Origin of the sequence: Streptomyces sp. NPDC097981 (genome assembly GCF_040302565.1) — a bacterium.
Taxonomy (GTDB): domain Bacteria; phylum Actinomycetota; class Actinomycetes; order Streptomycetales; family Streptomycetaceae; genus Streptomyces.
In genome coordinates, this window is sequence record NZ_JBEORW010000026.1 from 55,547 (window position 1) to 111,661 (window position 56,115).

Here is a 56,115-nt window from a genome sequence, read left to right on the forward strand (position 1 = left end):
ACCTCGTCGATGCGCTCCCGGTAGACCGGGAACCGGGACAGGCCGGTGGCGCGGGTCAGGTTGAGCACGTCGGCCGCGGTGGCCGTGTGCATCAGGGCGCTGACCTTCACCCGGGGGGTCATGACGTGCTGGGCCGTGAGCTCGCCCAGCGAGAGGGTCCGTACGAAGAGGTCGGCGGTGTCCTGTTCCAGGGCACCGGCCTGGGCCGAATGGCGGACCAGGGAGACCAGTTCGCCGGGGGTGCGGGCGGAGGCCATCTCCTCGGCCGGCTCCACGCCGAGCGCGCGCACGAGGCGGTTGGCGACGGCGTTGAGGCCGGCGATGACCGGCCGGAAGGCACGGGAGAAGGCTTGCTGCGGGCCGGCCACGAACCGGGCGACCTGGAGCGGCCGGGAGACCGCCCAGTTCTTCGGGACGAGTTCGCCGACGACCATCTGGACGGCGGAGGCGAGCAGCATGCCGGTGAAGACGGCGATGCCGGAGACGGCTCCCGCCGGCAGGCCGGTCGCCGCGAGCGGCCCGGTCAGCAGTCCGGCGAGGGCCGGTTCGGCGAGCATGCCGACCACGAGGGAGGTGATGGTGATGCCGAGCTGAGTGCCGGAGAGCTGGAAGGACAGCTCCCGCAGGGCCGCGACCACCGTGCGGGCACGGCGGTCGCCGTCGGCTGCGGCGCGCTCGGCCTCGGGCCGTTCCACGGTGACGAGGCCGAACTCGGCCGCCACGAAGAAGCCGTTGGCGAGGATCAGGGCGAATGCCGCCACGAGCAGAAGTAGCGGGATGGTCATGCCGCCGCCTCCGCGGGGAGGGCGGCGCGGGTACTACCGGACGATCCGTCCATTGCTGGAGGGAGTCACTCCTCAAGTTGCAGGTGTCCGCGGGCCTCGGGGTCCCGGGGCCGGTGGGAGGGCGCACGGGTGTGCCCCGCCACCAGGGTAGTCACTGAGATCGCCGCCGCAATGGGACGCAGCCGTCGGCTGCGGCTCCGGTGCTTCGCCCGGGAGCCGCTCAAGGCCCGCCCGGAGCGCGTTCGACGTCTGTTCGAACGCCGCGCGGCGGGCGGCTCAGTGGTGGTGCGGCCCGGTTCCCCGGGCCTCGGCGAGCGCGCGCAGCGCGCGGGCGTCGCCGATGGCCTGCTGCTTGGCCACTCCGGGCTGGATGCCGAGGGCGGGCAGGCTCGTTCCGTCACTGAGGTCCAGGAACACCCACGGGTCGCCGGGGCGGAGGTTGACGCGCAGGATCTGCGCCCACTCCAGGCGGCGGGTGTTGGTCAGGTTCACGACGGTGACCCCCGCCTCGTCCGCGACCACCTTGGGGCGGCTGAGCAGGACGAGTACGGACGTCAGCAGGACGGCGGTGAAGATGAAGCTCATCCGCTCCCCCGGGCCGAGGTTCTCCAGCAGGAGGGCGATCGCCGTGATGGTGGCGAACATGGCGAGCCCGACGCCCAGCAGGACGGCCCGCGTACGGGTCGGCCGGAACGTGACCGGCAGGGCGGGCAAGGCGGGCTTGGCGGCGGACTCGGCCATGATGCTGGTGATGCCTTCTGGAGGGGGCGTACGGATCGGGCGGCGCGGTGCGTGTCTTGACGCGCCGCCGGTCAGAGACGGCAGGCGTGGATCGAGGTGGTGAGGATCGCGCGCGCGCCGAGCTCGTACAGGTCGTCCATGATCCGCTGCGCCTCCTTGGCGGGGACCATCGCGCGGACGGCGACCCAGCCCTCGTTGTGCAGCGGGGAGACGGTCGGCGACTCCAGGCCCGGGGTGAGGGCGACGGCGCGCTCCAGGTGCTCGGCGCGGCAGTCGTAGTCCATCATCACGTAGCTGCGGGCCACCAGGACGCCCTGGAGGCGGCGCAGGAACTGCTGGGCCTGCGGGTGGTCGGCGCCGGCGCCGTTGCCGCGGATGACCACGGCCTCGGAGGTCAGGATCGGCTCGCCGATGACCTCCAGGCCGGCGTTGCGCAGGCTGGTGCCGGTCTCGACGACGTCCGCGATGATCTGGGCGACGCCGAGCTGGATGGCGGTCTCGACCGCGCCGTCGAGGTGCACGACGGAGGCGTCGATGCCCTTCTCGGCGAGGTGCTTGGCGACGATTCCCTCGTACGAGGTCGCGATCGTCATCCCGTGGAAGTCCTCGGGGCCCTTCGCGGTGCCGGGCCTGGTGGCGTAGCGGAAGGTGGAGCGGCCGAAGTTCAGCGGGAGGATCTCCTGCGCGCTGGCACCGGAGTCGAGCAGCAGGTCACGGCCGGTGATGCCGATGTCGAGCTTGCCCGAGGAGACGTAGATCGCGATGTCCTTGGGGCGGAGGTAGAAGAACTCCACCTCGTTCTCGGGGTCGACGACCACGAGCTCCTTGGACTCCTTGCGCTGGCGGTAGCCGGCCTCATGGAGCATCGCCGACGCCGGTCCGGAGAGTGAACCCTTGTTGGGGACGGCGATGCGCAGCATGGGGCTTCCTTCAGTGCGTGGTGCGGTGGGTGTGGTGGGTGCGGGGACCTGCCGGAACCCGCGTGGGGCTCGGGCCTAGAGGTGCGCGTAGACGTCGTCGAGGGAGATCCCGCGCGCGACCATCATCACCTGGACGTGGTACAGCAGCTGGGAGATCTCCTCGGCGGCGGCTTCCTTGCCCTCGTACTCGGCGGCCATCCAGACCTCGGCGGCCTCCTCGACGACCTTCTTGCCGATGGCATGGACGCCCTTGCCGACGAGCTCGGCGGTACGGGAGGAGCTGGGGTCGCCGTTGGCGGCCTTGAGCTGGAGCTCGGTGAAGAGCTCTTCGAAGGTTTTGTTCGCCATGATGCCCTTAGAGTACGGGTTCACCCGGGTGCCCCGGCGCGAGGGTTCACTCCGTGGACTACCGCCAGGGTTCGCTGACCGTCCGCAGGGTCATGGCGGTGGAGACCGCGGCGATGACCGCTTCGTGCCCCTTGTCCTCGTTCGACCCCTCAAGCCCGGCGCGGTCCAGCGCCTGCTCGTCGTTGTCGCAGGTCAGTACGCCGAATCCGATGGGGACTCCGGTGTCGATCGACACCTGTACCAGGCCCTGGGTGACGCCCTGGCAGACGTAGTCGAAGTGCGGGGTGCCGCCGCGGATGACGACTCCGAGGGCGACGACGGCGTCGTAACCGCGACCGGCCAGCACCTTCGCCACGACCGGCAGCTCGAAGCTGCCGGGGACGCGGAGCAGGGTGGGCTCGTCGATGCCCAGCTCGTGCAGGGCGCGCAGGGCGCCGTCGACGAGCCCGTCCATGACCTTCTCGTGCCACTGGGCCGCGATGACGGCGACCCTGAGGTCTCCGCAGTTCCTGACACTCAGTTCGGGTGCGCCCTTGCCGCTCACAGCTCTGCTCCTCGGTGGTTCGTGGTGTGTGGTTCGTGGTGTGTGCTTGGTCGTGCGTGGTTACCGGCTACTGGTTGCCGCAGGCGGAGGTGGTCACGGCCTGGTCCAGCCAGGGCAGGTCGTGACCCATCCGGTCCCGCTTGGTGCGCAGGTACCGCAGATTGTGCTCCCCGGCCTCCACCGGCATGGCCACCCGGTCGTTGACCGTGATGCCGTGCCGTACGAGGGCGGCGGACTTGTCGGGGTTGTTGGTCAGCAGCCGCACGCTCCTGACACCGAGGTCGGCGAGGATCTGCGCGCCGGCGGCGTAGTCGCGGGCGTCGGCCGGAAGGCCGAGCTCCAGGTTGGCGTCCAGGGTGTCGCGGCCGCGCTCCTGCAGCTCGTACGCGCGCAGCTTGGACACCAGTCCGATGCCGCGGCCCTCGTGGCCGCGCAGGTAGACGACGACGCCGCGGCCCTCTTCCTTGATGCGGGCCATGGACGCGTGCAGCTGGGGGCCGCAGTCGCAGCGCAGGGAGTGGAAGATGTCGCCGGTCAGGCACTCGGAGTGGACCCGGACCACGATGTCCGCGCCGTCACCGATCTCGCCGTGGACGAGGGCGACGTGCTCGACTCCGTCGACGGTGGAGCGGTAGCCGTAGGCCGTGAAGTCGCCGTGCGCGGTCGGCAGGGTGACCTCGGCCTCGCGGCGCACGGTCGGCTCGGCGGAGCGGCGGTAGGCGATCAGGTCCTCGATGGAGATGATCGTCAGGCCGTGCTTGCGGGCGAACGGGATCAGCTCGGGAAGACGCAGCATGACGCCGTCCTCGCCGGCGATCTCCACGATCGCGCCGACGGGGCGCAGGCCCGCGAGGCGGGCGAGGTCGACTGCGGCCTCGGTGTGGCCGTTGCGGACCAGGACGCCGCCGGGCTTGGCGCGCAGCGGGAAGACGTGGCCGGGGCGCACGAAGTCCGAGGGCCCGCAGACGCCGTCGGCGAGCATCCGCAGGGTCGTGGAGCGGTCGGCGGCCGAGATGCCGGTGGAGACGCCGTGGGCGGCGCTCGCGTCGACGGAGACGGTGAAGGCGGTCTTCATCGACTCGGTGTTGTTCTGGACCATCTGGGGCAGCTCCAGCCGCTCCAGCTCGGGGCCCTCCATGGGGGCGCAGATCAGGCCGCGGCACTCGCTCATCATGAACGCGACGATCTCGGGGGTGGCCTTCTCGGCGGCGATGACGAGGTCGCCCTCGTTCTCGCGGTCCTCGTCGTCGACGACGACGACCGGGCGGCCGGCCGCGATGTCGCGGATGGCCTGCTCGACGGGGTCGAGCCGGAAGGCGGTGTCGAGGATGGCGTCGATGTCGGGCACGGGCTTGAGGGTGGTCATGCCGTTGCTCCTTCCAGGGCCGTGGCGGGGGTGGTGCGCGAGCGCTGGTACCAGTCGTGGGCGCCCCACAGGACGAGCGCGAAGTAGACGACGTAGACGAGGCCGGAGAAGGCCAGTCCGTTGGTGAAGGCGAGCGGGACGCCGACCAGGTCGACGAGGAGCCAGGCGAGCCAGAACTCGACCAGGCCGCGTGCCTGGGCGACCATCGCGACGATCGTGCCGACGAAGATGTAGGCGTCGGCCCACGGGCTCCACGACAGGTTCGGGAAGAGCGTGAACAGGCCGCCGACGGCGAGGGTGCCGAGGGCCGCCCCGGCGAGGAGCAGTCCGCGCTCGGTCCAGGTGGCGGTACGCACCGCGAGGGTGCCGTCCTGGGCCTGCTGCCGGCCGCGCTGCCAGGCGCGCCAGCCCCATGCGGCCACACCGATGACGAGGAGCTGCTTGCCGACACCGCCGGTGAGGTGGGCGGAGGCGTAGGCGGCTATGAGGATCAGGCCGGAGAGGAGCTGGGCGGGCCAGGTCCATATGGAGCGGCGCCAGCCGAGGGCGAGGGCCGCCAGGCCCATCAGGTTGCCGATCATGTCGGACCAGATGACCTTCTGCCCGAAGACCGTGAAGGCCTCCGCGTTGAGCCAGGTCAGGGCGCTCACCGGTCGCTCTCCTTGCCTTCGTCGGAGGTCGCGGTCAGGGGGTTCACGCCGGCGGCCAGCAGGCGCTCGACGTACTTGGCGAGCACGTCGACCTCAAGGTTGACCGGGTCGCCCGGCTTCTTGATGCCGAGCGTGGTCAGCGCGAGGGTGGTGGGGATGAGGCTGATGGTGAAGTAGTCGGCGGCGGCCTCGACCACGGTGAGGCTGACGCCGTCCACGGTGATGGAGCCCTTCTCCACGACGTACCTCGAAAGGTGCTCCGGGAGCGCGACCTTGACGATCTCCCAGTGCTCGGAGGGCGTGCGGGAGAGGATCTCGCCGGTGCCGTCCACGTGGCCCTGGACCAGGTGTCCGCCGAGACGTCCGCCGAGGGCCATCGGGCGCTCCAGGTTGACCCGGGAGCCCTGGTGGAGGGCGCCGAGGCTGGAGCGGTTGAGGGTCTCCTGCATGACGTCGGCGGTGAACTCGCCGTCTGCGGTCTCGACGACGGTGAGGCAGACGCCGTTGACGGCGATGGAGTCGCCGTGCTTGGCGCCCTCGGTGACGACGGGGCCCCGCAGGCGGAAGCGGGAGGCCTCCGCGAGCTGCTCGACGGCGGTGACCTCGCCCAGTTCTTCGACGATTCCGGTGAACACTCAGTGCTCCTTGGGGGCGGTGGCGGAGACGGCTTCGGGTGCTGCGGTGATGCGGAGATCGGTGCCGACACGGACGGCCTCGGTGATGTCGAGGCGCACCGCGTGGGCGATGTTCGTGATGCCGGCGCCGGCGAGGGCGGCGGGGCCGGCCCCCAGCAGGGCCGGGGCGAGGTAGCCGACGACGCGGTCGACGGCGCCGGCTTCGAGGAAGGCGCCCGCGAGGGTGGGGCCGCCTTCCAGGAAGACGGAGCGCACGCCGCGGGCGTGCAGCTGCGCGAGCAGGTCGTGGACGGCGACGCGGCCGTCGTGCAGGGGCAGCCGGAGCAGCTCGACTCCCGGCAGGTGCCGGGTGTCGGCGTGCTCGCCGACGACGAGCAGGGTGGGCGCCGCGTCGTCGAGGATGCGGGCGGTGGGCAGGAGGGCGGCGCGGGTGTCCAGGGCGACGCGCAGCGGCTGGGTGGCACCCTCGATGCCCCGTACGGCCAGGTGCGGGTCGTCGGCGCGCAGGGTGCCGCCACCCACGAGGACGGCGTCGGCCTCGGCGCGCAGCCGGTGGACGTCGGCGCGGGACTCCGGGCAGGTGATCCAGCGGCTGCTGCCGTCCGCGGCGGCGCTGCGGCCGTCGAGGGTGGCCGCGTACTTCCAGGTCACGTGGGGGCGGCCGAGGCGTACGGAGGTGAGCCAGGCGGTGTTGCCGGCCGCGGCCTCGGCCTCCAGCAGCCCGCCCTCGGCCGTGACCCCGGCGGCGCGGAGGGTGACGGAACCGCCGCTGGCCTGCGGGTTCGGGTCCGCGACGGCGTAGACCACGCGGGTGATGCCGGCCGCGATGAGCGCTTGGGCGCAGGGCCCCGTACGGCCGGTGTGGTTGCAGGGTTCGAGGGTGACGTAGGCGGTGCCGCCCCGGGCCGCCCCGCCTGCCGCGCGCAGGGCGTGGACCTCGGCGTGCGGGCCGCCGGCCCGCTCGTGCCAGCCCTCGCCGACGACGGCGCCCGCGGCGTCGGTGATGACGCAGCCGACGACCGGGTTGGGGCTGGTGGAGCCGAGGCCGCGGGCGGCGAGCTCGACGGCGCGGCGCATGGCCTGCGCGTCGGCGTCGTGCGGTGCGTTCGCGGCGTGGTTCGCCACCGGGTCCTCCTGCCTCGATCGGGCACGGACTCCGGGGCCTGTCGGGATACGACAGATGAAGCGGTACAGCACACGCGGTGACGCCGAGGCCGAAAAAACGGTCCGTCCGGCCGCATCCGCAGGGGATGCGCCGATGAACCGCCGACGGCGGCGTACCGGTGACTGGCCCGCCGCGCACTGCCTCCCATCCGGACTTTCACCGTCGGTCCAGGAATTTCACCTGGTCAACCGGCCGCTGGCTGCGGACGGGTCGCGGACTATACCGCCGGTTCGGAATTACACCGACCCCGGAGTGCGCTGCTTACTGGTACTGCTGCCAGTTTGCCACGGGTGATCGGCGGCCATGCGAGTGAGGGGCTGTGGCCTGGGTCACAGGATGGGGATTCCGCGGGAGTCCGTCACGTATGCCCGAGGTTGGTCCAGACCTATTGACGAGGTGGTCTAGTCCTCTTAACGTTCCCTTCGTCCTCCCCGGGAGACAGCCCGTCAGATGTGCGCACGTCACGGGCCAACACGCACCACTTCTCCGCCTGTTGTGTCCTTTCGTGTCCTGCCGTCCTCCCCTCCCCAGGAGGCTCCATGCTGTCCCCCACACGTACGAGAGCGATGCTCCTGGCATCCGGCGCAGCGATCGCCGGACTGCTGGCGGGCGGCCTCTCGGCGGGCGTCTCCCATGCCGCCGACAACGAAGGCTGTCGCCCGGACGGGCTCTACAGAACGGCCGGCGTCGACGTCCCGTACTGCTCGGTCTACGACTCCGAGGGCCGCGAGAAGATGGGCCCCGACCACCGGCGCCGCGTCATCGGATATTTCACCGGCTGGCGGACCGGCAAGGACGGCACCCCCGCCTACCTCGCCGACAACGTCCCGTGGTCCAAGGTCACCCACCTGAACTACGCCTTCGCCCACGTCGGCGGCGACAACAGGATCTCGGTCGGCGCGGACAACGCGAACAACGCCGCCACCGGGATGACCTGGCCGGGGGTCCCGGGCGCCGAGATGGACCCGGCCCTGCCCTACAAGGGCCACTTCAACCTGTTGAACAAATTCAAGAAGCAGTACCCGAACGTGAAGACGCTGATCTCGGTCGGCGGCTGGGCCGAGACCGGCGGCTACTTCGGCGACGACGGCAACCGCGTCGCCTCCGGCGGCTTCTACTCGATGGCGACCAACGCCGACGGGTCGGTCAACCAGGCCGGCATCGACACCTTCGCGGACTCCTCGGTCGAGTTCATCCGCACGTACGGGTTCAACGGAGTCGACATCGACTACGAGTACCCGACCACCATGAAGGACGCCGGCAACCCGCTGGACTGGCAGCTCTCCAACGCCCGCCGGGCCGGACTGGTCCAGGGCTACGCCGCGCTGATGAAGTCGCTGCGCGAGAAGCTCGACCGCGCCGGCGCCGCCGACGGCAAGCACTACCTGCTCTCCGTCGCCGCCCCCTCCTCCGGCTACCTGCTGCGGGGCATGGAGACGTTCCAGATGCAGAAGTACCTGGACTACGTCAACATCATGTCCTACGACCTGCACGGCGCCTGGAACGAGTACGTCGGGCCGAACGCCTCGCTCTTCGACGACGGCAAGGACGGCGAACTCGCCGCCGCGGGCGTCTACTCCACCTCCCAGTACGGCGGCATCGGCTACCTGAACTCCGACTGGGCCTACCACTACTTCCGCGGCTCCATGCCGGCGGGCCGCATCAACATGGGCCTGCCGTACTACACCCGCGGCTTCAAGAACGTGCAGGGCGGCACGGACGGCCTGTGGGGCAAGGCCCCGGCGACCACCTGCCCGGCCGGCGCGGGTCTGGCCAAGTGCGGCGACGGCGCGGTCGGCATCGACAACCTGTGGCACGACCTGGACACCAACGGGGTCGAGTCCCCGGCGGGCTCCAACCCCATGTGGCACGCCAAGAACCTGGAGAAGGGCGTCGTCGGCGACTACGCCACCAGGTACGGCTTCCCCGCGAACACCACCCTGACCGGCACCTACGCCCGCAAGTACGACTCCGCCCTGGTGGCGCCGTGGCTGTGGAACGCGCAGAAGAAGGTCTTCCTGTCGACGGAGGACGAGCAGTCCGTCGCCGCCAAGGCCGACTACGTGGTGAACAAGGGCATCGGCGGCACGATGGTCTGGGAGCTGGCGGGCGACTACGGGTACAACGCCGCCAAGGGCCAGTACGAGATGGGCGACACGCTCACCTCCCTGATGTACGACAAGTTCAAGGCGGCCTCCCCGTACGGCGCGAAGACGGCGGGCAGCGCGCTGCCGACCCAGGCCGTGGACATCAAGACGGAGTTCACCGAGTTCAAGCTGGGCGACTCCAACTACCCGATCACCCCGAAGCTCAAGATCACCAACAACACGAAGAGCACGCTGCCCGGCGGCACCGAGTTCCGGTTCGACTACGGGACCTCAGCCCCGGCCAACGCCTCCGACCAGTCCGGCTTCGGCACCAAGGTGATCAGCACCGGCCACAGCGGCACCAACGCCGGCGGCCTGAAGGGCGACTTCCAGCGGGTCTCGCTGAAACTCCCGGCGTGGCAGACGCTGGCCCCCGGCGCCTCGGTGGACCTGGCGTTCAACTACTACCTGCCGGTCTCCACGCCCTCCAACTGGACGGTGAACATCTCCGGCACCGCCTACGCCCTCGCCGGCGACCTGGCACGCGGCACGACGCTGGTGGAGCCGGGCGCCACCCAGCCCCCGGCCACCCCGCCCACGACCCCGCCGGCCACTCCCCCGACCACCCCGCCGACCACGCCGCCGGGCGGGACCTGCCCGAACCCGGCGTACGTCGCCGGCACGGTCTACAACAGCGGCAGCGTCGTCTCGCACAAGGGCCACAACTGGAAGGCGCAGTGGTGGACGCAGAACGAAGAGCCCGGCACCACCGGCGACTGGGGCGTCTGGCGGGACCAGGGCGCCTGCTGACACCCCCGGGGGTCCGCGGGTGAAGGAACGCGAGGACCCGGTGGCCCGGCGGCCACCGGGTCCTCGCGCATGCCGCCGCGGGTCCCCTCGTAGGCTGCTGCGGTGATCACACAGGACGCCGCGGCCGCCGCGGACTTCGAAGAGCACCGGCCCCGGATGTTCGGCATCGCCTACCGCATGCTCGGCTCCGCCGCCGAGGCCGAGGACACCGTCCAGGACGCCTGGCTGCGCTGGAACTCCGCCGAGCGCGACGGGATCGAGCACCCCGGGGCCTGGCTCGCCAAGGTCGTCACCCACCTGTGCCTGACCCGCCTCACCTCGGCGCGGGTCCGGCGGGAGGAGTACGTCGGCCCCTGGCTCCCGGAGCCGGTCCTCACCGGGGGCGGAGCGCTCGGCCCGCTGGAGTCGGCCGAGCAGCGGGACAGCGTCTCCGTGGCCCTGCTGGTGCTGCTGGAGCAGCTGACACCGGTGGAGCGGGCGGTGTACGTGCTGCGCGAGGCCTTCGCGTACGGCCACCGGGAGATCGCCGGGCTGCTCGACGTGACCGAGGCCAACTGCCGGCAGATCTACCGGCGGGCCGCGGGGCGGGTCGCGGCGGACCGGGCGGCCGCGCCGCGCCCCCGCTTCGAGCCAGATCCGGCGCAGTGGCAGACCCTGGTGGAGACCTTCCTGACCGCGGCGCGCGACGGCGACGTGGCCCGGCTGGAGAGCATGCTGACCGCCGACGTGCGGTACGTGGCGGACGGCGGCGGGATCGTGGGCGCGGCCCGGCGGCCGATCCTGGGCCGGGACAAGGTGGCGCGGTTCCTGGTGGGCGTGCTGCACAAGTTCGCGAGCGGCCTGCCGGTCTCCTCCGCCGAGGTCAACGGCGAGCCCGCACTGCTCTTCGGCGGGGCGGCGATCCTGCAGGTGGAGTTCGAGAACGGGCTGGTCAGCGGGATGCGGAGCGTCGTGAATCCGCAGAAGCTGGAATTCCTCCAGCGGCAGCTGTCACATTCCTGAGGGCTGTCCGGTCCCAGCTGGTGAACGCACCCCTTCAGGGAAGGAACGGACACCATGGGCACCATCCTCGTCACCGGAGGCACCGGAAACCTCGGCGCGCTGGTCGTCACCCGGCTGCGGGCGGCGGGCCACGACGTGCGGGTCCTCAGCCGGCACGCGCAGGACCACCCGGTCGATCTGCGGGACGGCAGCGGGCTGGACACGGCGATGGCCGGCGCGGAGGTGGTCGTGCACTGCGCGAGCAGCCCGCGCGGCGGCGACGACGTGGCCGCCAGGCACCTGATCGAGGCGGCCCGGCGGGCCGGGACGGTCACGAACATCGTCTACATCTCGATCGTCGGGGTGGATGTGGTCCCGTTCGGCTACTACACGGTGAAGCACAAGGTCGAGCGGATGCTGGAGGAGTCGGGGCTGGGCGTGACGATCCTGCGGACGACGCAGTTCCACGACCTGGTGGCGATGACGGTGGACGCGCTGGCGAAGGTGCCGGTGGTGCCGCTGCCGCTGCCGAAGGGGGTCCGGGTGCAGCCGATCGCCGTGGAGGAGGTCGCCGACCGGATGGCGGAACTCGCCGTACCGGCCCCGGCGGGCCGGGTCGCGGACATGGGCGGCCCGGAGATCCACACGCTGGTGGAGCTGGGCCGGGCGTACCTGGCGGCGACGGGGCGGCGGCGCCGGGTGTTCGCGCTGCCCTTGGCGGGCAAGGCATACGCGGCCTTCCGCCGCGGCGGCAACCTGGCCCCGTCCCACGCGGTCGGCCAGGTCACCTTCGCCGACTTCCTGACGGCTCGCGGCGCAAAGGCCGCGCAGGTCAGGGGCTGAGCCGGGGCCGGGGCCTGCCGGGGATGGCGGCCGCCACGTGGAGTCTTCGGTGCGCTTGCGCGAACCTCATGAGGGACAATCCGATAGATACCGTCACAGATGACCCGCGGCGTGATCCACAGTGAGGGGCGATGATCATTTCGGTGGCGTCCATGCCGGAGGGAACGGTGCGGCGCACGCCGGTGTCGGAGGCCCGTGAGCGTCTTTCGGAAGCCCGCTTCCTCTACGTGGACGCGGAGCTGCCCGAGGAGGCCCCGCCCGGCGAACAGCCGGTCGCCCACGTCCTCGGCCTGGAGGCCGAGGACCTGGAGTGGCTCGGCCGGGAGGGAGAGGCCACCCGCGCCGAGTTCCTCGGCTACGGCAGTGCCGCGTTCGTCATCCCCGCGATCGAGGCGGATCAGGTCATCCACCTCCACGTCGTGGCCACCGAGCGGTACCTGCTCACGGTGCACCGGGGACCGGCCGGGCTGGTGAAGGGCCTCACCGCCCGCTTCCCGCGCGAAAGGCCCCCCGACGCCGTGGCCACGCTGTTCCTGCTGCTGGGCGAGGCCCTGGAGACCTACCGGCGCTCCGCCCTCCAGGCCCTTCTGGAGGTGGAGGACCTGGAGGACGAAATGTTCCGGCAGCGGGCGCCCGAGCAGCTCTACCGCCTGGCGCGGCTGCGCCGGACCGCGGCCCTCCTGCACCACACGTACCTCCCCTACCACCAAGCGGCGGAGGAGGCCATCACGCGCAGAGTGCTGAACCCCAATTTCCCGCAGGAGCGCCAGCGGCTCGCCCGTGAGTACCAGCGCACGTCGAGGCTGGTGCTCATGGACATCGAGGCACTCCAGGAGGCCGCCCGCCGGGGCTTCGTCACCTACTCCTCCCTGGTGTCCGGCGAGCAGAACGGCGTGATCAACCGGCTGGCGATCGTGTCGACGATCTTTCTGCCGCTGAGCTTCCTGACGGGGTTCTTCGGCATGAACTTCGCCTACCTGACGGACGAGATGGAGAGCAAGGCCGTCTTCTGGCTGCTCGCCGTGGGCCTGCAGGTGGTCTTCCTGGCCGGCGCGCTCTACGTACTGCACCGCACCCGCATCTGGCGGAGGCTGCACGACGACAAGGGCTTCGACGACCAATAGGCCGGCCCGGTGCGGCTCAGGGAGCGAAGAGGTCCGACTGGGCGGCTTCGCGGGCGGCCAGGCGGGCGCCCGTGAGGACCGCCTGGTCGCCGAGGGTGGTGGCGCGGACCTCCATCGGCACCGGGGTCAGCACGGACAGCCGGTCGGCGACCGCGGCCGCCAGGCCGGCGCCCCCCGCGCGGCCGAGCCCGCCCGCGAGGACCAGGCACCCCGGGTCCAGGACCGCCGCGACGGCCGCCGCGCCCAGGGCGAGCCGCTGCGCCAGGGCCCCGAGGAAGGCCTCGCCCGCGGCGCCCGCCACCGCGTCCTCCACCGGCCCGGCGTAGCCGTGCTCCCGCGCGAGCGCGGCCACCGCCTCCCGGCCGGCCAGTGCGTGGAACCCGCCCCCGCAGTCCGTGGCGGAGGGCAGCCGGCCCGTGCCCGGCACCGGGAGGAAGCCGATCTCGCCCGCGCCGCCGGAGGCCCCGCGGCGCAGCCGGCCGTCCAGGACCACCGCCGCGCCGACGCCCGCGCCGAGCCACAGCAGCACGAAGGAGTCGAGGTCCTGCGCGGCGCCGACCCGCTGTTCGGCGAGGGCCGCGAGGTTGGTCTCGTTCTCCACGACCACCGTCGCCGGCAGCCGCTGCTGGAGGGCCTCGACCAGTTCCCGGTGCCAGGACGGCAGCCCGGCGGTGCTGCGCAGCTCTCCGCCGGCCGGGGTCACCAGGCCAGGGGCGCCGACCACCACCGTGTGCAGCCGGTCCGCGCCGGCCTCCCGTGCGAGTTCCTCCAGCAGGGCCACGGCCTCGTCGACCGCGTCCACCGGGAGTGCGGCCCGGGCCAGCGGGCGGCCGAGCAGGTCGGCGACCACCGCGGTCGCGCTGTCCGTCCGCACGTCGAGGGCCGCCAGGTACGCGCGGCGGGCGACGATCCCGTACAGCCGGGCATTGGGGCCGCGGCGCTGTTCGCCCGATTCCCCGACGACCTCGATCAGCCCGGCACCGGTCAGCCGCTCGACGAGATCGGCGACCGAGGGACGGGACAGGCCGGTCATCGCCTTGAGCTGCGTGGCGGTCAGCGGGCCCTCCTCCTGCAGGAGTCGCAGGGCGAGCCGGTCGTTGATGGCCCGGGCCGTGCTCGGCGAAGCGGGCGACGGAACAGCGGGGGCAGGGGCCTTGGCAGGAGTCACGGCGCCCATCTTAGGTAGCTCCACGGCATTAACTATCAGGCAGGGTCCCTGATAGTTTAATGCCCATGACCGGGGAAACACTCTTCAGCCCGGCACGTCTTCGCCGTGCCCGCTTCGCGATCGCCGCCGTCTTCTGCGTCCACGGGGCCGTCACCGGCTCCTTCGCCACCCGCATTCCCTGGATCCAGGAGCACGCCGGGCTCGGCGCGGGCACCCTGGGCCTCGCCCTCGCCTTCCCCGCCCTGGGCGCGGCGCTCGCGATGCCGCTGGCCGGCCGGATCAACCACCGCTTCGGGGCCCGCGCCGCGCTGCGCGGGCTGCTGGCGCTGTGGACCCTGTCCCTGATCCTGCCGAGCCTCGCCCCGAACCTGGCCACCCTGTGCCTCGCCCTCCTCGTCTACGGAGCGACCGCCGGGATGTCGGACGTGGCGATGAACGCGCTGGGCGTGGAGACCGAGGACCGGCTCGGCCGCTCGATCATGTCCTCGCTGCACGGCATGTGGAGCGTGGGCGCCCTCCTCGGCTCGGCCGCCGGTACGGTGGCCGCGCACGCCGGGGCCGACGCGCGGCTGCACCACCTCACGGCCGCGCTCTCCCTGACCGCCGCCGGGCTGATCGCCGTACGGGGCGTGCTGGACCTGCGCAGCGACGCGGAGGAGCAGGCCCCGCCGCACTTCGCGCTGCCCCCGAAGTCCACGCTGCTGATCGGTGCGATCGGATTCTGCGCGGTCTTCGCGGAGGGCGCGAGCCTGGACTGGTCCGCGGTCTACCTGCGCGACGTCCTCGACACGGACGCCGGTCTCGCAGCCGCCTCCACCACCGCCTTCGCACTCACCATGGCCGTCGCCCGGCTCGCCGGGGACCGCGCCGTGGACCGGTTCGGGGCGGTGCGCACGGTCCGGGCGGGCGGGGTGCTGGCCACCGCGGGAGGGCTGCTCGTGGTGACGGTCCGCCAGCCGGCCGCGGCGCTGGCGGGCTTCGGACTGATCGGGCTCGGCATCGCGGTGGTGGTCCCGCTGGCCTTCGCGGCCGCCGGACGCAGCGGGCCGGCCCCGGCGCAGGCCATCGCGGGCGTCGCGACGATCACGTACACCTCGGGGCTGATCGCGCCGTCGGCGATCGGCGCGGTGGCGGACGCGACCTCGCTCGTGATGTCCTTCGGGCTGGTCACCCTGCTCGCGTTCGCCCTCGTCGCGGGGGCCGCCGTACTGCGGCAGAAGCCGGTGGCCGCGGGCTCCGCTCCCGCAGACCGGGACGAACCGGCCGGTATCCGCCCGTAATATGCGCCGGCCGCCGGGCGGCCCGGATGGCTGACCGATCGGCTCGACGGAAGTGGTGGACCATGGGCCTCGGCGTGCGCTGGACCCTGCACGGAGACACGCGCTGCGGCACCTGGCGCCCGCGCACCTGAAGACGCAGCAGCCGCTGCCCGGCTCGGGCACCTCGGCGTACGACCCGGGCGACGGACCGGGCGCCCGGGACACGCGTTCCGGAGCCGGGTTCGCCCGAACCGGCGAAGCACACGGCCAAGTTACCCGCATCCGCGCCGCCGGCTGGGAACCTGCCTCCCATGGAAGCGGTGCTCGCGCGGATGCGCGCCCTGGACGAGCGACTCCCCGCACAGGACGGTGTCGCCGTCTTCAACCGGGTGTACCTGACGGTGACGGAGACGCTGTACGCACGCATCTCCCACGGCGAGTTCCCGGCGCCGCGGCGGGCGGAGACGCTGAGCGTGCTGTTCGCGGAGCGGTACCTGAGGGCGGTGGAGGCCGACCGGGCCCCGGCGTGCTGGCGACCGCTGCTCCAGTACCGCCGTCACCCCGGTGTCCGGCCGCTCCAGCACGCGCTGGCCGGGATCAACGCCCACATCGGGCACGACCTCGCGCTGGCGGTGGTGGCCACCTGCCGGGCCCTGGACTGCGAACCGCGGGCCCTGGAAGCGGACTTCGACCAGGTCGGCGACACACTGGTCTCCCTGGAGGAGCACATCCGGGAGGACCTGATGCCGGGCCCGGACCTGCTGGAGGTCGCCGACCCGCTGACGCACCTGCTCGGTTCGTGGAGCCTGGACCGGGCCCGGGACGCCGCCTGGTCGGCGGCCCGCCTGCTGTGGACCCTGCGCTGCTCCCCCGACCTGGCGGAGGAGTTCACGGATTCCCTGGACGCGGGCGTCGGCCTGGTCGGGCGCTGCCTCCTGACCCCCGCCTCCTGAGCCCGGCGTCCTGAGCCCGGCTCCGGCGCGGCGAGCGGGCATAGGGTCGGCGGGTGACCAGCTTCTCCACGCACCGGCGCCGGGTGCACGACACGGCCCGCACCCCGAGGCAGCGGTTCGCCGCGCTGCGCACGTGCATCACGGAGTTCGCCCCGTACGGCTTCCGCGCGACGTACCACCACCTGTGCCGCAGCGCGGGGATCCCCCCGGACCTGGAGCGGGACCCGCAGTCGCTGGTACGGGCGGTGGAGGAGCTGTACGGTGCCCGCCGGGTGTGGCTCGCCGAGTTCCTGCCCTGGCAGGAACTCCGCCGGGCCCAGAAGGCCGCCGGTGTCCGCGTGCCCGTCCCGCCGGAGCCGTGGCGGCTCCTGTACTGCCCCGACCCGGAGTCCCACCCGGACCTGCCGCTGCCGGCCGCGGCGGCGCTCATCGCACGGTCGGCCGGTCCGTGGCCCCCGCAGGCCTGTCCCGTCTGTGCCGAGGACCGGGGCACCACCCGGTGGCGTACCGGACACTCCGTCGAGCGCCTCTGCGCCGGGTGCGGCGTCGGCCTCGGTTCCCGGCCCACGGGGCGGGAGGACGCCGTGCTGGCCGCCCGTGCGGAGCGGTGGAAGCTGGTCTGGCGGCGCCGGGCATGAGAACGGGCCGCCGCCGCGCTGTGTACGCGGGGGCGGCCCGTGGTCACGGGGCCGGAGGGACCGGGGTGGTGGCGCCTGCGGCGGATGCCGGGGGAGGTCAGTCCTCCGGCAGTTCGACCGGGGCGATCTCGTCGTAGACGTCGCCCGGGCCGGGGTTGGTGGAGTCCGTGGAGCCGCCGAGGTGGTGCATGACGCCCCAGACGGCGTTCAGCGCCGTCTGGACCGCGCCCTCGGCCCAGCCCGCCGTCCAGGAGATGTCGTCGCCGGCGAGGAAGATGCCGCGCTTGTCCTGGGGGAGGCGGTCCTGCATGAAGTGGGTGAACAGGCGCCGCTGGTAGCGGTAGTGGCCCGGCAGGTTGGCCTTGAACGCGCCCATGAAGTAGGGCTCGTTCTCCCACGACACGGTCACCGGGTTACCGATGATGTGGCGGCGGATGTCGACCTTCGGGTAGATCTCGCCGAGGGACTTCAGCATGACCTCCATCCGCTCGTTCGCGGACAGCGGCAGCCACTTCAGGCTGTCGTCGCACCAGGTGTACGAGAGGCAGATGACGGCCGGCTGGTCCGGGCCGTTGTCGAGGAGGTAGGTGCCGCGGGTCATGCGGTCCGTGAGGGTCATCGACATGACGTCGCGGCCCGTCGGGTTCCCGGCGTCGTCGACGGCCTTGTCCAGCCAGAACGGCCGGTCCACCGGGATGAAGAGCTTCGAGCTCTCCATGTAGTGGGTGCGCTCCATCGCCGTCCAGTGGTCGATCGGGAACAGCGAGTCGTCGCACTCGATCTTGGACAGCAGCATCCAGGACTGCGCGGTGAAGATCGCCGCGCGGTACGTGCGGATGTCGCCGGAGGAGTCGGTGACCGTGATGCGGTTGCCGGCCGTGCGGTGCAGGCGGGTCACCGCCGGGCGCGGGGTGCCCTCGTGCAGGGAGGACAGCGAGGTGCCCTGGGCCCAGTGGACGATCTTCTCGGGCTCGCGCTCCCACAGGCGCACCGGCAGCTGCTGCGAGCCGCCGACGATGCCGCGGTGGTGGTCGTCCGCCTCGGTGTAGACGACGCGCAGGATCTCCAGGATGGAGTTCGGGAAGTCGGTGTCCCAGCCGCCGGTGCCGAAGCCGACCTGGCCGAAGATCTCCCGCTTGCGGAAGGACTGGAAGGCCTCGGACTTGCAGAGGAACCCGTAGAAGGTCTCGTCGTCGAGCTTCTCGACGAGCTTCGCCCAGATCTCGCGGATGCGCGGGACGTCCCGCTCGCGCATCGCCTGGTTCATGTCGGAGAAGTCGGCGCCCTCGTCGAGGCACGCGTTCCACGCGTCGGCGACGTCGCGGTAGATCTGCGGGAGGTCCGCGATGGTCTCGGCGTAGTGCGTCTCGCCCTTGAGGTCGACGACCGTGGAGGGGGTGGACTCGGCGAGCGGGTTCGGGAACGGCTCGGTGACCAGACCCACCAGGTCGATGTAGTGCTGGAGGGCGGTCGAGGACGGCGGGAAGCGCATCGCGCCCATCTCCGCGGTCAGTCCCTCGGTGCCGGCGCCCTCGAAGCCCACCGTGCGCAGCCGGCCGCCGATCTGGTCCGCCTCGTAGACGACGGGCTTGAGGCCCATCTTCATCAGCTCGTACGCGGAGATGATGCCGGAGAGACCGCCGCCGATGACGGCGACCTCGGTGCCGTGCTCGGTCGCCGGTATCTGGCCCAGGCCCGCCGGGTGGGCGAGGAAGTCGTCGTACGCGTACGGGAAGTCCGGGCCGAACATGGTGATCGGCGGCTGTCCGTCGCTGTGCGGGACGGCGGTGGTGGGCACCGTTGACGTCATGGGGTACGGCTCCTTGCGGGGGTGGGGCAGGGGGGAGGGCGCCGGCGGGTTCGGCTCGGACTCAGACGAGGGAGGCGTAGAGCCCGGGGCGGCGGTCGCGCAGGTACGGGTTGGTCTCGCGCGACGCGCTCAGCAGCTCGGGATCGGCCTCGCCGATCACCAGCTCCTCGCCGCGGCCGGCCCGGGTCCGGGTGACCCCGTCGGGGCTCGCCAGGCAGCTGAGTCCGACGAACTCGAACTCGCCTTCCGGGCCGGTGCGGTTGACGTACGCGATGTACATCTGGTTCTCGAAGGCCCGTACGGGGACGAGCTGTTCGGCGACGAACTGGAACGGGTGCATCTGCGCCGTCGGCACCAGGAGGAGGTCGGTGCCGGCCAGTGCGTGGGCCCGGACGTTCTCCGGGAACTCCACGTCGTAGCAGATCATGATGCCGATGCGGAGGCCGTTCAGGTCCGCCTGGACGACGGGGGTGTCGCCGGGGGTGAAGGCCTCCTGCTCGAAGCAGCCGAACAGGTGCGTCTTGCGGTAGTTGGCCAGCCGCGTCCCGTCCGCGGCGATGAGCTGGGCCGCGTTGTAGACCGTGTCGCCCTCGCGCTCCGGGTAGCCGTACAGGACGGCGACCCCGTGGCGGCGGGCGATCTCGCCGATGGCGCGGGCCGACATGCCGTCGGCGGCCTCCGCGAGGGCGGCGATGTCCCGGACCTCCAGCGCGTAGCCGGTCAGGAACATCTCCGAGGTCACGAGGAGCCCGGCACCCGCCTGTGCGGCACGCTCCGCGGCCTCGTCGAGCGCCTTCAGGTTCTCGGCGGTGTCGCCGAGCCGTCCGGAGCTCTGGAGGAGTGCGGTGCGCAGCGGGGGCATGGGCGTACCTCTGTGACAGGAGGGGTGGGGTTCCCCTTGAAGGTACGTTCGCGCGTTCAACCCGGACAAGCCGTGACCGTTGCGCTCCGCTCATCGATTCGTTGCGCGTTTCCCGCCATGGGCGGAGATTCGTTGCGCGGGGTCCGTCGATTCCCCTGTGGCCGGAGGTTACGTGTCGGCGCGGAAGGCCGGGTGGGCGCGCAGTCGTCGCAGGTCATCGAGGATATCGCCCGTGTGGTTGCCGATGATGCGGCCGCTCCAGGTGTCGCACAGGGCGGGGACGGCCAGCGTGCCGTCGTAGTGGTGTCCGGTGGCTTCGTAGGCCAGCCGCAGTGCGGTGTACGAGGCGGGCGTACCGAGCAGTGTGGTGGCCACCGTGTCCTCCAGGCCCAGCTCGGCGAGGGCGGCCGAGACGCGCAGGGAGCGCGGACAGGCGGCGGAGAGGTAGAGGCGGTAGCGGTGCGGCACGGGGGAGAAGCCGGCGCCGATGCGGCCGCGCAGGACGGGGGCCGGACCGGTACGGGGCGGGACCATGTGAAGCATGACTCTCCTGGAGCGGGCGCGAGGGCGTGGCGGACGTCCCGGCGGCGTGGCGCGCGCCGGGTCACGGGGGCCGTGCGGGCTGGCGTACGCGGCGCGGGCGGCGCACACGGCGGCGCGTGGGCGGCGTGGCGCGGCGGAAGCGGCCCGGCACGGCCCTGGGGGCGGTGCGAGCCGTGCGCGGCGTACGGGAGGGTCAGGCGTCCGGACGGAATGCGCTGCAGACGCGCAGGAGGTCGATGTGCAGGCGCCGGGTCAGCCACCAGCGGCGGAGGATGCGTGCCTCCGCGACCGCCGTCCTGGCCATCTCCACCGGCTCCGTCCCGCCCCTGGGGCATAAATGCGCCCGCGACGGACGCTGACTCTCGTGACCGTCGTCACCAGCAGTCTCGTGGCGGTGCGCGGGGCCGTCAAGAAGGTGGTGGACGGTCCTGCGGCCGCTCCCGAGGGAAGGAGTTCCCCACCCCATGTCGTCCGACACCGACACGGCCGCTCCGGTCCACGCATTCGACGTGCTCGACAATCCGGTCTGGGCCGCTCTGAGCGGTACGAGCCGCGCCTTCGCCGAGACCGGGCCCGCGGGCCTGGCCGCCCGGTACGTTGCCGAGGCCTCGCCGTTCGCCGCGCTCGCGGACCCGGACGACCCGCGCGCATGGGCGGATCTGGCCGCGCTGGCCGGTCCGGGCGCCACCGTCTGGGTCACGGGGCTGCCGACCCCGCCCGCGGGGTGGACGACGGAGGCCTCGATACCGGGCGTGCAACTGGACGGAGGGGCGGTACGGGCCGATGCCGCGCCCGAAGCGGTCCTGCTGGGGCCTGCCGACGTACCGGAGATGCGGGAGCTGGTCGACCTCACGAAGCCGGGGCCGTTCCTGCCGCGCACCGTCGAGCTGGGCACGTACCTCGGGATCCGGCACGAGGGCCGGCTCGTCGCGATGGCGGGGGAACGGATGCGGCCGCCGGGCTGGTCGGAGATCAGCGCGGTGTGCACGCACCCGGAGCACCGGGGCAAGGGGCTCGCGGGCCGGCTGATCCGGGCGGTGGCCGCGGGGATCCGGGAGCGCGGCGAGCGCCCGTTCCTGCACGCGGCGGCGGACAACACCGGGGCCGTCGCGCTCTACGAGTCGATGGGGTTCACGCTGCGGCGCCGGCCGTTCTTCATCGGGGTGCGCACCCCGGGCGACCCGGTCTGACGGAGGGCGGCGGCGCGCAGCCGGGGCGGCGGCAGGTTTCACGGGGCGCTGAGCGGTCAGACGCGAGGGCATCCCCCGAAAGGAACCCGAAAGGATCTGCCATGACCGACGTCTCCCGGCTGCCCGGCGCCGCGCACCACCACTGGCAGTGGCAGCTGCGGGCGGCCTGCCGGAACCTGGGCCCCGGCCGCTTCTACCATCCGGCCGGTGAGCGGGGCGAGCAGCGGGAGTACCGCGACGAGGCCGCCAAGCGGATCTGTGCGGTGTGCCCGGTGCGCGCCGCGTGCCTGGAGCACGCGCTGCGGACCCGTGAGCCGTTCGGCGTGTGGGGCGGGCTGACCGAAGAGGAACGCCGGGCCCTGTGGGGCCCGGCGCACGCCGCTGCGGCCCGCTCGACGGCGTAGACCGCCCGCGCCCGGACCCCGCGCCCGGCCCGGCGTGCACGTCCGGCCGGGCCCTGCCCGGCGTGCGCGTCCGCGCAGACGCGGCTGCGCCCCGGCACGGGTGTGCCGGGGCGCAGGGCTGTCCGAGGCGGGCGCGGTTACGCCGGCGCGCCCGAGGTGAAGCGGCGCAGCAGCGGGGAGAGTACGAGCACCGACTTGGTGCGCTCCACGAAGGGCTCGCCCGCGATGCGCTCCAGCACCCGCTCGAAGTGCCGCATGTCGGAGGCGAAGATCTGGACGAGGGCGTCCGCGTCGCCGGTGACGGTCGACGCGGACACCACCTCGGGGTACCGCTCCAGCCCTCGCCGGATGTCGTCCGGCGAGGTGTTGTGGCGACAGTAGATCTCGATGAAGCCCTCGGTCTCCCAGCCCATGGCGGCGGGGTCGACGCGGACGGTGAAGCCGGTGATGGCCCCTTCGGCCCGCAGCCGGTCCACGCGCCGCTTCACGGCGGGGGCCGAGAGTCCGACCTCGGAGCCGATGTCCGCGTAGGAGCGGCGGGCGTCCTCGGCGAGGGCGTGCACGATGCGTTCGTCGAGATCGTTCAGTCGCACTGCGGGCGGATCACATTTCTGCTGTGGCCACTTCTGCCGTGGCCAGTCGGGAGCGGCGGATGCCGTAGCTGAAGTACACCACGAGGCCGACTGCCATCCAGCCACCGAAGACCATCCACGTGGCCACATCGAGGCTGAACATCATGTAGCCGCAGGCGAGGAAGCCCAGGATCGGCGTGATCGGGAAGAGCGCCACCTTGAAGGTGCGGGGCATGTCCGGCTTGGTGCGGCGCAGGATGATCACGGCGACGTTGACCAGACCGAAGGCGAAGAGGGTGCCGATGCTGGTGGCGTCGGCGAGCTTGCCCAGCGGGATGAAGGCCGCGAGGACGCCGCAGAAGAGGGAGACGATGACGACGTTGGCGCGGGGGGCGCCGGTCTTCTCGTCGACCTTGGCGAAGACCTTGGGGACGAGGCCGTCGCGGGACATCGCGAAGAGGATGCGGGTCTGGCCGTAGAGGACGGCGAAGACGACGGAGAAGATCGCGATCACGGCGCCGGCGGCGAGGACGACGCCCCAGACGCTGGTGCCGGTGACGTCGGTCATGATCTGGGCGAGCGCGGCCTCGGTGCCCTCGAAGTCCTGCCACGGCATGGCGCCGACGGCGACGAAGGCGACGAGCACGTACAGGACCGTGACGATGCCCAGCGAGAGCATGATCGCGCGCGGCAGGTCCTTCTTCGGGTTCTTGGCTTCCTCACCTGCGGTGGAGGCGGCGTCGAAGCCGATGTACGAGAAGAAGAGGGTGGAGGCGGCGGCGCTGATGCCGGTGACGCCGAGCGGGGCGAGCGGCGTGTAGTTGCCGGACTTGATGCCCATGACGCCGATGCCGATGAAGAGCAGCAGCGTGACGATCTTCACCGCGACCATGATCGAGTTGACCGTGGCGCTCTCCTTGGCGCCGCGCATCAGGAAGACCATCGAGAGCAGGACGACGACCAGCGCCGGCAGGTTGATGAACCCGCCCTCGCCGAGCGGCGCGGAGACCGACTCGGGGATCGTGACACCGATGGTCCCGTCGAGGAGCTCGTTGAGGTACTGGCCCCAGCCGACGGCCACGGCGGCGACGGAGACCGCGTACTCCAGGATCAGGCACCAGCCGCAGATCCAGGCTATGAGCTCGCCCATGGTGGCGTACGCGTACGAGTACGAGGAGCCCGAGACCGGCACGGATCCGGCCAGCTCCGCGTAGGAGAGGGCCGAGAAGAGCGCGGTCAGGCCCGCGATGACGAAGGAGATCGTCACGGCGGGGCCGGCCTTGGGGGCGGCGGTGCCGAGAACGACGAAGATGCCGGTGCCCAGGGTGGCACCGATGCTGATCATGGTCAGCTGCCACATGGTGAGCGAGCGGCGCAGAGTGCCGCCCTCGCCCTGGCCGCCCTCGGCGACGAGCCGCTCGACGGGCTTGCGGCGCATCAGCGGGTTCACGGGCTTGCGCGTCTCCTGGGAGAGCGGGGGTGCCTGGCCCTGGTCGAGCACGAGGGGACTCCTTTGACACTGCGGATGGGGACTGAGGCATCGACCGCAGCGGTCCGGAGCAGGACACAGACATGAGCCTGGGCATGGGGAGGACCGCCGAGCAGGCGGTCCACGCCACTCCACGTACAGCGAGTGAGCCTACGAGCTGAGAGATACCGCCCGTAATGCACCATCCTTGCACATTGCCGCACGATCGTTGCGCGGATCTGTCACCGATGGCCCTTTGTTGCGCACGGATGATCGATCAGTGCGCACGGCGCCCTGACCTCCTTCATTGACACCCCGTCAGATCTGCCGCAGCATGCCGCCGGGACGACGGCCGGATCGCACGGGTGCGCCCGCGGCGGGTGGATCCGGGCCCGCGCGGGGTACGGGTGAACGCGGTGGCACCGGGGGCTGCGGCCCCCTCCGGCCCCGACTCTCCACCTGACGATCGGAGGCCCGCAGTGAACGGCGAGAGCACCGCGACGCACTGGCTGGACCCGGAGCCGTTCCTGCGCGGTGTCGCCTGGCTGCACCAGGGACGCCCGGTCCGGGCCGACCCGGCGGACGGCATGCGGCTGCCCTGGGACACCGGCGAGCGCGCCACCCTCCCGATAGGGGTGCGCCTGGAGTTCACGGCACACGCGGCGCACGCGGTGGAGATCCGCTACCGGGCGACCGTGCCCGGCCCCACCGACGCCCTGCGCGACCTCGCACACGGCTTCGCCCTGTGGGACCGCCACGGGGTGGTCCGCGAGGTGTGGACCGAACCGGCCGAGGAAGCCGTCGTACGCATCGAACTGCCCGGCGGGCCCGGCCCGTTCACCCTCCACCCGCCGGAGGGGCAGTCCCCGCTGATCCTCGGCGTACGCGGGATCGGCGGCGCCGTGGCCCCGGCGCCGCCCGCCCCGCGCTGGGTGGTGCACGGCGACTCGATCACCGAGGGCTGGTGGTCCACCCGGCCCGCCCACGGCTGGCCCGCGGTCGTCGGCCGGGCGCTGGGCTGGGACACCGTCAACCTCGGGTACGCGGGCGCCGCGCGCGGGGAACTCGCCACCGCCGAGCAGATCGCCGGCCTCCCCGCCGACGTCCTCACCCTCGCGTTCGGCACCAACTGCTGGTCCCGCGTGCCCTTTTCGGCACCGCTGCTGTACGAGACCACGCGCGTGTTCCTCGACCTGGTCCGGCAGGGCCACCCGCGGACGCCGCTGCTGCTGGTCTCCCCCGTGCTGCGGCCCGACGCCGAGCGCACCCCCAACCGGCTCGGCGCCACCCTGGGCGCCCTGCGCGACGCGATGGAGCGGGCCGCCCGCGACCGGACCGCCGCCGGGGACGACCGCCTCGCCCTGCTGCCGGGCCGTGACCTGCTCGGTCCGGAGCACCTGGCGGACGGGCTGCACCCCAACGACGCCGGACACCAGGTCCTCGGCCTCGCTGTGGTCACGGCTCTGCGGCGCGCCGGGTTCGGTGCGGGGTGAGTGAAACAGCCCACACACATCTGCTTGAACAGATCGACCCCGACAGGGCGTGTCCTTCACACAGTTGCCGGCGCACCGGAGACGGGCGGCGGACACGGAGACACCGAACGTGGGAGAGATCAAGATGGGCATCAAGCGCGGAACCACCCTGGCCGCCGTGGCAGTCGTCGTCGCCCTCACCGCGACGGCCTGCGGCGGGGACGACACCAAGGCCGGCGCCGCGAAGCCGGCCGGGGCCGCGGCCGCGGCCCCCGCTTCCGGAGCCGGCGACTACGGCTACGGCTCGGGATCCGGTTCCGGTTCCGGTTCCGGGGCCGGCGCGGCGGACGCCGGCGGCGGCGCGGGTGCCAAGGGCGCCGGGCAGCTGGCGATCGCCCAGAACGAGCAGATCGGCTCCGTCCTCGCCGACAGCGCCGGCTTCACCCTCTACCGCTTCGACAAGGACACCGCCAAGCCGCCGAAGTCCAACTGCGACGGGGACTGCGCGAAGACCTGGCCCGCGGTCGCGGCCGGCGACGCCACCGCCGCCACGGGCATGGACGCGGCACTGCTGGGCGAAGTCGTGCGCACCGACGGCAGCAAGCAGCTGACGATCGCCGGCTGGCCGGTGTACCGCTACAGCAAGGACACCAAGGCCGGCGAGACCAACGGGCAGGGCGTCGGCGGCACCTGGTTCGCCTTCGCCCCCGACGGCAAGAAGGCCGCGAAGCAGGCCGCTGCGCCTTCGGGTGCGTCGCCCGAAGCTGCTGCACCCGACGCTGCGGCACCCGCCGGCGCGGGCCAGGCCGCGGGCGCGCTGACCGTGGCCAAGGACCCCAAGCTCGGCGAGCACATCGTGGACGGCAACGGCATGACCGTCTACCGATTCAAGAAGGACACCGCCTGGCCGATGGCCTCCAACTGCACCGGCGACTGCGTGGCCAAGTGGCCGGTCGTGCCCCCGGTGGACAAGGCCAACGCCAAGGGCATCGTCGAGAAGGGCTACTCGGTGCTCAACCGCCCCGACGGGATGAAGCAGCAGGCCATCGACTGCTGGCCCGTCTACACCTTCACCGGTGACAAGAAGGCCGGCGACATCAACGGCCAGGGTGTCGGCGGCACCTGGTACGCGGTCGCCCCCGACGGCAAGCTGATCACCACCTCCTGACCGCCTTCCGGACCGGGTTCCCGACCACCGCTTCCCCCCTCCCCCCACCTCACGAGCCGCGCGGCCCCCTGCCCCCTCCCCCCGGCAGGCGGGCCGCGCACCGTTCCGTCGCGGCGCACTCGTCCATAGACTCCACCGCATGCTGCGCGTACTGGCCGTCGACGACGAGAAGCCGCTCCTTGAGGAGCTGCTCTACCTGCTGCGGTCCGACCCCCGCGTGCTGAGCGCCGAGGGCGCCTCGGACGCCACCGAGGCACTGCGGCGGATCACCCGGGCCCTGGAGACCGGCCCGGACGGGCCCGAAGGCATCGACGTCGTCTTCCTCGACATCCACATGGCGGGGCTGACCGGCCTCGACATCGCCCGGCTGCTGGCCGGGTTCGCACAGCCGCCGCTGATCGTGTTCGTCACCGCCCACGAGGGGTTCGCCGTACAGGCCTTCGACCTCAAGGCCGTGGACTACGTACTGAAGCCGGTCCGTCCGGAGCGGCTGGCCGAGGCCGTACGGCGAGCCTGCGCCCAGCTCGGCCGGGCCGCCACGCAGCCGGGCGGGCTCGCGGGACCGGCCGGTGCGACCGTCCCGGTGCAGCGCCGTCCCGCTCCGGAGGTCATCGTCGCGGACCGCGCCCCGGACCAGATCGCCGTCGAACTGGGCGGTGTCACCCGGTTCGTGGCGATCGCCGACATCGCGTACGTCGAGGCCCAGGGCGACTACGCCCGGCTGCACACCGACGAGGGCAGCCACCTGGTCCGCATCCCGCTCTCCACGCTGGAGGAGCGCTGGGCGGCCCGCGGGTTCGTGCGCATCCACCGCCGCCACCTGGTGGCACTGGGCCGGATCGACGAACTCCGGCTGGACGCCGGCACCACCAGCGTCCGCATCGGATCGGCCGAGCTCCAGGTCAGCCGCCGCCACGCCCGCCAGCTGCGGGACCTGCTGATGCGCCAGGCGACCGGATAGCAGTGCCCCCGGCCGGCCGCGCGGCGACCGTCCGGCGTACGGGCACACCGTTCGTCGCACCGCAAGGGGCGTACGGCGCCCCACCGGTGCCGTCGGTCGCAGGGCGGGCCCCGGCGCCCGCAGCCGGCCCGGCCCGCACCTATCGTGGAGCCGCCGGTCCGGACGGAGCAGGCCGGGACGAGCAGGGGGTGCGGATGGCCGAGATCCAGGCACTGCTCGACGCGCTGGCCGTACTGCCCCGGACCCGGCCCGCCGGGCCCGCCGAGGCCGAGGTGCTGCTCGCCCGGCTGCGCAGCGCCGCGGCGCGCTGGGCCGACGTGCTGTACGAGGCCAACGAGGGGGTCCGCCGGCAGCTGCCGCCCCGCGCGGAGGCGGCGCTGACCCTGGCCTTCCGGCGCGCCGAGGACTCGTACGTGGAGCTGGAGATCGCGCTGCGGGACTGCGCCGAACACCGCGACCCCGCCCGCTGACGCCCCTTTTCGGCCGGTCGGAGCCCCCGGGATCGGCCGGGTTCACGCCTGTTGCCCGGTCGGCGGCCGTGCGTAGACTCCGGTGCCCCCTCCTCCCCCGTCCCGAAGGGCCCGGCCGTTGAACCAGGCGTACGCGCTGACCGCGGTCACCGTCGTCGTCCTGGTCACGGTGCTGGTCGGCGCGCTGGGCCTGCGGATATCGCGGACCACCTCCGACTTCTATGTCGCCTCGCGGACGGTGGGACCCCGGCTCAACGCGGCCGCGATCGGCGGGGAGTACCTTTCCGCGGCCTCCTTCCTCGGGGTGGCCGGGCTGGTCCTGCTCCAAGGGCCGGAGATGCTCTGGTACCCGCTCGGCTACACCGCCGGGTACCTGGTGCTGCTGGCGCTGGTGGCGGCCCCGCTGCGGCGCTCGGGTGCGTACACGCTGCCCGACTTCGCCGAGGCCCGGCTGGAGTCGCAGACGGTGCGCCGGGTCGCGGTGCTGTTCGTGGTCGGGGTGGGCTGGCTGTACCTGCTGCCGCAGCTCCAGGGCGCCGGCCTGACCCTGGAGATCCTGACCGGCGCCCCGCACTGGGTGGGCGGGGTGGTCGTCGCGTTCGTGGTGACCGCGGCCGTCGCGGCCGGCGGGATGCGGAGCATCACCTTCGTGCAGGCCTTCCAGTACTGGCTCAAGCTCACCGCGCTGCTGGTGCCCGCCTTCTTCCTGCTCGCGGCCTGGGCGGGGGACGGCGCGCCGCGTGCGTCCTTCGACGCCCCGGCGGTCTTCCGCGAGCACACCGCCGTCACGCTCGCCGAGGACGTCCGGCTGTCCCTGGACGCCCCTCTGACGCTGAAGGTCACCGGGCAGGTCGACGGGCGCGCCTACACCGCGGCCCCGCTGACGCTGGAGGCCGGGGAACACGCCGTACGGGCCCGGGCGCGGCTGGAGTTCGCCCCGGACACCCGGGTCCCGCAGACCCGGGCGATATCCGGGCCGGACGCCTCCCGCTGGTCGCAGCCGTTGGACGGGGGCCGCCCGGCGCTCGGCGCGTACGCGACGTACGGGCTGGTTCTGGCCACCTTCCTCGGCACCATGGGCCTGCCCCATGTCGCGGTGCGCTTCTACACGAGCCCGAACGGCCGGGACGCGCGGCGCACCACGCTGGCGGTGCTCGGGCTGCTCGGCTGCTTCTACCTGCTGCCTCCGGTGTACGGGGTGCTCGGCCGGACCTACGCCCCGGAGCTCGCCCTCACCGGGGACGCGGACGCGGCGGTGCTGGTGCTGCCGGAGCGGATGGTGGGCGGGGTGCTCGGCGACCTGCTGGGGGCACTGCTGGCCGGCGGCGCGTTCGCGGCGTTCCTGTCGACGGCTTCGGGGCTGACCATGGCGGTGGCCGGGGTGCTGCACCAGGACGTGCTGCCCGGGCGGGGAGTGCGGACGTTCCGGATCGCGGTGCTGGTGGCGATGCTGGTGCCGCTGGCCGGAAGCACGGCGCTGACCGACGTGCCGGTGGCGGACGCGGTGGGGCTGGCCTTCGCGGTGTCGGCCTCGTCCTTCTGCCCGCTGCTGGTGCTGGGCATCTGGTGGCGGGGGCTGACCCCGCCGGGTGCGGTGGCCGGGCTGGTCGTCGGGGGCGGGGCGGCGCTGGGCGCGGTGCTGGCGACCCGGGCCGGGCTGCCCCCGGCGGGCTGGGCGCACACACTGCTGGCGTGGCCGGCGGCCTGGTCGGTGCCGCTGGGATTCCTGACGATGGTGCTCGTGTCGCTGGCCACCCGGTCGCGGATCCCGGCGGGGACGGCGGCGACCCTGGCCCGGCTGCACCTCCCGGAGAGCGTGACCGGTTCCGGCACCGGGGCCCGCGCGGGCGGTACCCCGTGACCGCGGCGGTGCTCGCCGCCCTGGCGGCGGCGGGCGCGGCCCTGCTGCTGGGCCTGGGCTGGGCGGGCGGCCGCCGGCACGCCCGGCGCGGCGAACGGGCGACAGGCCCGGACCTCGGGACCCCGGTGGAGCGGGCCACCTTCCACACGCTCCACACCGCCTCGCTGGCCGCTCCCCCGCTGCGCGCCGGACTCACCGAGGACGCCGCCCGCAAGGCCGCCCGGCGGCTGCGCTCGCTGCTGGGCACGGAGGCCCTGTGCCTGACCGACCGGGAGGCCGTGCTGGCCTGGGACGGGCCGGGCGCCGACCACCACCAGCGGCGGGCGATGGCCCGCGTCGCCGTCATGCTGGACTCGGGGCGCAGCCAGAGCGTGCGGACCGGATGCACCCGGCCCGACTGCCCGCTGAAGTGGGCAGTGGTCGCCCCGCTCACCGGTGAGGACGGGGTGCTCGGCGCGCTGGTGGCCTACGGTTCGCGGGAGTCGGCGGTGCTGGTGCGGGCCGCGACGGAGGTCGCCCGCTGGGTCTCCGTGCAGCTGGAGCTCTCCGAGCTGGACCGCTCGCGGACCCGGCTGATGGAGGCGGAGATCAAGGCGCTGCGGGCGCAGATCTCCCCGCATTTCATCTTCAACTCCCTCGCCGCGATCGCCTCGTTCGTCCGCACCGACCCGGAGCGGGCCCGGGACCTGCTGCTGGAGTTCGCCGACTTCACGCGCTACTCCTTCCGGCGCCACGGCGAGTTCACCACGCTCGCCGAGGAACTGCGGTCCATCGAGCAGTACCTGGCCCTGGCCGGCGCCCGGTTCGGGGACCGGCTGAAGGTGACCCTGCAGGTGGCGCCCGAGGTGCTGCCGGTGGCACTGCCGTTCCTGTGCCTGCAGCCGCTGGTGGAGAACGCCGTCAAGCACGGACTGGAGGACTCCACCGAGGAGTGCCTGATCACGATCGCCGCCCGGGACGCGGGCGCGGAGGCCGTGATCACCATCGAGGACAACGGGATCGGCATGGATCCCGCCGTGCTGCGCCGCATCCTGGCCGGGGAGCCGGGCGGGTCCTCGTCGGGCATCGGGCTGACGAACGTGGACGAGCGGATCCGGCAGGTGTACGGGGACGCGTACGGCCCGGTGATGGAAACGGGCGTCGGCGCGGGCATGAAGATCACCCTTCGGATTCCCAAGTACCGTGCAGGCGTGCACAGTTCACCGCCCGGGGAGCAGCTTCCCCGGTACTGATCACCGCACCGGCGTGCCATCCTGACAGCGGTGCGGACCGGCCGCCGGGGACCTCCGGCGGCAGCCGGGGGGACAGTCTGGGGAGGTTCGCCGACGTGCGGGGCGGGCGCGAGCAGCAGCGTGACGAGTTGCGGAACTGGGTGCGCGGCGGTGCGCGGGGCCCCGGGGGCCGCCTGATCGTGGAGGGCGAGCCCGGCGCGGGCCGGACCGCCCATGTGCGCGAGGCCCTGGCCGAGGCGGCCGCGCTGGGCTGCCGGGTGCGCTACGGAGCCGCCGACGCCTTCACGGCGGAGCTGCCGCTGCGGGCCGCACTGGACTGCCTGCACCCCGACGGCCCCGGCCGGGCGGCCGTGGTCGCCCTGCTCCGGGAGGCCCGGGAGGCGAAGGAGCCCGGCGGGGCGTGGCTCGCGGCCATGGACCTGCTGGTGTCCGGGGTCGAGGAGTGGTGCGCGCGGCGCCCGCTGCTGCTGGTGCTGGACGACCTGCACTGGGCGGACCCGGCCAGCCTGCTGTTGTGGCGGCGCCTGGGCCGGGCGGTGGACCGGCTGCCGCTGCTGCTGGCGGCGACTCGGCGTCCGCTGCCCCGCCGGCCCGAGGTGGAGCAGCTGTGCGCCGAGCTGGGTGCGGGGCCGGGCGGGCGCACCGTCCGGCTGGAGCCGCTGACCGGGGCGGAGTCCGTGCAGGCACTGCGCGCGATGCTGGGCGCCGAGCCCGGACCGCGGCTGCGGGAGGCCGCCGCGCAGGCGGGCGGCAATCCCCGGCTGCTGCGGGAGCTGACCGCGCAGTGGTCCCGGGTCATCGAGGTCTCGGGCGGGGCCGGGGACGACGGCCGGGGCGCCGGCGCGGTCGCCGAACTGACGGTTTCCGAAGGGGAGTTGCCGGAGCCGCCCGCTTCCCTCCCGCGGGGCCTCGGCTATCTCGCGCGCTCCGCCTACACCACCCTGCGGCATGCGGCGCTGCTCGGCCCGGCCTTCGCCCCGCGCGAGCTGGCCCTCGTACGGGCCAGGCCCGTCCCGGAGGTGCTGGCCGAGCTGGAGGAGCCGCTTCTCGCCGGGCTGCTGGAGGACACCGGCGAGCGGCTGCGCTTCCGGCAGCCTGCGCTGCGCCGGGCCCTGTACGCGCAGCTGCCCCGGGCCGCCCGGGCCGCGCTGCACGAGGACGCCGCCCGGGCCCTGGCCGAGGCCGGGCACGAGCCGGCCCGTACCGCCGAACAGCTGCTGGCCGGCGGGGCGTTGAACCGGTGGGCGGTGCACTGGCTGGCGGACTCGGCGCAGTCCCTGATCGCGGCGGCGCCCGGAGCCGCCGCCGAACTGCTGGAACGGGCCGTCACCCAGGCCGACTGCGCGGACCGCGAGGTCCTGGAGGGGAGCCTCGCGGACGCCGCCCTGATGCTGCGCCGCCCCGAATCGGTGGAGCTCCTGGCCACGCTGTACGAACGGGCCCCGGATCCCGGGCACCGGGCGGAGCTCGCCTTCAAGCTGGTGTCGGCGCTGATGATCCAGGGGGACATGGGCCGTTCGCTGGCCGTCACCGAGGACGCCCTGTCCGAAGGGGTCCCCCCGCCGGCGCTCCGGCTGCGGCTGGAGGCGTGCCGGGTCCTGGCCCTGGCCGAACTGGGCTGCCCGGCGCAGGCCCACACGCTGGCCGTGCCGGTGGTGGCGGAGGCGGCCCGGCTGGGTGATCCGCTGTGCGGGGCGGAAGCCCACCACGCGATGTCCTTCGCCCTGTTCCACCTGGGCCGCGGCCGGGAGTCGCTGCGCCATGCCGCCGAGGGGATCGCCTGTGCCCGGCGCAGCCCGCAGGCCAACGACATGCGGCTGCTGCTCCTCGCCAACCAGGCGGAGGAGCAGCAGCGTTTCGACGAGCCGGAGGCCGTCGCGGCGGCGCTGCGGGAGGCGCGGGAGCTGGCGCTCTCCACGCGCTCGACGGGCCGGCTGGTGGTGACCGAGGCCCTGCTCGCCGAGTTCCACTACCGGCTCGGCGAGTGGGACGCGACGCTCGCCGGGGTGGCCCGGGCGGATGGGCTGCCGGTCTCGGACGGCTGGCTGCCGGCGCTGGTGCACGGGCTGCGGGCGCTCGTACTGGGCCACCGCGACGAGCGCGAGGCGGCACGGGCCGAGCTCGCACTGCTCCCGCCGGACGCGTTCGCGGCCCCGGCGGCCCGCCGCTACGGCGGGCACGTGCTCCTGGCCCGGGCCCTGCTGGCGGAACGCGCGGGCCGCCCGGCCGACGCGGTGCGCGAGCTGCTGCCGGCGCTGGTGGACGGACCGGACGCGGCGATGGCGTACGACCGCCCCTGGGTGCTGTCGGAGATCGTCCGCCTGGCCCTGGACCGCGGGGACACGGCCACGGCCCGGGCGGCGGTGGCGGCCTGCGGGCGGACGGCGGCGGCGCTGGCCGAGTATCCGGGCCCGGCCCTGGCGCTGCTGCGCTGCCGGGGCCTGTTCGCGCAGGACCCGCAGCTGCTGGCACAGGCCCTGGAGCGGGCGGAGCGCGGCGGCCGGCCGCTGGTGCTGGGCCACGCGTGGGAGGACCTCGCGGTGGCCCGGGCCTGGCACGGCGACCTGGCGGCGGCGCGGTCGGCGCTGACGTGTGCGGTGGCCGCGTACGAGGAACTCGGCGCCCGGTGGGACACCGCCCGGGCCGACGCCCGGCTGCGGAGCCTGGGCGTCCGGCGCGGCAGCCGCTCGGCGCGGCGGCGGCCGGCCAACGGGTGGGAGGCGCTCACACCCGCGGAGCTGAAGGTGGCCCTGCTCGTCGCCCAGGGCTGCTCGAACCCGGAGATCGCGCGTGCCCTCTTCCTGTCCGCGCGGACGGTCCAGACGCACGTGTCGCACATCCTGGCGAAACTCCAGGTCCGCTCGCGGGCGGCGGTGGCGGCTCAGGCCGCGGCGCGGCGGCCCGCGCCGGGGCCGTAGCCGGGCATGGCGTCCCGTAAGGCGCGCAGGGCGTAGTGCGTACGCGATTTGACGGTCCCTACGGGAACCCCGAGCGCTTCGGCGGCCTCGCACACCGACGAGCCGCGGAAGTAGATCTGTACGAGCACGGCGCGGTGCTCCGGGCTGAGCGATCTCAGCGCGTCGCGGACGTCGAGGACGGCGACGGCCTGTTCGGTGCGGTCGTCGGCGGTGGGCGTGTGGCTGTCCAGGGCGTCCGGTCCGACCTCGGCGGGCCGCACGCGGCGGGCGCGCCGGGCGTCGATGGCGAGGCGCCGGCCGACGGTGTAGAGCCAGGGCCGTATGGACGCGTGGTCGCTCTCCAGCGCCTCGGGGTGTTTCCAGGCGCGGAAGAGGGTCTCCTGGAGGAGGTCCTCGGCGCGGTGCCGGTCGCCGAAGGTGAGGCGGAGGAGGAAGCCGTAGAGGGCCTTGCCGTGCGCGCCGTGCAGTCGCGCGAGGGCGTGCGCGTCGGTGCGGTGGCGGAGGGTACTGGTCACGGGGTGCCCCTTCCAGATCGGATGACCCGAGCGTGACGTACCCGGCGCCCGGAGTTATCCGCCGCATGGCGTATCCGCCCGCCACCTGCGCCGACCGGTCGAACGGCACGCCGAACGGTCCCCCGGGCCCGCCCACCGCCGCGCCGGGCCGGCCCCCGCGGAAACGGCGGTGGCCCCGGGCGCGTCCGTGAAGGACGCACCCGGGGCCACCGGAAGCGGGGGCGGACTAGCTCCAGCTGGCGTGCAGCGGCTTGCCCTCGGCGTAGCCCGCCGCGGACTGGACGCCCACGACGGCCTTCTCCTCGAACTCCGCCAGGGAGCCCGCGCCCGCGTACGTACACGAGGAGCGCACGCCCGCGATGATCGAGTCGATCAGGTCCTCGACGCCCGGACGGGCCGGGTCCAGGAACATCCGCGAGGTGGAGATGCCCTCCTCGAAGAGCCCCTTGCGCGCCCGGTCGTACGCCGACTCCTCCGACGTGCGGTTCTGCACGGCGCGCGCGGACGCCATGCCGAACGACTCCTTGTAGAACCGGCCGTCGGCGGACTGCTGGAGGTCGCCCGGGGACTCGTACGTCCCGGCGAACCAGGAGCCGATCATCACGTTCGAGGCGCCGGCGGCCAGCGCCATCGCCACGTCGCGCGGGTGGCGGACACCACCGTCGGCCCACACGTGCTTGCCGTACTTCTTCGCCTCCGCCGCGCACTCCAGCACCGCGGAGAACTGCGGGCGGCCCACGCCGGTCATCATGCGGGTGGTGCACATGGCGCCGGGGCCCACACCGACCTTGATGATGTCGGCGCCGGCGTCGATGAGGTCCTTGACGCCCTCGGCGGCCACGATGTTGCCGGCCACGATCGGGACCTGCGGGTCCAGCGCGCGCACGGCCTTGATCGCGTTGATCATCGACTCCTGGTGGCCGTGGGCCGTGTCGATGACGAGCGTGTCCACGCCCGCGTCGAGCAGCTGCTTGGCCTTCTGCACGAAGTCGCCGTTGATGCCGACGGCCGCGGCGATGCGCAGCTTGCCGTTGGCGTCGGTGGCCGGGGTGTACAGGGTCGCGCGCAGCGCGCCCTTGCGGGTGAGGAGGCCGACGAGCTTGCCGTCCTTGTCGACGGCCGGGGCCAGCTTGCGGTGGCCGGCGTCGAGCTGGTTGAACGCCTCGCGCGGGTCGATGTCGGCGTCGATGAGCAGGAGCTCCTTCGACATGACCTCGGAGAGCTGGGTGAAGCGGTCCACGCCGGTCAGGTCGTGGTCGGTGACGACACCGACCGGGCGGCCGTCGGCGTCGACGACGACACCGGCGCCGTGGGCCCGCTTGGGCAGCAGGGACAGGGCATCGGCGACGGTCTGGGTGGGCGCCAGCGTGATCGGGGTGTCGAGCACGAGGTGGCGGGTCTTCACCCAGGAGATGACGTCGGTGACGACCTCGATCGGGATGTCCTGCGGGATGACCACGACGCCGCCCCGGCGGGCGACCGTCTCGGCCATGCGGCGGCCCGCGATGGCGGTCATGTTCGCCACGACGAGCGGAATGGTGGTGCCGGTGCCGTCGGGCGAGGAGAGGTCCACTCCCTGGCGGGAACCGACCGCGGAGCGGCTCGGCACCATGAACACATCGTCGTACGTCAGGTCGTACGGCGGCTTCTGGTCATTGAGGAAACGCACGTGCTGAACATCCCAGTCGATCGAAGGATCCGTCTACGGCCTCGACAGACAGCCGAGGAAACGCACGTACTTCATTCTCCCATGACCTGGCATTAATGCCGCCCGGGCTGATCGTCCAGGACATACCGGGCCGCGTGGTCTTTTCCTACGGGACTTTGGTCCCGGGGGTCAGCGGGACGCGCCGGGCGGGCGGCGGGCTCGCCGCGCGGCCGTGCACCGGACCCCGTCGCCGCGCGAGGGGGAGGACCGATCCGCCGTAGCGGACCGCCGTGAACTCGGCGGCAATGGCCAGGGCCGTCTCCTCGGGGGTGGCGCCGCCGAGGTCCAGCCCGATGGGCGAGCGCAGCCGGGCGAGTGCGGCCTTCGGCACCCCCTCGTCCCGCAGCCGCCGCTCGCGCTCGGCGTGGGTGCGCCGCGATCCCATGGCTCCCACGTAACCCAGCGGCAGCCCCAGGGCCAGCGCCAGCAGCGGTACGTCGAACTTGGCGTCGTGCGTGAGGACGCAGACCGCCGTGCGGGAGTCCACCCGGCCCGCCTCCCATTCCGCGGCAAGGTGCCGGTGCGGCCAGTCCACGACCACCTCGTCGGCGTCGGGGAAGCGGGCCGGCGTCGCGAAGACGGGCCGGGCGTCGCAGACGGTGACCCGGTGCCCCAGGAAGGCCCCGATCCGGGCCAGGGCGGCGGCGAAGTCGATGGCTCCGTAGACGATCAGCCGGGGTGGTTCGGCGGCCGATTCGACCAGCAGCGTCAGGGGCTGCCCGCACAGTCCGCCCCCGGTGCCGAGTTCGGCGGTGCCGGTGCGCCCGGCCAGCAGCAGCTCCCGTACCCGGCGGGCGGCGGCCCGGTTCAGGGCCGCGCCCCCGCCCAGGCAGCCCTCGTACGATCCGTCGGGGTGGACGGCCAGGGCCCGGCCGAGCTGCGGCGGCGGGCCGGAGACCACCCGGGCCAGCGCGGCCCGGGCCCCCGTGGCGGCGGCGTCGAGCACGGAGCCGAGGACGGGCCGCACCGGGTCGTGCCCGCGCACCGGGGTGACGAGCACGTCGAGGACTCCTCCACAGGTCAGGCCGACGGCGAAGGCGTCGTCGTCGCTGTAGCCGAAGCGGTGCACGCCCCCTTCGCCGGAGGCGATCGCGTCGAGGCAGAGCTCGTGCACGGCGGACTCGACGCAGCCCCCGGAGAGGGAGCCGAGCGCGGTGCCGCCGGCGTCGACGGCCAGTGAGGCTCCCGGGCCGCGCGGAGCGCTCCCGCTGACGGCGACCACGGTGGCCAGGGCGAATTCCCGGTGCGCGGAACACCACGCGCGCAGTTCCTCTGCGATGTCGAGCATCAGCGGATGTACTCGCGTCTCGCGCTCTGGCCGGGGATCAGAGGCCGCGGCGGCAGCACCGGCGGGCCGGTGCGCGCCACGGGGCCGGGCGCCCCGGTACGGGAGACGGGGCCGGGCGCCCCGCCCAACGGGGGCCGGCCGGGCGTGGGGAATCCGACCAGGTCCCGGCCGCGCGTGCCGAGCAGCATCGACGCGTGGGCGACGCTCGCGAGCGTGGCGTGGTGGTGCCAGCCACGGAAGGAGCGGCCCTCGAAATCACGGATGCCTACGGGTTCGCAGGTCTCGGTGAAATCGAGGGATACCCGGTCGGTGAGTTTGGCGAGCAGGAAGAGCTGGGCCAGCGGCCGGTCGCCGATGTTGGTGATCCAGAACTCGGAGGGCAGCAGGGCGGCTTCGGTCCAGGCGCCGACGAGCAGCAGCGGGGTGGGCGGCAGCGGTACGGGCCGGTCCTCCCCGGGCGTGGCGAGGATGGCGGCCGAGGTCAGCAGGGTCACTGCTCCTTCGGCGCGGCCGTGCCGGGTCCATTCGACGACGCGCCGCTGGGAGCGCAGGGAGTCGATGAGTTCGCGGGCGGGTGCGGTGTGCGGTCCGGGCTTGTGCCGGCCGGCGCCGCCGAAGGAGACGGGCAGCGAGCCGTCGACCTTGAAGACGAAGGGAATGTCCTGCAGGGCGAAGGACTCGATGCTCTGCGGGATGTCGGTGTTGGCGACCTCCATCACCACGGGCCGGCGCTGGAGTTGCCAGGTGGCGGCCATCCGCTGGACGGCGTGTACGGCGTCCTGGGCGGGGGTGAGCGAGCGGGCGGTGTCGGGGATGCCGGCCCGCCGGCGGCGCAGCAGTTCGCTCGTCCACGGACCGGGGAGGGTGAGGGTCCATTCGACGGGGAAGCTGGCCTCGCTGGAGGCGAGCCAGATGCCACTGGCCTGCTGACAGTTGGCGGTGCGGCCGAGCTGGGGAACGAACTGCCGGCCGACGCCGACCGAACGGTCTCCGGCCTTCTCGATGACCATGGGCTGGACCACCCAGGCCAGCGGGCGCTGGGCGGTGCGTTCGAGGTACTGGGCGAGGGAGCGGCGTACCGGCGCCCAGTCCCAGGGGGACTTGCTGATGAACTGCTGGAGGCTCTGTTCGACGGAACTGGCCCCGGTTCCGGCGATGTTACGGATTGTTTTCTTCCCGCTGGTCCGCACGAGGCCATTGAGATAAACGCGGGCCCAGTTTCGCTGGTCCCGCCGCGGTAATGATTCGAAGAAAAGAGAGATCAGAACGTCGATCAATTCGGAGATTTCCTTGGTGGATTCCTCCGGCAGAACTACGCGAGCCATCTGGGCCTCCCCCGCGACCACTAGATCCAATACCCTACTTGACCGTACAGAGCGGCCGTAGGCCCCTGCGGCTACTTCCTGAGGTCGCTCGCAGTTTGGAGCCGCTCTTCTTCTACCACGAGGGGGATGGGGATCTGGTTCGCCGCATAGTAGAGCGCGATGAGGAAGTGTGCGACGAGAGTGAGCGGTGCGGAGAAGAAGGACAGGAGAACGGTCAAGGGGTACGCCACGGCGCCGAGACCGAAGCGCACCCGGGTGGCCCGGGCGCCCTCTTTGTCCACCTGCTCGTGGAACAGGTGGCCGACGCGGGTTACGTACCACCAGAAGGCCAGGAACGCCAAGGCGTAGGCGACGGTGATCGAACTGTAGAGGATCGCGGCGGCGTTGGCGGAGCCGCCCTCCTCGACGAGGTGCTCGGCGAGCACGGTGGTCGTGTACGGAATCACCGATACCACCATCAGCACCAGGAGATTCAGGAACAACAGGGGTCGGTCCACGCGCTTGAGGTGACTGAAGATGGTGTGGTGATTCACCCACATCACGCCGATGATGAGGAAACTCACCACGTATGCGGCATAGTGCGGCCACTGTTCCCACACGCCATGCCAGAAGTCCGATCCCGTTTCCTGCGGAACCTTTAGTTCCAGGACCAGAATCGTGATGACGATGGCGAATACCCCGTCACTGAATGCCTCGACACGCCCGGTTTCGCGTTCCATGACCTCCCCTTTGCCATTTCAACAGCCTGCACGTGCGGGGAGGGCGCTGCCTCCGCCCTCCCCGCACACGCTACCCAGATATCGTTGGTCAGCTGCCGAAACCGGCGGTCTGGCGCCAGATCCGGCCATCGCGGACCACGAGTGTCCCGAACGCGTGCTCCGGCTCGCCGTTCAGATTCATGATCGCCCGGTAGAAGATCGTGTCCTCGGTCTCGATGTACTCCTGGAGTTCCACCAGCGTCGGCTTCACCGTCAGGTAGCCCGTGAACGTCTCGCGCACGGCCTCGATCCCGACCGAGACCCCCTCGAAGCGCAGCAGCACGGCGTCGTCGGTGTAGTTCTTCATCACCGCCTCGATGTCGAGGGCCGCCAGCGCCTCCATCTGGCGGACGAACACCGGGTGCAGCTTGGAGATGTCGTACTTGGCCATGTCGACTCCATTCTTTCAACTGGTGGTGGAGCGGGTGGAGGTGGGTTCATCAGGTGTTTCGGCGCAGGCGGCAGCCGCTGTGAGCGGCAGCCGGACGACCATCCGGGTCTCGCCGGGACGCGAGCGGGCCGCGATCGACCCGTGGTGGCGCTGCGTCACGATGCGGTAGCTGAGGTGCAGTCCCAGGCCTGTGCCCTTCCCCACGTCCTTGGTCGTGTAGAAGGGTTCGAAGATCCTGGGCAGGGAGTCCTCGGGGATGCCCCGGCCGGTGTCGGTGATCTCCACGACCAGGCAGACGCCCTCGGCGCGGACCCGCAGGGTGAGGGTGCCGGCGCCCTCCATGGCCTCGGCCGCGTTGTCGACCAGGTTCGTCCAGACCTGGTTCAACTCACTTGGATAGCCCGTCAGTTCGGGCAGATCCGGCTCGTACTGGCGCACGATGGTGATGCCGGACAGCTTGGAACGCAGCACGACCAGGGTGTTCTCCAGCCCGTCGGCCACCGCGAAACGCTGTTCCGGCGCCCGGTCGAGATTGGCGTAATCCCGGGTGGCGGCGACCAGTTGGGAGATCCTCGGACCGGCGGCCCGCAGTTCCGCGGCCAGTGACCGGATCTCCAGCAGGGCCGCGAGGTGGTCGAGGGCGACGGGCAGGGCCGGCTCCCCGACCCCTTCCAGCCGCTCCAGCAGCCAGCCCAGTTCCAGCCCGAGGTCCGAGATCCCCGAGCCGAGCAGTCCGGGCCGTTCGGTGCCGGCCTCCTCGGCCCAGTCGGTGATCTCCTCCTCGGCGTCGGCCTGGGCGAGCGGATCGGTGGTGACCGGCGGCGGCAGCTTGTCGAGTTCCTCGGACAGCCGGTCGAGTACGGAGCGCTCCGCGCCCGACGCGGCAGCGCCCCAGGCCTGGGCGGTCCGGGTGAGGCCCTCCAGCGCGGGTGCCAGCTCCTGGGCGGCCCGGGCCACGGCGGCCGCCGGATTGTTCAGCTCGTGCGCGAGCCCGGCGGCCAGGGTGCCGAGCGCCTCTACGGTGGCCCGCTTGCGGGCCTGCACCTCGGAGGACTTGATCCGCCAGGCCAGCACCGGGATCAGTACGGCCGCCACCCCGTGGCAGCGGGTCAGCATTTCGAAGAACACGGGCTTCGGGTACGCGACGACGGTGGTCGCCGGCCCGCTCGCGGCGGCGGTGGCCACGTACGCGCCGTCCGTCAGCAGCGGCAGCTCGCCGGTGAAGCGGTGCGCGGCGGAGGGCTTTCCGTCGTGCTCCTCGGCGGCGGCGCTCTCCTCCTCGGTGGAGTGCCGGGTGAGCACCTCCTCCCGGCCGTCGACGACCTTGGTGACGACCAGCCCGCCCGCGAGCAGGACGTGGAAGCCGTCGGCCTCCTCCCCGTCCCGGAAGAGGACCTCCCCGTCGGCGAGGACCCGGGGCTCGGAGACGGAGACCAGCCATTCCAGCTGGTCCTCGGTGAGCCCTGCGAAGATCTCCAGCCCGATCAGGGCCGACCGCAGCTCGGCGGCGCTCATGTCGGCAGCCTTCATGTCGTGCTCCCTTCGGCCCGGGTGCGGGCGGCCAGCCGCAGCGTGACGAACAGGGCCAGCGCGCACACCCCGGCGACGGCGGCCATGAAGCCGACCGAGGTGCGGTGCAGGCCGTGGATGTTGGTGAGCATTCCGGCGAGCACCGCCGGCACGCTCATCGCGAGGTACGCGAAGACGTAGACGGCGGCGGTCAGTTCGCCGCGGTGTGCCGGCTCGGCCAGCGCGCTCAGCGCCCGGAAGGAGCCGAGGAACGCCGCGCCCCAGCCGCTGCCGAGGACGGCCGTGCCCACGAGGAACACGGCGGCCGAGCCGAGGCCCAGCGCGAGCAGGACCAGGCCGAGCCCGGCCAGCAGGCCGCACAGGCCGAGGACGGCGGTGCGCAGGGCCTCGGTGCGGCCCAGCAGCAGCTGGGCCGCGGTGGCGGCGCCCGCGAGCAGGGCCACGGTGGCCCCGCCGACCAGGTAGTTGGTGCTGCGGAGCAGCGAGAGGGCCAGGTGCGGCCCGAGCGAGAGGTAGAAGCCGCCGACCGACCAGACGGCGACGATGGTCAGGACGAGGACCGCGAACCGGCCCCGTACCGCGGCCGGGACGTGGATGCGGCGTGCGGAGATCCGCAGCCGACCGCCGGTGCGGGCGTCGGGAGCGCTCTCTCGCATCCGGACCACCCCCACCAGCGTGGCCGCGAAGGCGGCGACCAGCAGCAGGTAGCTGAGCACGGTCGGGGCGGGCGCGTACTGGACGAGCAGCCCGGCGCCGAGCCCGCCGAGCCCGATGCCCACCGTCGGCCCCGCGCTGTTGACCTGGGCGCCGAGCGCCGGCCGCGAACGCGGGGCGAGTTCGAGCAGGGCGGCGCCCATCGCCCCGGTGGCCAGGCCCACCGCGAGCCCCTGCACGGCGCGGGCGGCGAGCAGCAGCCCGAGCCCCTGCGCCCCGGCGAACAGTCCCATGGAGACGATCGCCAGGACCAGGCCGACGCCGAGCACGGGGCGCCGGCCCAGGGTGTCCGAGAGGGAACCGAACAGCAGGAGCCCGATCAGCACGGTGACCGCGTACAGGGCGAAGACCACCGTGATCATGCCGGAGGACAGGCCCCATCTCTCCTGGTAGAGCACGTAGAGGGCGGACGGTACGGAGGAGGAGAGCATCAGCAGGACGAGGACCGCGCCGACCACCCAGAAGCCGGAGCCTCTGGGGGCCCCGGCCGCCTGGGCGGCCGCTCGCGCCGGTACCCCCGTGGTCGTCCTGGACGTTTCGGCCACTGCGTCAACTCCCCGTTGGTGGGCGGTCAGGCGAGGGCCTGGTCTGCCCTCTGCAGCGCGCGGGCGGCCAGCACCCCCGCGAGGTGGCCGAGGTACTCGGCCGAGGTGCCGCGACCGGGGACGAACAGCTCCCTGGGCTCGGCGCGGAAGGCCGTGAGCACGGCCTCCGTGGTGTACGGGCCGCCGCGCAGCCGGTCCTCGACACCGCGCAGCCGCAGCGGCCGGGCGGTGGCCCCGGTGACCGCGATGCGCGGCCCGTCGGGGGTGATCCGTACGGCGGTGGCGCACACCGGGTAGCGCGTGGCCCGGTCGGCGGTCTTCTCGAAGGCGGCGGCCTTTCCGGCGGCGGGTGCCAGCAGTGCGGTGACCACGGCCCCGGCCGGTGCCCCGGAGGCCGCGAACTCCTCGGCGGTCACGGTCGACCGCCCGCCGGGTCCGGCCAGTTCGACCCGGGCGCCGGCGGCGATGGCCGCGACCGGCAGGTCGGTGGCGCGCCCGCCGGCGGCGAGGTTCCCGCCGGCGGTGCCGAGGTTGCGGACCTGGGGGTCGCCGTTGGCCCGGGCGGCGGCCGCCAGTTCCGGGGCCTCGGCGAGGACGACCGGGTGGGCGGCGAGCTCGGCGAGCGTGGTGAGCGCGCCGATCCGGAGCCCGTCGGAGGTCCGCTCGATGCCGCGGAGCTCTTCGAGGTGGCGTACGTCGACGAGCAGCCGGGCGGCGGCCTCGCCGGTGCGCAGGGCGGGCAGCAGGCTCTGGCCGCCGGCCAGGACCCTGGCGCCCGGGGTGCCGGAGAGCAGGGTCAGGGCCTCGTCGAGGACGGCCGGCCGGACGTAGTCGAACTCGGTGAGGATCACTGGGCTTCTCCTCGCAGGCGGCGCCAGACCTTCTCGGGGGTGAGCGGCATGTCGATGTGCTGCACGCCCAGGTCGGACAGGGCGTCGACCACCGCGTTGACGACGGCCGCGGCGGGCGGCACGGTGGCGATCTCGCCCGCGCCCTTGGCGCCCAGCGGGTTGTGCGGGCTGGGCGTGGTGGTCTTGTCGAGGGTGAAGAACGGCACGTCCGCGGCGCGCGGCAGGGCGTACTTGGTCAGGTCCGAGCTGATGAGCACACCCTGTTCGTCGTACACGGCCGCCTCCATCAGCGCCTGGCCGAGGCCGTGCGTGATGCTGCCCTCGATCTGCCCGAGGACGATCTTCGGGTTGCCGATGTGGCCGGCGTCGTCGACGGCGGTGTACGCCACCACCTCGGTCTCGCCGGTGAGTTCGTCGACCTCGACGACCGCGACGTGCGTGCCGAAGGGGTAGTTGAAGTCCGGCGGGTCGAAGTGGGTGGTCTCGTCGAGGGCGGGCTCGATGTCCGCGGGCAGCCCCCAGCCGTACCACATCGCCATCGCCAGCTCGGAGAAGGTCTTGGTGTTCTCCTCGTTGCCGTCCTCGTAGACCTTGCCGCCCGCGTAGACGACCTTGTCCTCGGGGATGCCGAGGAACACGGCCCCGGCCTTGACCAGCTTGGCCTTGATCTTCCGGGCGGTGAGGGCGACGGCGGGCGCGGCCATGCTGTAGGAGCGCGAGCCGTAGGTGCCCTGTCCGTACGGGGCCTTCAGCGTGTCCCCCTCGTACACCTGGACCTGGGCCGGGTCGATGCCGAGCTCGTCGGCGGCGACCTGCGCGAAGACCGTGTGGTGGCTCTGGCCCGTGGAGGCGGAGCCGACGGTGACGGTGACCTCGCCGGTGGGGTGGACGCGGATGTTCGCGCTCTCCCAGGTGCCGCCGAGCATGCCCTCTTTGGACATCCGGGTGGAGGGGCCGACGCCGCAGATGGCGACGTAGGTGGCGAGGCCCACGCCGAGCCGCTTGCCGCGGGTACGGGCCTCGGCCTTGCGGGCGGGCATGTCGGCGTAGCCCGACAGCTCCATCGCCTTGTCGAAGTTCAGCCGGTAGTCGCCCGAGTCGTACGTCCAGCCGAGGCCGTTGTCGTACGGGAACTTCTCCTTCGGCACCAGGTTCTTGCGCCGGACGGCGGCCGGGTCCATGCCGATCTCGGAGGCGTACCGGTCGACGAGCCGCTCCATCAGGAAGGCGGCCTCGGCACGCCCGCTGCCGCGCTGGGCACCCAGCGAGACGGTGTTGGTGAACGCGGCGTACACCTCGCAGAAAGCGGCGGGGATGTCGTACATGCCGCTGATGGAGCGTCCCATCAGGGCGGTGGCGACACCGGGGCCGATGGTGGAGGGGTACGCGCCGAGGTTGGCGTAGCTGGTGGCGCGCAGGCCGGTTATGCGGCCGTCGCGGGTGCCGGCGAGGGTGACGTGCTGGCGGTGGTCGCGGCCCTGGACGGTGGAGTTCATCAGGCCGGTGCGGGTGTCCACCCATTTCACGGGCCGGCCGAGCTCTTTGGAGAGCAGCAGGACCAGCGCCATGTCGGGGTACAGGTAGCCCTTGGTGCCGAAACTGCCGCCGACGGTCGGTGCAATCACCCGGAGCTTGTTGAACGGGATGCCGAGGACCAGCGCGGCCAGCAGGAAGCGGTGGTTGTGCGGGCCCTGGGTGGAGGCGTACAGCGTGTACTCGTCGGTGGCGGCGTTGTAGTCGCCGACCGCGCCGCGCGGCTCGATGGGGCTGTTGATGGTGCGCTGGTTCACGAGGTCCAGCTCCACCGTGACCTCGGCCTCGGCGATGGCCGCGTCGGTGCGGTCCTTGTCGCCGCAGGTCCAGTACGCGTTCAGGTTGCCCGGGACGGCCTCGTGGAGCTGGGGTGCGCCCTCGGCGAGTGCCTCGTCGGCCCGGGTGACCACGGGCAGCGGCTCGTACTCGACCGCGATGGCGGCCAGCGCGGCGGCGGCCTGGCGCGGGGTCTCGGCGACGACCACGGCGATCGGGTCGCCGACGTGCCGGACGGTGTCGCCGGTCAGGACCGGGCGGGCGCCGGGAAGTCCGTAGGGGTGGGGCGGGAAGTGGCTCTCGACGCCGCCGGGTATCCAGATGCAGGGCAGCGGCATGACACCGGTGTAGTCGGCCGCGGTGGCCACCTTCAGCACGCCGGGCATCTGCGCGGCGGCCTTGGTCTCGATCGAGAGGATCTTCGCGTGGGCCACCGGGCTGCCGAGGATCGCCATGTGGGCGGTGCCCGGGAGGTCGATGTCGGCCACGTACTTCGCCTCGCCGCGCAGCAGCTGCGGATCCTCGCGGCTGTCCAGCGGCTGTCCGAGCACGCCCGATCCCTGGAGGGGGGCCTCCCCCGTCACTGCGGTCATCTCCCTCACACCTCCTTGCCGGAGGCGGACGCGGACGCGGACGCGCCGGCGGAGACGGCGGCGCTCTCGCCGATCTCCTCGGGTATCTCGGCCCGGGAGGCGGAGCAGGCGCGCTGCACGCCCCGTACGACACTGTGGTAGCCGGTGCAGCGGCACAGGTTGCCGGTGAGCCACTCGCGGATCTCGGGCTCGGTGGGTGCCTCGCGGTCCGCGGTGTTCTCGACGAGCTCGCCGAGGGCCATCACCATGCCGGGGGTGCAGAACCCGCACTGGGTGCCGTGCTCCTGGCGCAGGGCCTCCTGGAGGCCGGTGAGCTCACCGCCCCGCGCGGTGACGCCCTCGATGGTGGTCACCTGCGAGCCGGCGGCCGACGCGGTGAGGATCAGGCAGCTCTTGACCGAGCGGCCGTCGAGCCGGACGACGCAGGTACCGCACTGGCCGGTGTCGCAGCCGACCTTGGTGCCGGTCAGCCCGAGGCCGTCGCGGAGCCGTTCCACCAGCAGCTCGTTCGGCTCGGCCGAGAACTGCTCGGGTCTTCCGTTCACGTTCAGTGAGAGATCCATGCCAGCGCCTGCGCTTCCGTGAGCGGCCGATTGAAAAGGGGCCCGCCGGGCTGCTGGAGAATTCCTCCCGCGTGCAGCGAGCCGGTGTCGACGGGAGCGAATCCCAGATCCGCGATGATTCCCGCGACGATCTCCTTCGCCTTCTCGTCGTCGCCCGCCGTGAAATGGGCCAGGCGTTCGCCCCCCGCAGTGCCGGCGACGGCGAGAGTCTCGAAATGCATGGTGTTCAGGGATTTCACGACCCGGGCGCCGGGATACCACTCGGCGACCAGTTCGCTGGAGCTGCGCCCGCCGAGATCGGCGGGCGCGCCTGCGCCGCTGAACGCGTTCGTGGCGTCCACCAGCAGCTTGTCCTGTACGGCCGCGGCCGGCAGGAGTCCGCGGATGCTCGCGTAAGGCACCATCAGCACCAGGAGTTCGGCCCGGTCGGCAACCTCGGCGGGGTGCGCCGCCGAGGCCGCCGGGCCCAGTTCGGCCAGTAAGGGGCCGATGGACTGGGGGCCGCGGGCGTTGGCCAATAAGACCTCGTGCCCGGCCGCCACCAGAATCCGCGCGAGGGTGGAACCGATCCGCCCGGTGCCGATGATGCCTGTACGCATTGCCGCTCCTACTCGGTCGGTCAGTCGCTCGGACGGTCGGTCAGCCGGCCGCTCGGCCGGTCAGTCCATGCCGATCCAGACCGACTTGGTCTGGGTGTAGCTCTCCAGGGATTCCGGGCCGCACTCGCGCCCGTATCCGGAGGCCTTGTATCCGCCGTAGGGCACGGAGGGGTCGTACTGGTTGTAGCAATTCACCCAGACCGTGCCGGCCTTGATCTGGGAGGCCACCCGGTGGGCACGCCGCAGGTCCTTGGTGTGGACGCCCGCGGCGAGGCCGTACGCGCTGTCGTTGGCGATCCGGATCGCGTCTTCCTCGGTGTCGAAGGGGATGATCGACAGGACCGGGCCGAAGATCTCCTCCTGTGCGATCCGCATGCCGTTGTCGACGCCGGTGAAGACGGTCGGCAGGAAGTACAGGCCCTGACTGGAGGCCCCCTCGGGGGTCCAGCCCGTGCCGCCGGTGCGCAGCACGGCGCCTTCCTTCTCGCCGATCTCGATGTACGAGCTGACCTTGTCGAACTGGCCGCGGTGGGCCAGCGGTCCGAACAGGGTCTCCGGGTCGCGCGGGTCGCCGGGCCTGAGGGCGGCGGCGCGCCGGACCAGGCGCTCGACCAGCTCGTCGTGGATGGGGCGCTGGAGCAGCAGCCGGGAGCCGGCGGTGCAGATCTCGCCCTTGTTGTAGTAAATGCCGAAGAAGGCGAGCTCCTCGGCGGCGTCCAGGTCGGCGTCGGCGAAGACGATGTTGGCGGATTTGCCGCCGAGCTCCATCGTCACCTTCTTCAGGGTCCCGGCGGACTTGCGGATGATCGACTGGCCGACCGCGGTGGAGCCGGTGAACGCGATCTTGTCGATGCCCGGGTGGTCCGTCAGGGTCTCGCCGAGCTCCACGCCGGGACCGGTGATCACGTTCAGCACGCCGTCCGGGATCTCCGCCTCCTGGAAGAGTTCGGCGATCTTCAGTGCGGTGAGCGGGGTGGCCGGGGAGGGCTTGTGGACGACCGTGTTGCCTGCCGCCAGCGCCGGTGCGATCTTCGTCATCGACAGCAGCAGCGGGAAGTTGAACGGGGTGATCGCGCAGACCACGCCCAGCGGCTCGCGCAGGGTGTAGGCGAGCTGCCCGCCGGCCGGGGCCCGCGAGGAGCCGTCGACGCGGGTCACGGCGCCGGCGTAGTAGTGCATGAGCTGGGCGGCCATGGGGGCGTCGACCGTGCTGGAGAAGGCGAACGGTTTACCCATGTCCACCGTCTCCAGCAGGGCGATCTCCTCCAGGTCGCGCTCGATGAGCTCACCGACCCGGTTCAGCCGCAGCGCGCGCTCCTGGGCGGACAGTCTGCTCCAGGGACCCTCCTCGTACGCGTGGCGGGCGGCGGCCACGGCCGCGTCCGCGTCGGCGGCGGTGGCCTGGGCCACCGGTACGATCTCCTGTCCGTCCACGGGACTGATGTCCGGCTCGGTACGGCCGTCCTGGGCCGAGACCCATGTGCCGCCGATGAACAGCTTCCCGGGGTTGGCCAAGGGCTGGTCGCTGAGCGCGCGCTTGGTCATGGCTGCCTTTCGGGGTCGGGTGCGGGGCGTCGTGCTAGCCCTGCGCGAGCTGTCGTAAGAACGTCTCGGCAAGGGCCTTGGAGGAGTACGGGTTCTGGCCTGTGGTGAGCCTGCGGTCCACGACCACGTGCGAGTCCCAGATCGCCTCGGCCTTCTCGTAGTGCGCGCCGAGCCGGGTGAGCTCGGCCTCCAGGATCAGCGGGAGCCGGCCGGCCATGTTGGTGACCATCTCCTCGCTGTGCGAGAAGGCCGTCATCCGGTAGCCCTCGAACGGCCAGCGGCCTTCGCCGTCGCGCAGCGCGAGCAGCGAGGTGTGGCCGTGGCAGACGGTGGCGAGCGGCTTGTCCTGGGCGATGGCCCAGCGCAGGACCTGGGCGAGCTCGTCGGAGTGCGGCAGGTCTCCGATCGCGCCGTGGCCGCCGCTCACGTAGATGCCGTCGTACTCGGCGATGTCCTTCTCGCCCAGGGACTCCACGGCGATGGGGTGCTGGAGCTGGGGAGTGCTCTCGATGACTCTGACGTACTCGGCGGCGTTGGCCGCGTCGTGGTCCGGCGAGCCCTGGGGGCGGACCCACTGGAGGAACTGGGGGTCGATGCTGGTCTGGTCGACCGTGGGGGCCTGGCCCCCGATCGTCGCCACGTCCACGGTGTGGCCTGCGGCCTTGAAGAGGGTAAAGGGAACGACGAATTCCTCGGCCCAGAAACCCGAGGGGTGCTGTTCCCCGTCCAAGAGGTGGAGCGTTGCCTTGGCCGTCATGACGACGAGAATCTTCATGACTGTTCTCCTTGTTCTGGAATCGCTGCCGATTCAACACGCCCCCCGCAGGGGGCGTAAGGGGGGAGCGTCAGGCGCGCGATACTTCGTGAGGTGCGTCCAACGCGGAGATGATGGTGCGGAATTCACCGACCAGGGGGTGGTCGGGATGGGCTTCGGCGAATATGCGCTCGCCGTACAGGGCGGCCATTTCCGGCACATAAGGAAGGATTCCGGCCAGGGGGGCGCCGTACACCTCCTCGGCACGCCGGCGGACCTGGCCCCCGTCGACGCCCTCGGGGGCCATGCTCATGACCAGGGCCCGCCGGCAGGCCAGCCGCCCGGCCAGGGCGATGGTCTCCTCGACCCCGGAGAGGTCGATCCGGTCGGCTCGGGCCATGATCATCAGTACGTCGGCACTCGCCATGGCGGTCACCGACTCGTTGTTGAGCCCGGCGTGGGTGTCGAGCAGCAGCACGTCGAGCGCGTAGTGCTCGGCCAGCCGGTCGAAGCCCTCCGGCAGCAGCCCCACGTCGTAGCCGCTCGTCATGAGTTCGCGCAGGGCCGCCGTCCCGGTCCGGGCCGGTACGACGTACAGCCCGGGTGCGCCGATCTGCTGGGCCGTGGCCTCGATCTCGCAGCGCCCGAGCAGGTAGTCGGCCAGGGAGGGGCCCGGGCCGAGCCGGAAGAGCAGGTCCAGGGTGGGCGACTGGATGTCCGTGTCGACCACCCCCACCCGGCGCCCCTCGCCCGCGATGAGCAGGGCCAGGTTCGCCAGTACCGAGGACTTCCCGGTGCCTCCGCGGTGCGAGTGCACCACGATGGTCCGGGCCATCAGGCCACCGCCGTACGGTCCACCGCGGTCCGGTCGGCGTGCGGCCCCCGCGCCGCACGTGGCCGGTGCAGGGCCAGCATGGTGACGTCGTCGTGCTGTTCGGCTGTTCCGGTGTGCTCGCGCACGGCCGTGTCCATCCGGTCGACCACCTCCCTGCCGCTCACCGGGGGGCCGGCGAGCAGCTCCAGCATCCGCTCGTCACCGAGGAAACTGCCGTTGGGACAGCGTGCCTCCGGCACTCCGTCGGTGAACACGAAGAGGGTGTCGCCGGGGTTCAGCTGGGCGTAGCCGAGTGTGTAGACACAGTCCGGCAGCACCCCGACGGCGGGTCCGGTGACCTCCAGGGCGAGCGGGTCGCCACCCTCGGCGCGCAGCAGCAGCGGCGCGTTGTGGCCCCCGTTGATGTACACGAGGCTGCCGGTCAGCGGGTCGAGCACACCGAAGAACAGGGTCGCGAAGTAGCCCTGCCTCAGGTGGTTGCGGGTCAGGTAGCCGTTGGTGGCGGTGACCGCGTTCAGCAGCGGGGTCGCGCCGACCACCGGGATCCGCCGGCTGCCGCCCGCCCGCCCGGCGGCCACCAGGTGCTGGAGTCCGCTGTTCTCGGCGGTGTGCCGCAGCAGCGAGCGGATCAGCGCCATGAACAGCGCGGCGCCGACCCCCTTGTCGCAGACGTCGGCGACGACGAAGGCGAGGCGGCGGCCGCGGGAGATCTCGAAGACGTCGTAGAAGTCCCCGGCGACCTGCCGCGCCGGCCGGAACCGGACGTCGATCTCCCAGCCTTCGGGGACCGGCAGCGATTCGGGCAGGAAGCCGGCCTGGATCTCCCGGCCGATCTCCAACTCCTTCTCATAGCCCATGAGTTCGGCGCGGGCATCGGCTTCGCGCAGGGTGCGGCCGAGTCCGGCCCGCTCCGAGCAGCTGTGCAGCCGGGCCCCGACGAGGGCGGGCAGGAAGGGCGGTACGAGGTAGTCGTGGCCGAGCCGCACGTGTTCCTCCAGGGCGGCGAACTCCGTCACCGTCCAGACGACGACGATGGGGGCCCCGGCCCAGCGGCGCAGCCGCCGTACGGCGAGGCGAACCGATTCGCCGTCGGCCTCGGCCGGGGCGAGCAGCACGTCGGCGACGGGCAGCCCGTCCAGCGGGCCGCTGCGCAGCTCAGACAGGGTGCGGGCGACGAGTTCCGCGTCCATCGACCGCAGCGCGTCGAGCAGCTCGAGCGGCGGCGGCGGGTACTCGTCGAGGATGATCACGGTCGTGGAGGGCATGGGTCCGTCCCCTCGGCGTTCACAGTCAGCGTGCTGATGTTGCGGCCGTCCCTGCGTACGTAGCAGAACTCGTCCACGCTGGTCAGCGCCAGGTGGATGCCGAGTCCGCCGATCCGCCTCTGTTCGGGGGGAGTCCCGGGGGCGGGGGGCAGGCGGCCCTCGACGGGGTCGAAGGCCGGCGCGGAGTCCACGATGCAGATCTGCACCCGGCCGGGACCGGAGCGGCCGCGGACGGTGATCCGCCCGTTGCCGCCCCGGTACCCGTGCATCACGATGTTCGTGGCCAGCTCGTCCACGGCCAGCCGGATCCGGTACGCGGGGCCCTTGCCCAGGCCCGCCCGGCCGGCCAGCCGCAGGACGAACGAGGCGATGTCGCCCAGTGCCCCCAGCGTCGCGGGCACCTCCAGCTCGGCGGGCGTCCTCGCCAGTTCGACCATGTCACTCATTCGATTCACTCATCGGAGAGCACGATGCTGCGGTCCAGCCCGGCCGTCCGGATGGTCCGGGACACGGGCTCGATCGCGCCGACCACCTTGATGGTCACGTGGTTCGCCACCTTCTGCTGGGCGAAGACCAGGGACCGCAGCCCGGCACTGGCCATGTAGCCGACACCGGCCATCCTGATCTCGACCGTGCCGGTGCCGTGCCCGGCGGCCTTCTCGATGGTCTGGTGGAAGTCCGGCGCGGTGTTGGCGTCCAGCTCGCCCGCCAGCTCGATCACGGTGGTGTCGCCCTCGATGCTCAGGGACACGGAAAGCGGCATGTCAGGTCTCCTTCGGCCGTACGGTTGGGGCGTTCGGTCAGAACAGGTGCGGCTAGAGCTCGGGACCGGGCGTCCGGCCGACCAGGATCACGACCGAGCGCGGACCGATCAGGTACTTCCCGGCGTTCTCCAGCTCGGTCTCGCCGCCCGGGGTCCGGATGTCGTACGGGGCCTCGGCCCCGGTGTCCGCGAACAGGTGCCAGCTGCGCCCGTGCGGCAGCGCGGGCAGCTCCAGGTCGTGCGGCTCCCAGTGCGAGTTCATGGCCACGTACACCACGTCGTCGTCCCCGGTGCCGCAGCGGGCCACCGCCAGCAGGCGGCTCTCCGGCGACCAGTCGGGCTGCCAGGCCCGCTCCCCGTGCCAGCTGATGTCCGGCAGCCCGAGGCTCTCCCGGACCTGCCCGGTGGGGTGGGAGGTGGAGCGCAGTTCGCGGTGGTGCCCGCGGAACGCGATCATCTCCCGGGTGAACCGGAGCAGTTCGGCGTTGTCGTCGACCTGGCTCCAGTCGAACCAGGACAGCTCGTTGTCCTGGCAGTACGTGTTGTTGTTGCCCTGCTGGGTGCGTGCGACCTCGTCGCCGGCCAGCAGCATCGGGATGCCCTGGCTGGTGAAGAGGATGGCCAGGGCGTTCTTCATCTGGCGCAGCCGCAGCCGGTTGACCTCGGGGTCGTCCGTGGGTCCCTCGGCCCCGCAGTTCCAGCTGTTGTTGTCGTTGGCCCCGTCGTTGTTGCCCTCGCCGTTCGCCTCGTTGTGCTTGTCGTTGTACGAGACGAGGTCGGCCAGGGTGAACCCGTCGTGGGCGGTGAGGAAGTTGACCGAGGCGGAGGTGCCGCGGCTGGAGTACAGGTCGGGCGAGCCGGCGATCCGGGTGGCCAGCTCCCCGGTCACCCCGGGGTCGCCCTTGAGGAAGCTGCGCACGGTGTCGCGGTACTTCCCGTTCCACTCCGCCCAGCGGCCGTATGCCGGGAAGTTGCCGACCTCGTACAGGCCGCCCGCGTCCCAGGCCTCGGCGATGAGCTTGGTGTGCCGCAGGACCGGGTCGAAGGCGAGCAGCTCCAGCAGCGGCGGGTTGGGCAGCGGAGTGCCGTCCAGGTCCCGGCCGAGGATGGCCGCCAGGTCGAAGCGGAAGCCGTCGATGTGGTAGTCGGCGACCCAGTGGCGCAGGCAGTCGAGCACGTAGTTGCGCACGACGGGGTGGTTGCAGTTGACCGTGTTGCCCGTGCCGCTGAAGTTGAAGTAGTACCCCTCGGGCGTGAGCATGTAGTACGTGGCGTTGTCGAGCCCCTTGAAGGAGATCGTCGGGCCCTGCTCGTTGCCCTCGGCGGTGTGGTTGAAGACGACGTCGAGGATGACCTCGATGCCGGCCGCGTGCAGGTCCTTGATCAGGGTGCGGAACTCGTCACCCTGCATCCCGTAGCGTCCGGTGGCGGCGTAGCCGGCCTTGGGCGCGAAGAACGAGACGGTGTTGTAGCCCCAGTAGTCGAAGAGCCGCTCCCCCGTCTCCGGGTTGGTCCGCGGGTTGTCGCTCTCGTCGAACTCGAACACCGGGAGCAGCTCGATGCAGTTGATCCCGAGCTCCTTCAGGTACGGGATCTTCTCCCGCAGCCCCGCGAACGTGCCGGGGGCCGTGACCTGCGAGGAGGGGTGCCGGGTGAAGCCGCGCACGTGGGCCTCGTACACGACGAGGTCCTCGGCGGGGATCCCCAGCGGCGTGTCGTCGCCCCAGTCGAAGTCCTGGAGGCAGACCCGCGAGCGGTACTGGTAGCCGCGGGTGCGGTCCGGCTCCACGCCCCACACGTCGCGGCCGGCGATCAACCGGGCGTACGGGTCGGAGAGGACCTGCCGGGCGTCGAAACGGTGGCCGGCGACCGGATCGTAGGGGCCGTCGGCCCGGTATCCGTACTCGATGTTCTCGTGGTCGAGGCCGAAGACCGTCATGGAGAAGACGCTGCCGGTGCGGAACTCCTCGGGGAATTCCAGCTCGGCCATCGGCTCGGGCTCTCCGCGCTTGTAGATGACCAGGGTCATGGAAGTCGCCTGGTCGGAGAAGACGGAGAAGCTGACCCCGCCGGGGACCACGTTGGCCCCGAAGGGGAACGGCTTGCCCGCGCGGACGCGGTACCCGCCCACTTCGTGGGTCGGGTACGCGTCGACGCGCAGCACCTGCTCGGACTGGGTCTCGGTCATCGTGCGACCGCGGTCTGGGCGGAGGCGGCCTTCGCGGCCGGCCTCTTGTTCTTGGCCTCGGCAGCCGCCGCCTCGCCGGTCTCGAAGAAGTCGAGGAAGCCGGTGGCCGACATGACGAACCGGACTTCCTCGCTCACCCCGTACAGGGTGACCGCGACGCCGGCGTGCTGGGCCTCGCGGTAGACGACGAGCAGGGTGCGCAGGCCCGCGCTGGACACGTACGTGACGGCCGTGAGGTCGATGCGCAGCGGCCGGCCCTCGCGGACCAGCGGCAGCAGGGACTGCAGCAGCTGTCCGGAGGTCTCACTGTTGATCTCGCCGGTGGCGACGAGGACGGTACCGCCCTTGTTGCGGCGTTCCTTGACGTTCAGAGACATTGCTTTCCCCTCTAGTCGGGGCGCCCCCCGTTGAGCGCTTATGAAGTCACCGGGCGCAGCCGGACCTTGACCTTGACCCGCCCCTGGACGTCGGGGAGCCGGACGGTGAGGCCGTCGGCGTCGAAGTCCCGGTACGGCTTCTCGTCGATCTCGACGGAAGCGATCTGCACCGATCCCGCGGGCAGCAGGTCGGGCGACACGCGCAGCACGCGGTCGGGCAGGTTGGTCGGGTCGGGCTTGAAGTGGAAGTCCATCTCCCGCCCGTTGATGAGCAGGTTGTTGTAGACGGCGGACAGGTAGCAGAGCTCCGCCGAGTGGTACATGGACATCGAGTGGCTGCCCTTGAGCCGCTCCGTGCCGAGCAGGTACGGCGTACCGCTGGCAAGGACGTTGAAGTAGACGGCTCCCTCGTCGTGGTCGAGGAAGAACGTGTTGTAGAAGGCCTCCGCCTGCCGGGCCTCGCGCACGAAGGCGTCGCCACCGACCGTGCCGCCCAGGATGAGGTAGGCGAGGATCGCCTGCTCCTGCTGCCACCAGGCCTTGCGGTCGTGCCAGGCGAAACGATACGTCTCCTGGTCCCCGTCCTTCACCCGTTCGACGACGTCGTACCAGCCGCCGCGCTGCACGTCGCTGCCGACGGCCGGCATGATCTCGCCGATCTTGCGGGCGAGCTCCTCGTAGGCCGGCTTCGGCTTCAGCGAGTTCATCCGCATCAGGTTCCAGGCGATCTTCAGGTTGTGCCCGACCACCGCGCGGTTCTGCTGCCAGCTGTGCGCGGTGTCGTGTGACCAGTCGCGGAAGAAGCGCTCCTGGACGAAGGGGCTGTTCTTGTAGTCCGGGAACTTGTCCGCGATGGTGTCGAAGGTGTACTCCAGGAAGTCGGCGTACTTCTGCTCGCCGGTCGCCAGGTACAGGTTGATCAGGTAGGCGGGCGCATGGTCGCCGACCGAGTTCCAGTTCTTGCGCTCGGCGTTCTCGCCGAGGGACTCGTGGTCCGCGCTGAACAGGATCGGGTCGATGTGCGAGTAGTAGCCGCCCTGCTCGCGGTCCAGGAAGAACTTGTCGAACAGCCGGATCGTGGCGTCCGCGTCGTTCTTGATCCGGATGTCACCGGTGACCCGGTAGGTCTGGATCGGGCCGGCCAGCGCGTAGATCTGCTCGTACATCGGGATCGCGTCGTAGTCGTCGGAGAACTCCGAGGTGAACAGCTTGCGCTCGCTGTCCCCGTCGACGCTGATGCCGTGGTACCAG

Annotated in this window: 53 protein-coding genes and 1 riboswitch (2 of these 54 only partly in view); of the genes, 16 read left to right on the top strand and 37 right to left on the bottom strand. The window is 72.3% G+C overall.

What is annotated here, in order from left to right; all coding sequences use genetic code 11:
* From ABTY04_RS24400 to ribD, 9 genes are all read right to left on the bottom strand, one after another.
* Positions 1 to 785, bottom strand: the 5' portion of a protein-coding gene (locus ABTY04_RS24400) for a hemolysin family protein (RefSeq protein WP_352215502.1). Its footprint begins 664 nt before the window's first position; only the first 785 of its 1,449 coding nucleotides appear in the window; the start codon lies at positions 783 to 785; its stop codon lies off the left edge, out of view.
* A gap of 276 nt (positions 786 to 1,061) precedes the next feature.
* Positions 1,062 to 1,526 (bottom strand): PH domain-containing protein, encoded by a 465-nt coding sequence (locus ABTY04_RS24405; RefSeq protein WP_352215503.1) that lies wholly within the window; start codon positions 1,524 to 1,526, stop codon positions 1,062 to 1,064.
* Positions 1,527 to 1,597: 71 nt separating this feature from the next.
* Positions 1,598 to 2,446: an ATP phosphoribosyltransferase gene (gene hisG, locus ABTY04_RS24410; protein WP_352215504.1), complete on the bottom strand. Its 849-nt coding sequence runs from the start codon at positions 2,444 to 2,446 to the stop codon at positions 1,598 to 1,600.
* Positions 2,447 to 2,521: 75 nt separating this feature from the next.
* A complete protein-coding gene (locus ABTY04_RS24415; protein ID WP_352215505.1) occupies positions 2,522 to 2,794 on the bottom strand; it encodes a phosphoribosyl-ATP diphosphatase in 273 nt (90 codons plus the stop codon).
* Positions 2,795 to 2,852: 58 nt separating this feature from the next.
* Positions 2,853 to 3,338 (bottom strand): 6,7-dimethyl-8-ribityllumazine synthase, encoded by a 486-nt coding sequence (gene ribH, locus ABTY04_RS24420; protein ID WP_352215506.1) that lies wholly within the window; start codon positions 3,336 to 3,338, stop codon positions 2,853 to 2,855.
* A gap of 67 nt (positions 3,339 to 3,405) precedes the next feature.
* Positions 3,406 to 4,704 carry a bifunctional 3,4-dihydroxy-2-butanone-4-phosphate synthase/GTP cyclohydrolase II gene (locus ABTY04_RS24425; protein ID WP_352215507.1) on the bottom strand — a complete coding sequence of 433 codons (1,299 nt, stop codon included), beginning with the start codon at positions 4,702 to 4,704 and terminating at the stop codon, positions 3,406 to 3,408.
* On the bottom strand, positions 4,701 to 5,354 hold the full coding sequence (locus ABTY04_RS24430; RefSeq protein ID WP_352215508.1) for a nicotinamide mononucleotide transporter family protein: 654 nt from the start codon (positions 5,352 to 5,354) through the stop codon (positions 4,701 to 4,703). The genes ABTY04_RS24425 and ABTY04_RS24430 overlap by 4 nt, the downstream gene beginning before the upstream one ends.
* On the bottom strand, positions 5,351 to 5,989 hold the full coding sequence (locus ABTY04_RS24435) for a riboflavin synthase (protein WP_352215509.1): 639 nt from the start codon (positions 5,987 to 5,989) through the stop codon (positions 5,351 to 5,353). Before ABTY04_RS24435 ends, ABTY04_RS24430 begins: the two co-directional genes overlap by 4 nt.
* On the bottom strand, positions 5,990 to 7,066 hold the full coding sequence (gene ribD, locus ABTY04_RS24440) for a bifunctional diaminohydroxyphosphoribosylaminopyrimidine deaminase/5-amino-6-(5-phosphoribosylamino)uracil reductase RibD (RefSeq protein WP_352215568.1): 1,077 nt from the start codon (positions 7,064 to 7,066) through the stop codon (positions 5,990 to 5,992).
* Positions 7,067 to 7,284: 218 nt separating this feature from the next.
* Positions 7,285 to 7,414, bottom strand: a riboswitch (FMN riboswitch).
* Between the two features lie 279 nt (positions 7,415 to 7,693).
* Here ribD and ABTY04_RS24445 point away from each other — a divergent pair.
* From ABTY04_RS24445 to ABTY04_RS24460, 4 genes are all read left to right on the top strand, one after another.
* The gene (locus ABTY04_RS24445) at positions 7,694 to 10,051 is read left to right on the top strand and encodes a chitinase C-terminal domain-containing protein (protein ID WP_352215510.1); all 2,358 of its coding nucleotides are present in this window, start codon (positions 7,694 to 7,696) and stop codon (positions 10,049 to 10,051) included.
* Between the two features lie 102 nt (positions 10,052 to 10,153).
* The gene (locus tag ABTY04_RS24450) at positions 10,154 to 11,053 is read left to right on the top strand and encodes an RNA polymerase sigma-70 factor (protein ID WP_352215511.1); all 900 of its coding nucleotides are present in this window, start codon (positions 10,154 to 10,156) and stop codon (positions 11,051 to 11,053) included.
* Between the two features lie 54 nt (positions 11,054 to 11,107).
* Entirely contained in the window at positions 11,108 to 11,875 is a 768-nt protein-coding gene (locus ABTY04_RS24455) for an SDR family oxidoreductase (protein ID WP_352215512.1), read from the top strand.
* Positions 11,876 to 12,006: 131 nt separating this feature from the next.
* Entirely contained in the window at positions 12,007 to 12,999 is a 993-nt protein-coding gene (locus tag ABTY04_RS24460) for a magnesium transporter CorA family protein (protein ID WP_352215513.1), read from the top strand.
* Between the two features lie 16 nt (positions 13,000 to 13,015).
* On the opposite strand, the gene ABTY04_RS24465 is transcribed toward ABTY04_RS24460, so the two are convergent.
* On the bottom strand, positions 13,016 to 14,176 hold the full coding sequence (locus ABTY04_RS24465) for an ROK family transcriptional regulator (RefSeq protein ID WP_352215569.1): 1,161 nt from the start codon (positions 14,174 to 14,176) through the stop codon (positions 13,016 to 13,018).
* Between the two features lie 56 nt (positions 14,177 to 14,232).
* On the opposite strand from ABTY04_RS24465, the gene ABTY04_RS24470 reads away from it, so the two are divergent.
* From ABTY04_RS24470 to ABTY04_RS24480, 3 genes are all read left to right on the top strand, one after another.
* Positions 14,233 to 15,447 (top strand): MFS transporter, encoded by a 1,215-nt coding sequence (locus tag ABTY04_RS24470; RefSeq protein WP_352215514.1) that lies wholly within the window; start codon positions 14,233 to 14,235, stop codon positions 15,445 to 15,447.
* A gap of 290 nt (positions 15,448 to 15,737) precedes the next feature.
* Positions 15,738 to 16,379, top strand: a complete 642-nt coding sequence (locus ABTY04_RS24475; RefSeq protein ID WP_352215515.1) for a DUF5995 family protein — start codon at positions 15,738 to 15,740, stop codon at positions 16,377 to 16,379.
* Between the two features lie 53 nt (positions 16,380 to 16,432).
* The gene (locus ABTY04_RS24480) at positions 16,433 to 17,017 is read left to right on the top strand and encodes a hypothetical protein (RefSeq protein ID WP_352215516.1); all 585 of its coding nucleotides are present in this window, start codon (positions 16,433 to 16,435) and stop codon (positions 17,015 to 17,017) included.
* Positions 17,018 to 17,114: 97 nt separating this feature from the next.
* Here ABTY04_RS24480 and ABTY04_RS24485 read toward each other — a convergent pair whose 3' ends face one another.
* The 4 genes from ABTY04_RS24485 to ABTY04_RS41195 form a co-directional block, all read right to left on the bottom strand.
* Entirely contained in the window at positions 17,115 to 18,827 is a 1,713-nt protein-coding gene (locus ABTY04_RS24485) for a flavin monoamine oxidase family protein (RefSeq protein ID WP_352215517.1), read from the bottom strand.
* A 61-nt stretch (positions 18,828 to 18,888) separates the two neighbouring features.
* Positions 18,889 to 19,689: a carbon-nitrogen hydrolase family protein gene (locus tag ABTY04_RS24490; protein WP_352215518.1), complete on the bottom strand. Its 801-nt coding sequence runs from the start codon at positions 19,687 to 19,689 to the stop codon at positions 18,889 to 18,891.
* 168 nt (positions 19,690 to 19,857) lie between these two features.
* Entirely contained in the window at positions 19,858 to 20,232 is a 375-nt protein-coding gene (locus ABTY04_RS24495; protein ID WP_352215519.1) for a glutathione S-transferase family protein, read from the bottom strand.
* 193 nt (positions 20,233 to 20,425) lie between these two features.
* The gene (locus ABTY04_RS41195; RefSeq protein WP_502996710.1) at positions 20,426 to 20,536 is read right to left on the bottom strand and encodes a putative leader peptide; all 111 of its coding nucleotides are present in this window, start codon (positions 20,534 to 20,536) and stop codon (positions 20,426 to 20,428) included.
* A gap of 160 nt (positions 20,537 to 20,696) precedes the next feature.
* Between ABTY04_RS41195 and ABTY04_RS24500 the strand changes: the two genes are divergently transcribed.
* Together ABTY04_RS24500 and ABTY04_RS24505 are read left to right on the top strand one after the other, a co-directional pair.
* Positions 20,697 to 21,422: a GNAT family N-acetyltransferase gene (locus ABTY04_RS24500; RefSeq protein ID WP_352215520.1), complete on the top strand. Its 726-nt coding sequence runs from the start codon at positions 20,697 to 20,699 to the stop codon at positions 21,420 to 21,422.
* 101 nt (positions 21,423 to 21,523) lie between these two features.
* The gene (locus ABTY04_RS24505; protein WP_352215521.1) at positions 21,524 to 21,826 is read left to right on the top strand and encodes a WhiB family transcriptional regulator; all 303 of its coding nucleotides are present in this window, start codon (positions 21,524 to 21,526) and stop codon (positions 21,824 to 21,826) included.
* 137 nt (positions 21,827 to 21,963) lie between these two features.
* Here the strand turns inward: ABTY04_RS24505 and ABTY04_RS24510 are convergent, their stop codons facing one another.
* Both ABTY04_RS24510 and ABTY04_RS24515 read right to left on the bottom strand, forming a co-directional pair.
* Complete coding sequence (locus ABTY04_RS24510) at positions 21,964 to 22,419, bottom strand: Lrp/AsnC family transcriptional regulator (RefSeq protein ID WP_030027017.1); 456 nt, start codon at positions 22,417 to 22,419, stop codon at positions 21,964 to 21,966.
* 10 nt (positions 22,420 to 22,429) lie between these two features.
* Complete coding sequence (locus ABTY04_RS24515) at positions 22,430 to 23,899, bottom strand: amino acid permease (RefSeq protein ID WP_352215522.1); 1,470 nt, start codon at positions 23,897 to 23,899, stop codon at positions 22,430 to 22,432.
* A gap of 446 nt (positions 23,900 to 24,345) precedes the next feature.
* Here ABTY04_RS24515 and ABTY04_RS24520 point away from each other — a divergent pair, with 446 nt between their 5' ends.
* The 7 genes from ABTY04_RS24520 to ABTY04_RS24550 all read left to right on the top strand — a co-directional run bounded on the left by ABTY04_RS24520 (position 24,346) and on the right by ABTY04_RS24550 (position 33,948).
* Positions 24,346 to 25,359, top strand: coding sequence for a GDSL-type esterase/lipase family protein (locus ABTY04_RS24520; protein WP_352215523.1), 1,014 nt, complete (start codon positions 24,346 to 24,348; stop codon positions 25,357 to 25,359).
* Between the two features lie 124 nt (positions 25,360 to 25,483).
* Positions 25,484 to 26,506 (top strand): SCO0930 family lipoprotein, encoded by a 1,023-nt coding sequence (locus ABTY04_RS24525; protein WP_502996711.1) that lies wholly within the window; start codon positions 25,484 to 25,486, stop codon positions 26,504 to 26,506.
* A gap of 139 nt (positions 26,507 to 26,645) precedes the next feature.
* On the top strand, positions 26,646 to 27,467 hold the full coding sequence (locus tag ABTY04_RS24530; RefSeq protein ID WP_352215525.1) for a LytR/AlgR family response regulator transcription factor: 822 nt from the start codon (positions 26,646 to 26,648) through the stop codon (positions 27,465 to 27,467).
* Between the two features lie 194 nt (positions 27,468 to 27,661).
* The gene (locus tag ABTY04_RS24535; RefSeq protein WP_352215526.1) at positions 27,662 to 27,937 is read left to right on the top strand and encodes a hypothetical protein; all 276 of its coding nucleotides are present in this window, start codon (positions 27,662 to 27,664) and stop codon (positions 27,935 to 27,937) included.
* 118 nt (positions 27,938 to 28,055) lie between these two features.
* Positions 28,056 to 29,798, top strand: a complete 1,743-nt coding sequence (locus tag ABTY04_RS24540; RefSeq protein WP_352215527.1) for a sodium/solute symporter — start codon at positions 28,056 to 28,058, stop codon at positions 29,796 to 29,798.
* Positions 29,795 to 31,030 (top strand): histidine kinase, encoded by a 1,236-nt coding sequence (locus ABTY04_RS24545; protein WP_352215528.1) that lies wholly within the window; start codon positions 29,795 to 29,797, stop codon positions 31,028 to 31,030. The genes ABTY04_RS24540 and ABTY04_RS24545 overlap by 4 nt, the downstream gene beginning before the upstream one ends.
* A gap of 95 nt (positions 31,031 to 31,125) precedes the next feature.
* Positions 31,126 to 33,948: a LuxR C-terminal-related transcriptional regulator gene (locus ABTY04_RS24550; protein ID WP_352215529.1), complete on the top strand. Its 2,823-nt coding sequence runs from the start codon at positions 31,126 to 31,128 to the stop codon at positions 33,946 to 33,948.
* Here the strand turns inward: ABTY04_RS24550 and ABTY04_RS24555 are convergent.
* The 21 genes from ABTY04_RS24555 to ABTY04_RS24655 all read right to left on the bottom strand — a co-directional run.
* Positions 33,912 to 34,463, bottom strand: a complete 552-nt coding sequence (locus ABTY04_RS24555; RefSeq protein WP_352215530.1) for a sigma-70 family RNA polymerase sigma factor — start codon at positions 34,461 to 34,463, stop codon at positions 33,912 to 33,914. The two genes, ABTY04_RS24550 and ABTY04_RS24555, sit on opposite strands and share 37 nt — an antisense overlap.
* Positions 34,464 to 34,689: 226 nt before the next feature.
* Positions 34,690 to 36,132, bottom strand: coding sequence for a GuaB1 family IMP dehydrogenase-related protein (locus tag ABTY04_RS24560; protein ID WP_352215531.1), 1,443 nt, complete (start codon positions 36,130 to 36,132; stop codon positions 34,690 to 34,692).
* A 145-nt stretch (positions 36,133 to 36,277) separates the two neighbouring features.
* A complete protein-coding gene (locus ABTY04_RS24565; RefSeq protein WP_352215532.1) occupies positions 36,278 to 37,459 on the bottom strand; it encodes an XdhC family protein in 1,182 nt (393 codons plus the stop codon).
* A complete protein-coding gene (locus ABTY04_RS24570) occupies positions 37,459 to 38,784 on the bottom strand; it encodes an IS701 family transposase (protein WP_352215533.1) in 1,326 nt (441 codons plus the stop codon). The genes ABTY04_RS24565 and ABTY04_RS24570 overlap by 1 nt, the downstream gene beginning before the upstream one ends.
* Positions 38,785 to 38,855: 71 nt before the next feature.
* The gene (locus tag ABTY04_RS24575; protein WP_352215534.1) at positions 38,856 to 39,503 is read right to left on the bottom strand and encodes a TMEM175 family protein; all 648 of its coding nucleotides are present in this window, start codon (positions 39,501 to 39,503) and stop codon (positions 38,856 to 38,858) included.
* Between the two features lie 88 nt (positions 39,504 to 39,591).
* Positions 39,592 to 39,933 (bottom strand): nuclear transport factor 2 family protein, encoded by a 342-nt coding sequence (locus ABTY04_RS24580; protein WP_266668960.1) that lies wholly within the window; start codon positions 39,931 to 39,933, stop codon positions 39,592 to 39,594.
* A gap of 15 nt (positions 39,934 to 39,948) precedes the next feature.
* Entirely contained in the window at positions 39,949 to 41,463 is a 1,515-nt protein-coding gene (locus ABTY04_RS24585; protein WP_352215535.1) for an ATP-binding protein, read from the bottom strand.
* Entirely contained in the window at positions 41,460 to 42,722 is a 1,263-nt protein-coding gene (locus ABTY04_RS24590; protein ID WP_352215536.1) for an MFS transporter, read from the bottom strand. Before ABTY04_RS24590 ends, ABTY04_RS24585 begins: the two co-directional genes overlap by 4 nt.
* A 26-nt stretch (positions 42,723 to 42,748) precedes the next feature.
* Positions 42,749 to 43,573, bottom strand: coding sequence for an FAD binding domain-containing protein (locus tag ABTY04_RS24595; RefSeq protein ID WP_352215537.1), 825 nt, complete (start codon positions 43,571 to 43,573; stop codon positions 42,749 to 42,751).
* Positions 43,570 to 45,975 (bottom strand): xanthine dehydrogenase family protein molybdopterin-binding subunit, encoded by a 2,406-nt coding sequence (locus ABTY04_RS24600; protein WP_352215538.1) that lies wholly within the window; start codon positions 45,973 to 45,975, stop codon positions 43,570 to 43,572. The genes ABTY04_RS24595 and ABTY04_RS24600 overlap by 4 nt, the downstream gene beginning before the upstream one ends.
* A gap of 5 nt (positions 45,976 to 45,980) precedes the next feature.
* Complete coding sequence (locus tag ABTY04_RS24605; RefSeq protein WP_352215539.1) at positions 45,981 to 46,538, bottom strand: (2Fe-2S)-binding protein; 558 nt, start codon at positions 46,536 to 46,538, stop codon at positions 45,981 to 45,983.
* Positions 46,523 to 47,137 (bottom strand): NADPH-dependent F420 reductase, encoded by a 615-nt coding sequence (locus ABTY04_RS24610; protein ID WP_352215540.1) that lies wholly within the window; start codon positions 47,135 to 47,137, stop codon positions 46,523 to 46,525. The genes ABTY04_RS24605 and ABTY04_RS24610 overlap by 16 nt, the downstream gene beginning before the upstream one ends.
* Positions 47,138 to 47,197: 60 nt before the next feature.
* Positions 47,198 to 48,682: an aldehyde dehydrogenase family protein gene (locus tag ABTY04_RS24615; protein ID WP_352215541.1), complete on the bottom strand. Its 1,485-nt coding sequence runs from the start codon at positions 48,680 to 48,682 to the stop codon at positions 47,198 to 47,200.
* A gap of 34 nt (positions 48,683 to 48,716) precedes the next feature.
* Positions 48,717 to 49,457: a type 1 glutamine amidotransferase domain-containing protein gene (locus tag ABTY04_RS24620; protein WP_352215542.1), complete on the bottom strand. Its 741-nt coding sequence runs from the start codon at positions 49,455 to 49,457 to the stop codon at positions 48,717 to 48,719.
* A gap of 70 nt (positions 49,458 to 49,527) precedes the next feature.
* A complete protein-coding gene (locus tag ABTY04_RS24625) occupies positions 49,528 to 50,271 on the bottom strand; it encodes a MinD/ParA family ATP-binding protein (protein ID WP_352215543.1) in 744 nt (247 codons plus the stop codon).
* Positions 50,271 to 51,536: a PP2C family protein-serine/threonine phosphatase gene (locus ABTY04_RS24630; RefSeq protein ID WP_352215544.1), complete on the bottom strand. Its 1,266-nt coding sequence runs from the start codon at positions 51,534 to 51,536 to the stop codon at positions 50,271 to 50,273. Before ABTY04_RS24630 ends, ABTY04_RS24625 begins: the two co-directional genes overlap by 1 nt.
* Positions 51,518 to 51,982 carry an ATP-binding protein gene (locus tag ABTY04_RS24635; RefSeq protein WP_352215545.1) on the bottom strand — a complete coding sequence of 155 codons (465 nt, stop codon included), beginning with the start codon at positions 51,980 to 51,982 and terminating at the stop codon, positions 51,518 to 51,520. Before ABTY04_RS24635 ends, ABTY04_RS24630 begins: the two co-directional genes overlap by 19 nt.
* Positions 51,983 to 51,987: 5 nt before the next feature.
* Positions 51,988 to 52,299: an STAS domain-containing protein gene (locus tag ABTY04_RS24640; RefSeq protein WP_352215546.1), complete on the bottom strand. Its 312-nt coding sequence runs from the start codon at positions 52,297 to 52,299 to the stop codon at positions 51,988 to 51,990.
* A gap of 52 nt (positions 52,300 to 52,351) precedes the next feature.
* Positions 52,352 to 54,487 (bottom strand): glycogen debranching protein GlgX, encoded by a 2,136-nt coding sequence (gene glgX / locus ABTY04_RS24645; RefSeq protein ID WP_352215547.1) that lies wholly within the window; start codon positions 54,485 to 54,487, stop codon positions 52,352 to 52,354.
* Positions 54,484 to 54,864 carry an STAS domain-containing protein gene (locus ABTY04_RS24650; RefSeq protein WP_352215548.1) on the bottom strand — a complete coding sequence of 127 codons (381 nt, stop codon included), beginning with the start codon at positions 54,862 to 54,864 and terminating at the stop codon, positions 54,484 to 54,486. Before ABTY04_RS24650 ends, glgX begins: the two co-directional genes overlap by 4 nt.
* 38 nt (positions 54,865 to 54,902) lie before the next feature.
* Positions 54,903 to 56,115 carry the 3' portion of an AGE family epimerase/isomerase gene (locus tag ABTY04_RS24655; protein ID WP_352215549.1) on the bottom strand. It continues 608 nt past the right edge of the window, so the window shows 1,213 of its 1,821 coding nt (coding positions 609–1,821); its start codon lies beyond the right edge, outside the window; the stop codon is at positions 54,903 to 54,905.

Bases quoted from the DNA above. Each gene is read 5' to 3' on its own strand.
- ABTY04_RS24405 (WP_352215503.1), bottom strand. From the start codon at position 1,526: ATGGCCGAGTCCGCCGCCAAGCCCGCCTTGCCCGCCCTGCCGGTCACG.
- hisG (WP_352215504.1), bottom strand. From the start codon at position 2,446: ATGCTGCGCATCGCCGTCCCCAACAAGGGTTCACTCTCCGGACCGGCG.
- ABTY04_RS24415 (WP_352215505.1), bottom strand. From the start codon at position 2,794: ATGGCGAACAAAACCTTCGAAGAGCTCTTCACCGAGCTCCAGCTCAAG.
- ABTY04_RS24425 (WP_352215507.1), bottom strand. From the start codon at position 4,704: ATGACCACCCTCAAGCCCGTGCCCGACATCGACGCCATCCTCGACACC.
- ribD (WP_352215568.1), bottom strand. From the start codon at position 7,066: ATGCGCCGCGCCGTCGAGCTCGCCGCCCGCGGCCTCGGCTCCACCAGC.
- ABTY04_RS24445 (WP_352215510.1), top strand. From the start codon at position 7,694: ATGCTGTCCCCCACACGTACGAGAGCGATGCTCCTGGCATCCGGCGCA.
- ABTY04_RS24455 (WP_352215512.1), top strand. From the start codon at position 11,108: ATGGGCACCATCCTCGTCACCGGAGGCACCGGAAACCTCGGCGCGCTG.
- ABTY04_RS24460 (WP_352215513.1), top strand. From the start codon at position 12,007: ATGATCATTTCGGTGGCGTCCATGCCGGAGGGAACGGTGCGGCGCACG.
- ABTY04_RS24465 (WP_352215569.1), bottom strand. From the start codon at position 14,176: ATGGGCGCCGTGACTCCTGCCAAGGCCCCTGCCCCCGCTGTTCCGTCG.
- ABTY04_RS24470 (WP_352215514.1), top strand. From the start codon at position 14,233: ATGACCGGGGAAACACTCTTCAGCCCGGCACGTCTTCGCCGTGCCCGC.
- ABTY04_RS24475 (WP_352215515.1), top strand. From the start codon at position 15,738: ATGGAAGCGGTGCTCGCGCGGATGCGCGCCCTGGACGAGCGACTCCCC.
- ABTY04_RS24485 (WP_352215517.1), bottom strand. From the start codon at position 18,827: ATGACGTCAACGGTGCCCACCACCGCCGTCCCGCACAGCGACGGACAG.
- ABTY04_RS24490 (WP_352215518.1), bottom strand. From the start codon at position 19,689: ATGCCCCCGCTGCGCACCGCACTCCTCCAGAGCTCCGGACGGCTCGGC.
- ABTY04_RS24495 (WP_352215519.1), bottom strand. From the start codon at position 20,232: ATGCTTCACATGGTCCCGCCCCGTACCGGTCCGGCCCCCGTCCTGCGC.
- ABTY04_RS41195 (WP_502996710.1), bottom strand. From the start codon at position 20,536: ATGGCCAGGACGGCGGTCGCGGAGGCACGCATCCTCCGCCGCTGGTGG.
- ABTY04_RS24500 (WP_352215520.1), top strand. From the start codon at position 20,697: ATGTCGTCCGACACCGACACGGCCGCTCCGGTCCACGCATTCGACGTG.
- ABTY04_RS24505 (WP_352215521.1), top strand. From the start codon at position 21,524: ATGACCGACGTCTCCCGGCTGCCCGGCGCCGCGCACCACCACTGGCAG.
- ABTY04_RS24525 (WP_502996711.1), top strand. From the start codon at position 25,484: ATGGGCATCAAGCGCGGAACCACCCTGGCCGCCGTGGCAGTCGTCGTC.
- ABTY04_RS24530 (WP_352215525.1), top strand. From the start codon at position 26,646: ATGCTGCGCGTACTGGCCGTCGACGACGAGAAGCCGCTCCTTGAGGAG.
- ABTY04_RS24535 (WP_352215526.1), top strand. From the start codon at position 27,662: ATGGCCGAGATCCAGGCACTGCTCGACGCGCTGGCCGTACTGCCCCGG.
- ABTY04_RS24565 (WP_352215532.1), bottom strand. From the start codon at position 37,459: ATGCTCGACATCGCAGAGGAACTGCGCGCGTGGTGTTCCGCGCACCGG.
- ABTY04_RS24570 (WP_352215533.1), bottom strand. From the start codon at position 38,784: ATGGCTCGCGTAGTTCTGCCGGAGGAATCCACCAAGGAAATCTCCGAA.
- ABTY04_RS24575 (WP_352215534.1), bottom strand. From the start codon at position 39,503: ATGGAACGCGAAACCGGGCGTGTCGAGGCATTCAGTGACGGGGTATTC.
- ABTY04_RS24580 (WP_266668960.1), bottom strand. From the start codon at position 39,933: ATGGCCAAGTACGACATCTCCAAGCTGCACCCGGTGTTCGTCCGCCAG.
- ABTY04_RS24585 (WP_352215535.1), bottom strand. From the start codon at position 41,463: ATGAAGGCTGCCGACATGAGCGCCGCCGAGCTGCGGTCGGCCCTGATC.
- ABTY04_RS24600 (WP_352215538.1), bottom strand. From the start codon at position 45,975: ATGACCGCAGTGACGGGGGAGGCCCCCCTCCAGGGATCGGGCGTGCTC.
- ABTY04_RS24605 (WP_352215539.1), bottom strand. From the start codon at position 46,538: ATGGATCTCTCACTGAACGTGAACGGAAGACCCGAGCAGTTCTCGGCC.
- ABTY04_RS24610 (WP_352215540.1), bottom strand. From the start codon at position 47,137: ATGCGTACAGGCATCATCGGCACCGGGCGGATCGGTTCCACCCTCGCG.
- ABTY04_RS24615 (WP_352215541.1), bottom strand. From the start codon at position 48,682: ATGACCAAGCGCGCGCTCAGCGACCAGCCCTTGGCCAACCCCGGGAAG.
- ABTY04_RS24620 (WP_352215542.1), bottom strand. From the start codon at position 49,457: ATGAAGATTCTCGTCGTCATGACGGCCAAGGCAACGCTCCACCTCTTG.
- ABTY04_RS24625 (WP_352215543.1), bottom strand. From the start codon at position 50,271: ATGGCCCGGACCATCGTGGTGCACTCGCACCGCGGAGGCACCGGGAAG.
- ABTY04_RS24630 (WP_352215544.1), bottom strand. From the start codon at position 51,536: ATGCCCTCCACGACCGTGATCATCCTCGACGAGTACCCGCCGCCGCCG.
- ABTY04_RS24635 (WP_352215545.1), bottom strand. From the start codon at position 51,982: ATGAGTGACATGGTCGAACTGGCGAGGACGCCCGCCGAGCTGGAGGTG.
- ABTY04_RS24640 (WP_352215546.1), bottom strand. From the start codon at position 52,299: ATGCCGCTTTCCGTGTCCCTGAGCATCGAGGGCGACACCACCGTGATC.
- glgX (WP_352215547.1), bottom strand. From the start codon at position 54,487: ATGACCGAGACCCAGTCCGAGCAGGTGCTGCGCGTCGACGCGTACCCG.
- ABTY04_RS24650 (WP_352215548.1), bottom strand. From the start codon at position 54,864: ATGTCTCTGAACGTCAAGGAACGCCGCAACAAGGGCGGTACCGTCCTC.